Origin of the sequence: Arthrobacter sp. V1I7, assembly GCF_030817015.1 — a bacterium.
Taxonomy (GTDB): Bacteria; Actinomycetota; Actinomycetes; order Actinomycetales; family Micrococcaceae; genus Arthrobacter.
In genome coordinates, this window is record NZ_JAUSYS010000001.1 from 4,675,480 (window position 1) to 4,729,138 (window position 53,659).

Sequence of the window (53,659 nt, forward strand, 5' to 3'; positions counted from 1 at the left end):
GCTGGCCGAAGCGATCGCCGGCGTCGTCGATTCCGATGGCCTCATCGCCGTCAGCCCGGTCTTCAGCGCCTCCTACAGCGGCCTGTTCAAGTCCTTCATCGACGTGCTGGATCCCAAGTCGCTGGAGGGCAAAGCCGTCCTGCTGGGCGCCACCGCCGGCACGGACCGGCACCAGCTGGTCCTGGACTTCGCCATGCGGCCGCTGTTCACCTATCTGCGTACCCGGGTCGCCGCCACCGCGGTCTTTGCCGGCCCGCAGGACTGGGGAAACAGCAACGACGGCGGATCGCCCCTCTCGGCGCGGATTGACCGTGCGGCGGGCGAGTTTGCCGCCCTGCTCCGGGGCACCCAGCCGCAGCAGGAGCCGGCTCCGGTGGAGTCGATGCCCTTCGAGCAGCTGCTCGCCGGTATTTCCGGTGGCCGGTAGCGCCAGCCGTCCGGCGGAGCGACTCCGAACGATTCCGGCCGCCCGCTCGTTGACCGGGACATGAAGTGTCCTGTGGATTCAATAGACCTGATCATGAGCGAACGAAGCGGCGTGGAAATCGACTACTGCCCGCAATGCCGGGGCGTATGGCTGGACCGCGGTGAGCTCGACAAGATCATCGACCGCGCGGCGGACTTGATGGGGGCTGCGGCCCCGGCAGCCCCACCGCAACCGCCGCCAACGCCCGGGCATCTTCCGCCCCCGCTCTACAACGTCGATCCGCGCCGGGACGACCGCCGCTATGGCGAGCGCCGGGACCGGCCCCGCTACGACCAGCCGCGCTACGACGAGCGCCGCCGGCCCAAGAAGAAGGAAGGCTGGCTCGGCGAGATGTTCGATTTCTAGCCGGCGAAGGCCTGCCGCGGAAACGTCTGCCGCCGATCGCCGCGAAAGCCGGCCGCGGAACGGCCGGGGTCAGTGCTCAGTCGTCCAGCAGGGCGATGAACTCTAGGGCCTGCTTCATGGAGATGTCCGAGTGGCGGGTCAGCGCGGTCGCCGCCGCCTCCGTGTCGCCGCTCTTGGCGAGGGTGCGGATCCTGCCATAGATTTCATCGTTGAGCATGTTGCTGCTGACCTCGCGGGTAACGTCGCCCTTGCTGGCGATTGCGCGGTAGCGGTAGGGGAAGCGCTGCGGGGCGTCGTCTTCGTCCTCGCTGGGGTCCGGCTCGGAGGCGGCCGGCCGGAATGGCTGGGGATGAGCCGCCAGAGCCCCGACGGCGTCGCGGGAGGCTCGCAGGCCCTCTCCCGTGCTCTCGAAGTAGAGCTTGATGGCAGCCATCGCCTGACCTTGGGCGATCAGGGCGTAGAGGCGCCGGTGCTGTTCCTGGTCCAGCTTGCCCGCCGCGGCGCGGGCCAGCTCGACGGGATCTCGACTGGGCTGCGGCGTAGAACCGGGCAGGACCTTGTTCCCTCGACGGCCGATTGCCTTGGCTACCAGCAGCACGACGGCTCCGACGAGTGCCAGAATCAGGACGGGGATGATCAGGGATTCCATGTACTACAGCCGATCTACGTAATTCTTGGCGGTCAAAAGATCTGAATGGGTCGCCTGACGCAGCAGTTTGATGGCCTGGATCTTCTTGCCGTTCCGAGCCAGTGACTGCAGCTGGAGGGCGAACTGTGGGTTCAGTTGTCCGCCCGGCAGAACCGGCCCCTGGTAGCCGTGCTGTCCCACAGCCGGGGCGGAGCCGGTCTGGGCCCGCAAGGCGGCGCGGGCGTGGTCGGCCTGCTGGGACTGTTGTTGTTCGTTCTGGCTGGGACGGGTGACGGCGTCCACCCGGGCCCGCGCCGCCGTGGCTGCTTGGACCTGTGCCGCGTAGTGCGCCTGCGAGCGGGCGGCCAACTCAAGCTGATAGCGCTCCGCGTCCGACATGCCGAAATCTCGGGGTCTGAGGGCCGTCGCGAATGCCCAGAGAACTGCCGCCAGGATGAGGGCAGGGAGGATGACCAGCAAGACTTCGCCCATGCGTAGAGCTTATGCCAGATTGCGGTTGTCCACACCACGTTCTGACTTCCGCGCCTACAGAAGCCGCGGCTGGCGTCCATTTTCCGGCTGCGTGTGATGCCCCTCATCAAATGAGAATATTTCCGCCCTGATGTGCCACTTCGGGCGGTGCGTATCCCCAGCCCACCGCGCAGGCTGTGGATGAAATTTTCCGAAAATAGTTTTGTGTCCACAAGGTGAATGCAACGTTTCCGCAGGTCAGCGCCGTATTTCGGAAGGAACAAATTTTCTATCCACAGCTGTTCCCACAGGCTGTGCACAAGCATGGAGCGTTAGTGCACAGTTTATCCACAGGGGTCGGGCCCGGCTGGGTTGGTGCCTGTCCGGTAGGCGGATACCGTTGCTGGAGATCGGGCGTCGGATGCGGAAATCCGGTGCGCAGGACCGAGCCCCCGGAACCTCCGGGACCACACGCCGGATCCACGCCATGATCCCGGCATCGGGCGGCAGAACTGTCGGTGCTGACTGATAGGACTGGACCCATCGGCATACGGCGGGCTGGACGTCATGGCACCAGGGCAGATGGCTTACGCGCCGCCGGCGAAGAATATCCGCCGCGGCACACAATGGAGGACGGCAGTTTTGTCAGTAACGCATCTGGACACAGTCGAGGGCACGCGCGGGTCCGAAGGCAGCCGCAAGCCGCCGCAGGACATCCCCGCCGAGCAGTCGGTCCTGGGCGGCATGATGCTGTCCAAGGACGCCATCGCCGACGTCGTCGAAATCCTGCGTGGCCAGGACTTCTACCGGCCGGCGCACGAGACGGTCTACGAGGCCATCATCGATCTTTACGGCCGGGGTGAACCCGCTGACGCCGTTACGGTCTCGGATGAACTGACAAAACGAGGCGAGATCAACCGCATCGGGGGCCCCGCGTACCTGCACGAGCTGATCCAGACGGTCCCGACCGCTGCCAACGCCGGTTACTACGCCGAGATCGTCGCGGAGCGCGCAGTGCTGCGCCGGCTGGTGAACGCCGGGACGAAGATCGTCCAGCTCGGATATGGCCAGGACGGTGAGGTTGAGGACCTGGTCAACCAGGCCCAGGCCGAGGTGTACGCGGTGGCCGAGCGCCGCACGGCCGAAGACTATGTGGTCCTCAAGGACGTCATGGAATCCACCGTCGACGAGATCGAGGCATCAGGCCATCGCGGGGAGGGAATGACGGGCGTCCCGACCGGCTTCTATGAGCTGGACGAACTGACTCACGGCCTGCACCCGGGCCAGATGATTGTCATCGCCGCCCGTCCGGCCGTCGGTAAGTCCACCTTCGCGCTGGACTTCGCGCGTTCGGCCGCAATCAAGAACAACCTCGCCACCGTCATGTTCTCGCTGGAAATGGGCCGGAACGAGATCGCCATGCGCCTGCTGTCCGCCGAGGCGACTATCGGCCTCCAGGATCTCCGCAAGGGCACCATCAAGGATGAGCAGTGGTCCAAGATCGCGACCACCATGGGCCGGATGAACGACGCCCCGCTGTTCATTGACGACAGCCCCAACATGTCGCTGATGGAAATCCGCGCAAAGTGCCGACGCCTCAAGCAGCAGCACGACCTGAAACTCGTGATCCTGGACTACCTGCAGCTCATGAGTTCGGGCAAGAAAGTCGAATCGCGCCAGCAGGAAGTGTCCGAATTTTCGCGTGCGCTGAAACTGCTCGCCAAGGAGCTGCAGGTCCCCGTGATCGCCCTCTCGCAGCTGAACCGTGGGTCCGAGCAGCGCCAGGACAAGCGGCCCATGGTCTCTGACCTGCGCGAATCCGGTTCCATCGAGCAGGACGCGGACATGGTCATCCTGCTGCACCGCGAGGACGTCTACGACAAGGAATCCCCGCGCGCCGGCGAGGCGGATATCCTCATCGCCAAGCACCGCAACGGGCCCACCAAGGACATTGTGGTGGCCTTTCAGGGGCACTACTCGCGCTTTGCCAACATGGCGGCCGACGCCGGCGGTGGCGGCGGCGGCTTCTAGGCTCCCGCTCCGGCCGGCCCGGCCCCGGGAGCTGGCGGGCCGCCCGCCGGGAGCAGGTGGTTGGGCAGCCGGTTTCCCGGTGCGCCTCCGCGGATTTCGAGCAGTTCGCGGGCGTGGGCGTGCAGTCGCTTGTCCTCGTCGGACACCGGAACCCAGCGCGGGATGGGGACCGACGTGCCGGTTTCGTCGCGGGCAACCATCACGGTCAGGCAATACGTCGTGAGATCCATTTCGCGTCCCCTGGGGTCGCCAGAGCGCACATGCACGGCGATATGCATGCCCTTGGTGCCGGTGTAGACCAGCCGGGCCTCGACTTCCACCACGTGGCCGATCAGCAGCGGCCGGTAGAAGCGGACGCCGCCGGAAAACACGGCCACCGTGTCCTGCCCGCAGTAGCGGGACGCGCAGACGTAGGCCGCCTCGTCGATCCACTTCATCACGATCCCGCCGTGCACCTTGCCGCCCCAGTTCACGTCCGTGGGGGCCGCCATGAACCGCAGGACCACGCGTTCGGCCGTTCCGGCGTCGGTATATACCTGGGCGTTCATGGCCTGGACGATGTCCTCGCGGACCTTGATCCGGGCCACGGCGTGGTCGCGCTCTTCGATTTCCTCCGGCGTTCCCGGCTCAAACTGCGGCACGGGAATCGGCTTGCCGTCTTCGCCGACGGCCACGAAGATCACCATGCACTGGCTGCGCATCGTGGCCGGGCCGCCTTTCGGGTCGCCCGATGACACGATGGTGCGGATGTGCATCGAGGACCGTCCCGTGTAGACGATCGTGGCCTCGACTTCCACCATGTCGCCGCTGTTGACCGGGTCCGCGAAGTGGATGTTCCCCACGTAGGCCGTCACGCAGTAGGACTTCGACCAGCCGACCGCGGCGGCGTAGGCGGCCTTGTCCACCCACTCCAGCACCGTGCCGGCGTCGACCGAACCGCTGTGGCCCACGTCGGTGGGGGCTGCGAGGAAGCGAAGGGTCACGGAATTGGCGGCAGTCTCACTCATGCTGGAAGTTTACTGAGGCTCCGCTGAACCGTTCCGCGCCAGCGACACAAACGCCTGCCGGTCCGCCACAAGCCACCGGTAGCGGCCCCAGTGACGTCGTCCGGAGACGACGCCGGGCGGCCACCGATGGTGACCGCCCGACGTCGCGTTCTTCCTCTAAGAGGTCGCGTGCTTCCTCCAGGAGCGGAGCCTAAGCCAGGACGCTGAGCTTCGAGCCGCGCCGGCCGAACAGCACCTTATCCACGGAGACTTTGCCCGCGCCGACGAGGGCGACGGCCAGGGCTGCGGCAGCCAGCAGCAGCACCAGCTCATAGCCGCCGGCTGCGGCGAAGACTCCTGCCGGGGCGTGGACCAGGACCAGGGCGCCCAGCATGTTGACCGCGAGGAGGGCGGCGAACACGCGGGTCAGTACGCCCAGGATCAGGGCGATGCCGCCGACCAGTTCCAGGGTCGCGATCACCGGGGCAGCAAGCTGCGCAGCCGGAACACCCATCTGGGTGAAGGCGGCCTGGGTGCCGGGAATGGTGAACTCGTAGAACTTCTGCCAGCCGTGGGCGGCGAAGAGAAAGCCGGTGACGAGGCGCAGGATCGTGCGGGCCGAGGTGGTCAAGGTGGATTGGTTCATGGGGCATACCGTTTCGTGAGGGGGAGCTGCGCGGCTTTTGTGCTGCCGCGACAGTGGTTGCGTTCATGATCAAGTCTTCCCGCAATTGGTTGAAATGTCAACCAATTGCGTTTTGTTCGCCCCCAAGGTGCGCAGACCGCCCCACGGCTAGGGTGGTTCCGTGCCCGCCTCGTCCCCGCCCTCCGCCGCGCTACCGTCCCCGGCCAGCCGACGCCGCGAGATCCTCCGACTTGCCGTCCCGGCTTTCGGCGCCTTGATCGCCGAGCCGCTGTTCCTGCTTGCCGATTCGGCGATCGTCGGCCACCTCGGCGTGGCCGAGCTGGCGGGCGTGGGACTGGCTTCCGCGGTGCTGCATACGGCGGTGGGCCTGATGGTCTTCCTCGCCTACTCCACGACGCCGGCGGTGGCCCGGGCGGTGGGCAACGGACAGCTGCCCAAGGCCCTCGCGGCCGGGCGCGACGGCATCTGGCTGGCCGTGCTGCTCGGGACCATTCTTGCCGCGGCTGGTTTCGTCGCCGCCGAACCACTCCTGGAGCTGATGGGGGCCCAGGGTGAAGTGCGGATGTTCGCTGTGGACTACCTGCGCTGGTCAATGCCGGGACTCGTGGCGATGCTGCTGATCTTCGCGGGCACCGGGGTGCTGCGGGGCCTGCAGGACACCCGCACCCCGCTCGTGGTCGCCGCCGCCGGCTTCACGCTGAACATCGTGCTGAACTTCTTCCTGGTCTACGGGCTGCACTGGTCCGTCACCGGCTCTGCGATCGGCACCAGCATCGCGCAGTGGGCCATGGCCCTTGTCTATGTCGTGATGGTGCAGCGCAACGCCCGCAACCACGGGGTGTCCCTGCTGCCGGAGTGGCGGGGGATCCGGTCCATGACCAAGGTGGGCTCATGGCTGATGCTGCGCACGCTGAGCCTGCGGATCGCGATCCTGGCCACGGTCGTCGTAGTCACCGCCCAGGGTCCGGTGAACCTCGCCGCCCACCAGCTCGCCATGACCGTCTTCACCTTCCTGGCCTTCGCACTGGACGCTCTCGCCATTGCGGCGCAGGCCCTGATCGGCAAGGAGCTCGGCGCGGGCCATCCTGCGGCGGTCAGGGAGCTGACTGGGACCATGGTCCGGTGGGGCCTCGGGTTTGGAGTGCTCACCGGAGTCCTGCTGGCTGCCGCCGCACCCTGGGCCGGCCTCCTGTTCACCTCCGATGCGGAGGTCCGCTCCGCGCTCACGCTCGCCCTGTGGGTGCTCGCGGTGGGCCAGCCTGTCGCCGGGTATGTTTTCGTCCTCGACGGGGTGCTCATCGGGGCGGGGGACGCGAAATACCTGGCGGTCGCCGGCGTCGTCAACCTGGCCCTCTACCTGCCGCTGTTGCTGGCGGTCCGGATGTCCGGGGCCGACGGCGGTGCGGGGCTGCTCTGGTTGTGGGCCGCCTTCTCGCTGGGCTACATGCTGGCCCGGGCCCTCACGCTGGGACTCCGGGCGCGGACCGACCGGTGGATGGTGCTCGGCGCACGCTGAACAGGAGCAGCCGGCATGCGCTGCGGGTGCTTCGCACTAAACTGGACGGGTGACTCACCCCGCAAACCCTGACGCGTCCACCGCTCTGCCCGCCGACGCGGACTTCTGGAAGCCCGTGCTCGTCCGGGCCGCCGTCGCGCTGGGCTTCGGTGCGCTGACCGTGTTCTGGGCCTCCCCCTCCGCAGCGGGAATGGGCTGGGCGGGCGGGCTCTACCTGCTGGCCACCGGAGTGGTGTTGATCTGGAGCGTCAACAAAACGGGTTTCCCCAGCGGCGCCGGATCGGGAAAAATCCTCTCCGCCGCGGGGTCGCTGCTGGCCGGAACGGGTGCTGCCGTCGGGCTGCTCGGCAGCAGCCTCGTCTTTGGCGTCGTTGGGGCTCTCGGGCTGGGCCTGGCCGCCGCCGCGGAACTGTACCTCGGGATCAGCAACCGCCGCCGCAGTGCGCTGGCACGGGACTGGATCGCTTCCGGCGTGATCGGGCTCGGCACGGCGGCCGCGCTGCCCTTCTTCATCAGCCTCGGACCGCACGCGCTGCTCGGGGTCGCCGGCGGCGGCGCCATCATCAGCGGGGTGCTGTGGATGCTGGCGGGACTGACGCTGCGGCACGATGCGCGGCGCGATTCCCCGGAGACCGTAAACTAGTAACGACAGGTTCTACCCTGCGTAGAACAATTGCGGTATCAAAACTGCCACGCCCCACCGGCGAGGCTGCAGGAGGAAATCACCTTGGCTCAGCAGAAACCCGGAGAACCGCGCAGCCTGCGGACCTCGGTCAAGGGACCCCTCCTGTTCTCCGCGTTCTGGGCAGTGCTCGCCTTCTTTGCCGTCCTGATCTTCGCCTCCGGCGGCAGCGCCAAGACGCCCCGGTTCGACCTGGCCTTCACCGGGGCCGGTATCGCGTTCATCGTCCACCCTGGTCCTGGCCGCCATGCTCTCAATGAGCCACAAGGGCAACGACGAGCACCTGGGCAAGGGATCAGGCGTGAACCTCAGCTCCAGGAAGCCGGCTTCCGGTTCCGGTGGCTATCCGGCACGGCCGGATTCCGACGCTCCCGGGGCCAGCCCCGACGGCGCGCCCGGAGACGGGCTCCGCTAGCCGGCTGGGACGCCCGGCGTCCCCGTTCGCCCCGGCGTCCCGGTGCCGCCGGGACTCAGGACGCGGCCTTGCGCGCCCGGTAAGCCGCCACGTGTGCCCGGTTCGCGCAGTTTCCGGTGTCGCAGTAGCGCTTGGAGCGGTTGCGGCTGAGGTCCAGCACCACCGCGTCGCAGTCCTCCGCCGCGCAGACCAGCAGCCGGTCCATCTCCTTGCTGCGGATCACATCGACGAGGGCCATGGCGGCCTCCGTGCTCATCCGGTCGGCCAGCGGAGCCGCCGGGGTGGTGGCGTGCAGGTGCCAGTCCCACTCATCGTGCTTGACGAGCTGGGGGAGTGCCCTGGCGTCCCGCAGGAGCCGGTTCAGGGTGTTGACGGCCGTGGACTCCTCGGCGAGCCACAGTTCCGCGAGTTCAGCACGAAGGCGGTGCACACTGGCGAGCTCGGCCACGTCCCTGGTCCGGGAGCCGGTGAAGCCTTCGGCCGCCAGAAACCGGTCCAGATCCGCCGTCGTGGCCAGCTCCTCGTCGCCGTTGGCGGCGGTGTTGATGAGCTTGACCACGGAACGCAGGGCAACCTCCGTGTCAGGGGCAAAAACCATCTTGACTCCTTACGTCGGTCTGGCGTACTGTCAGGACCGTAACCTCATCTTACTCCTGACAGGAGGCAGCCCGTGTCTGCCGCACGCCGCTCCGCCGATGCACCGGCCCGGAATCCCGCAACCCCGCTGGGCGCCGGAACACCCGGCCCGGGGAAACAGGGGACCCGGGCGGCAGACGCCGCCTCGGGCTTCCTGGCTTCGGGACTGGGGGTGGCACTGTTGTCCTCCGCGGTGTTCGGTCTCTCCGGATCGTTCGCGAAGGCACTCCTGGAAACAGGCTGGACGCCGGGTGCAGCGGTCACGGCCCGCCTCACGGCGGCGGCGCTGATCCTGGCCGTCCCCGCCGTTCCCGCCCTGCGCGGCCGCTGGCACCAGCTCCGGGACAACTGGGTCACGGTCCTGCTCTTCGGGCTCATCGGCGTCGCGGCCTGCCAGCTCTTCTACTTCAACGCGGTGGCACGGCTCTCGGTGGGCGTCGCCCTGCTGCTGGAGTACCTCGCCCCGGTGATCATTGTGCTCTGGCTCTGGGCGGCCAGCCGGAAACGGCCGGGCCCGTTGACCATCGCCGGCACCCTCCTGTCCCTGGGCGGCCTGGTCCTGGTCCTGGACCTCACCGGAGCCGTCAAAATCGACCTCATCGGCGTGCTGTGGGGGCTCGCGGCCGCCGTGTGCCTCGCGATCTACTTCTTCATCACAGCCAGGGAAAACGACACGCTCCCGCCGATCGTGCTGGCCTCCGGCGGACTCATGGTGGGCGCGGTGGTCATGTGGCTTGCCGCGGCCACCGGCCTGCTGCCGATGGCGTTCAGCACCGCCGACACCCGTCTGGGCCCCTGGCTCACCCCCTGGTGGGTGGCCCTGGGCGGCCTCGTGGTGCTCGCCACGGTGTTGGCCTACTTCGCCGGCATTGTCGCCGCGCGGGCGCTCGGGTCCAAGCTCGCATCGTTCGTCTCGCTCACCGAGGTGCTGTTCGCGGTCATCTGGGCGTGGCTGTTGCTCGGTGAACTGCCCGGCCCCATCCAGCTTCTGGGCGGCGTCCTGATTGTCGGCGGAGTGGTCCTGGTCCGGCTGGACGAGCTTCGCGGCGCAGCGGCAGCGGCGCCACTGCCGGCGTCGTCATCGGCCGCCGGCCTCGATCCCACGCGATCCGGCGCCTAGCATAGAGCTATGTGCCGCAATATCCATACCCTGCATAATTTTGAGCCCCGCGCCACCACGGCCGAGGTGGAGGCCGCCGCACTGCAGTACGTGCGCAAGATCAGCGGCAGCACCAAGCCCTCCAAGGCCAACGAGGAAGCCTTCAACCGGGCCGTCCACGAGATCGCGCACGCCACCCAGCACCTGCTCGATTCGCTGGTGACGCACGCTCCGGCAAAGGACCGGGACGAGGAGGCCGCCAAAGCGCGCGCCAGGGCCGAAGTCCGGTTCGGCGCAGCCTGAGGTTCGACGCAGCCTGACCGGGACGGGCAGCCTGACCGGGACAGGTGGTGCCGGGCGGGCTACTTCGCGAAACTGCGCAGCCGCAGCGAGTTCGCCACCACCAGGACCGAGCTAGCCGCCATGGCGGCGCCCGCGATCATCGGATTGAGCAGTCCCAGGGCAGCCACCGGAATGCCGACGGCATTGTAGAAAAACGCCCAGAAGAGGTTGGTCTTGATGGTCGTCAGGGTCCGGCGGGACAGCTCGATGGCCAGCGCCACCTGCCCGAGATCATTGCCCATGACCGTCAGGTCCGCGGCCTCGATCGCGACGTCCGTGCCGGAACCCATCGCAATGCCCAGATCGGCCTGTGCCAGCGCGGCAGCGTCGTTGACCCCGTCTCCGGCCATGGCCACGGTGGCGCCTCCCGCCTGCAGCCTCCGCACCGCCTCGACCTTGCCGGCCGGCAGGACACCCGCAAAGACGTCGTCCGGGCCGATCCCGACGGCGGCCGCCACCTGGGCAGCCACCGCGGCGTTATCTCCGGTCAGCAGGACCGGCCGGAGTCCGAGCTGCCGGAACCTGGCGATCGCCGCCGCGGAGCCGGGCTTGAGCGTGTCACGCAGGCTGATGACTCCGGCGGCCTTCCCGTCCACGGCCAGCCAGATGGCGGTGGCGCCCGACTCCTCCGCCTCCCGGAGGAGGCCCTGTTGTCCGGGCGTGATTGACACCCCGTTTTCCTGCAGCCAGCCCGTCCGGCCGGCGGTGAGCAGCCGGCCCTGGACCGTGCCCTGGACGCCGCCGCCCGGCGCCGAACGGAAGCCGGCGACGACGGGTAGCCGGCCGCCCTCCCCGCTCTGCCGCTCTGCCGCTCTGGCAGCTGCGGCGATGGCATGGGCGATGGGGTGCTCGGACGCGGCCTCGACGGCCCCCGCCAGGCGCAGGACTTCGGCGTTGCCGAACGGGGCGAACGCCTGCGTGCCGTCGACGGCGAGGTGGCCGGTGGTCACGGTGCCGGTCTTGTCCAGGACGATGGTGTCCACCGTCCGGGTGTCCTCCAGGACCTGGGGCCCCTTGATGAGGATTCCCAGCTGGGCCCCGCGGCCGGTCCCGGTGAGGAGTCCGACCGGCGTCGCCAGCCCCAGCGCGCAGGGGCAGGCGATGACCAGCACAGCCACAGCCGCCGTGAAGGAGGCGCGGAGCCCGGCGTCGCTGACAGCCGGTCCGGCGGCCAGCAGCCAGCCGGCAAACGTGATGGCGGCGATGGCCAGGACCACGGGGACGAACACCGAACTGATCCGGTCCGCGAGGCGCGCGATCGGAGCCTTTCCGGTCTGCGCCTGGGAGACCAGCCGGCCCATCTGGGCGAGAGTGGTTTCGGATCCCACCCGGGTGGCGCGGACCAGGAGCCGGCCGGAGGTGTTGATGGTGGCACCCGTGACCGCGCTGTCCGGCCCGACCTCCACCGGCACCGACTCACCGGTCACGAGGGAGGCGTCCACGGCGGAGGAGCCGTCGACGACGACGCCGTCGGTAGCGATCTTCTCGCCCGGACGGACCACGATCACATCGCCCACCGCCAGCCGGTCGGCCGGAACCTTGTATTCCATTCCGCCGCGGAGAACCGTGGCGTCTTTGGCGCCCAGGTCCAGCAAGGCCCGCAGGGCGTCGCCGGCCTTCTGCTTGGCGTTGGCCTCCAGATAGCGCCCGAGCAGCAGGAACGTCGTCACGACGGACGCTACCTCGAAGTACAGCCCGCCCGGACCCGTCTCCGTGGCGTCCATGCCCTGCGGGTGTCCGGTCATTCCCGGCTCAGCCAGGAGCTGCCAGGCGGAAAACAGGTAGGCGGCGATCACGCCAAGGGACACGAGGGTATCCATCGTGGACGCGAAATGCCGGGCGTTGACTGCGGCCGCCCGATGGAAGGGCCACGCCGCCCAGCTCACGACCGGCAGTGCCAGGGCGCCGGCGGCCCAGCCCCAGTTGGCGAACTGGAACGCCGGGAACATCGATATCAGCAGCACCGGGACCGTCAGTGCGGTGGCCACGATGAGCCGCGGGCGCAGCTTGGCTGCGGTCCCGCCGTGGGCCAGGTGGTTCGCGCCGGTGCCGGGGATTTCTGTCAGCCCGGTGCCGGCGCCGAGTTCGACCGGCTCAGTTCCCGGGATGGGGCGGTGGGCGGGACGGATGGTCGCCTTGTAGCCTGCTGCCGCTACCGTGGCGGTGATTTGCTCATCGGTGATGTCAGGCGGGACCGTCACGTGCGCCGATTCGAGGGGAAGGTTGACCGAGGCTTCGACGCCGTCGAGTTTTCCAAGCTTGCGTTCGACCCGGCTGACACAAGAAGCGCAGGTCATACCCTCGATGTCGAGTTCGATCGCCCGGCTTCCCGGCCGGTCCAGCAGATGCTCGTTCGTCACGGCTTCTTCCTTGTTCGCAGGGCGGGCTGTTGCGGCTGCGCCCGGTGCTCAGGCTTCGTTGGCCACCACAAGGTAGCCCGCCTCGGCAACCGCCTCGCCGATTTCGGCAGCGGACAAAGCCCCGATGGAGGTGATGGTGACGGTGGAGACGCCGCCGGCGTTGAGGTCGACGTCGACCTGTTCGACGCCGGCCAGCGCCTCCAGCTCTTCGCTGACGGAGGACACGCAGTGGCCGCAGGTCATCCCGGAAACGCTGACGGTGGTGGAAACGGTACTCATGGCTTGCTCCTTGCTGGTGGACGGCCGGGTATCAGCTGTCCGTCGTGTGACGAGTGAATGTTGCCGCTACCGGAGCAGGCGTCCGATGGCATCGGCGGCTTCCCTGACCTTGACGTCGATGGCTTCGGCCCGGAGATCCGGGTCAGGCTCGGACGCCGCCCCGACGACACAGTGGCCGATGTGCTCTTCCACCAGCCCCAGGCTGACCGCGTGCAGTGCCTTGGTGACGGCGGCGACCTGCGTGAGGATATCGATGCAGTACTTGTCCTCGTCGACCATGCGGGCGATTCCGCGGACCTGGCCTTCGATCCGCTTCAGCCGCCGCAGGTAGGCCTCCTTGTTGGAGGTATAGCCGTGTTGGGCGTGTGGCGCCTCGGCGGGAGCCATGACCGGGAGCTCAGAATCGTTCATGGCTCCAACTTATACCCCTCCAGGGTATGTCGCAAGTACCCCCAGGGGGTATCCGAGATGCTCGACCCGCCGAAAACCGTCCGGACATTAAAAGGCTCCGGAGCGCGTTATTGGGGGATACGCACTCCGGAGCAGCTTTTGGGGTAGTCCCTTCGCAGGGCCACGCAATAAGCTTACTTGGCAATATCCGGAGAAAGCCAGCACCGCGAATAACTTCTTTCGCTTTACTTTTGCGTGGCGGTTTCGCTGTTTACGGGACCGTCAGGAACGGCGGGGCGTGCGGCCCGGCCGCGGGGCGGGCACGATCAGGACCGGATGGTCCTGATGGTGGCTGAGCCACGCGGCTACCGATCCGTTGAGCGCCTCGGAAAGCCGGTGCCCCAGGCCCCGTTCGGGGGTGCCGACGATAATCATGGCCGCCCCGGCTTCGGCGGTAAGCCTGCCGAGCGCACGGGCAGGGTCCCCGGCGAGGGTCCGCAGGGTCCACGCGATCCCGAGATCGTCGCAGGCCGCCGCCACGACGGAACGCAACTCCTCGGTCACCGCCCGGATTTCGGCGTCGTCCGCGTCGGGATGGAGGGACAGCCGGTGCGCCGAGCGCGCGGGGTCCCACTCCACCAGATAGCTGGCCTCGTCCACATAGGCGCAGATCAGGGGAGCGGACAGACCTTCGGCGAGCGATGCGGCCCTCCGCAGTACTTCCGGATGCTGTCCCGGCACGACGCCGACCACGAGGGGCGCCGGACTGGTGGGGACCTCGTCAGACATACTCAATTGTTGCCCGGCAGCGAAGGCCTGAACAGGGGCTTCCTCCCCAGAATGTTCCCTTCTCAATTTTCGTACCGGCCGTCAGGCAGGTACACTTCGACGTCGACGGCGACGACGTCTCCATCGGCTCGGGAATACCATACCCATGGTGTGTGTTGCACTCCCGTCAGACAAGAACGACAGAAAAGAGAACCACCTACGTGGCAACCGATTACGACGAAGTACGCTCCGATGTCAAGGAGTCCCAGGACAGTTCCCTGGAAGCGCTGCAATCCGCGAATGCACCTGATGCCCGCAGCGTGGTCCGGGAACTGGATGAATCCGATGCGCTGGACGACACGATGGTTCCGGGCGGAGAGTTCGTTGCCGAGGAACTGGTCGTCCAGGTCATCCCGCAGGCCGAAGACGAGTTCACCTGCTATTCCTGTTTCCTGGTCCGGCACCGCTCCCAGATCGCCCGCGAAAAGAACGGCCACAAGTACTGCGTCGAATGTGAAGGCTAGGTCGCTGCAGGGCGGCCATGATGCCGTAACGGCCGCCACAGGTACAGGCCCCGAAGCGGGAGCGTGAATCCGTCCCGAAAACCCGCCACTGGACGGATCGGCGACGGCGGCGGCCACCAGGACCTTCCGGCTTGGGACGGCCGCCAGAGTCCAGTGGCCCTTGAACACCCCGGCCCGGAAGCCTAACGTTGAAGAACGGAAGGAAGGGTGATCGCCGTGGAAATCTTCATGTGGTGGCTGGATCTGGATCTGGCGAGCAAGGAGTGGCTGCGGGAAAACCTGCGCGCCGACGAACTTCCCCTGCCCGTGCTGCAGGGGATTGCCGAGGCCGGCGGTCCCCGCCCAAATGATGCCTCCGGAGTCCTGACGGCCGCGGACTGGGACTTTATCGAGACCCAGTCCGAATTCGTGGACTGACCGCCCAACGGGTCAAATCAGGACCTTAAAACCATTGCGGCCTCCCGGCCGGGGTGGTTGCATGGGGGGCATGGCTACCGCAGAGAGTTATGTCCTGGCGATCGGCACTAAAAAAGGACTCTGGCTGGCAAGCAGCCCTGACCGCAAGGACTGGTCCCTTTCGGGCCCGCATTTCCTGATGAGCGAGGTCCCCAGCATCGCCATCGACACACGCGACGGCAGGACCCGGATCCTGGCCGGTGTCAGATCCGAGCACTGGGGCCCCACAGTCTTCCACTCTGATGACCTGGGTGCCACCTGGAACGAGCCCGAGCAGGGTGCCATCCGCTTTCCGGAGGGTACTGATGCCGCGCTCGAACGCGTCTGGCAGATCCATCCGGATGCCGACTCCCGTCCCGGAGTGGTCTGGGCCGGCTGCGAACCGATCTCCATCTGGAAGTCCACCGACGGCGGCGAACACTTCGAGCTGAACCGCGGACTCTGGGACCACCCGCACCGCACCGACTGGGGAGCCGGGTACGGCGGCGCCGCGGCGCACTCGATCGTCCTCGACCCCACGGGCGAGAAGGTCCATGTCGCCATGAGCACCGGCGGCGTCTACCGCTCGCTCGACGGCGGCACGTCCTGGGAGCCCCGCAACAAGGGGATTTCGGCGTACTTCATGCCGGATCCGAACCCGGAATTTGGCCAGTGCGTCCACAAGATTGCCGCCGACGCCGCCGTTGAGGGCCGCCTCTATGCCCAGAACCACCACGGCGTGTACCGCAGCGACGATGACGCCGAGCATTGGGAATCGATTGCGGAAGGGCTGCCGGCGGACTTCGGCTTCGTGATGCTGACCCATCCCCGCCGGGCCGGCACGGCCTGGGTGGTCCCGCTGAAGGCTGACAGCGAAAGGATCCCGCCGGAGGGCAGACTTGCGGTCCACCGGACCGATGACGCCGGCGCGAGCTGGAAACGGCTCGACGCCGGACTTCCGGAGGCCGAGTTCAACGCCGTGCTGCGGGACGCCGCAGGCGTCGATGCGGCGGAGCCGGCCGGCGTATATTTCGGAACCCGCGGCGGCAGCGTCTACGCCAGCGCCGATGAGGGCGAACACTTCACCGAGGTGGCCTCGCACCTGCCGGACGTGCTGTGCGTGCGGGCCGCTGCCGTGTCCCGTGGAGGGGTGCCCGGCGCCGTGCCGCCGGACTTCACCCTGAACGCGTGAGCATCCGATGGCTGAGATCAGCGTCCTGCTCCCCAGTGTGCTCCAGCCGCTCGCCGGCGGGCAGTCCATCCTGACTGCGCCCGCCGACGGGGCGGTAACGGTAGCGGGGGTGCTGGACACGGTGACCGGGGGCTACCCGGCCCTGTCCAGGCGACTGCGGGATGAAACCGGGAAGGTCCGCCGCTACGTGAATATCTACGTCAACGGCAACGAGATCCGCCGGCTGCAGGGTCTGGCCACCGAGGTCTCACCCGGCCAGGAACTGCTGATCATCCAGTCCGTCGCGGGAGGCTAGCGGCCTCAAGCGACCCGCCAGAGGCTGCACTCGTCCGTGTTGATGGCCTTACGGGTGCCTGACACGCGGTCAAGAATCCAGACGACGCCGATTCCCGGCGCAGTTTCCTGGACGCGGCCGCGGCGGATCACCACGTCGTCGTAGCTCGGGCCGACCCTCAGGCGGGCTTCGATCTCGTCGCCGCGATGCAGCTGATCCACGGCACGGATACGGGTCACATGGGCGTTGGCTTCCTTCATCATGGCGGGGCCTCCCGGACTGGAGCTGGTGCCTGCTATTGCCGACACCTCCAGTGTCCTGCGCCAGTGTTGCCGCTGCATTTCGACCCGGTAAGCGGTGGGTAAGGATTAGGCGGCCGGTCCGTTACCACCCTCACGGGATATGGCGGTCCTCCGGCCGCCGGATTCGGAACCAGCGGTAGCCGTAGCGGTCCAGCTGCAGTTCAAAGCCGCCGTCGTCCGCGAGCGGGACATCCTGTCCGTCCAGCAGGTCGCGCAGCACGGCGCCGGCGAAGCCCGGCTCCGGGCCCGCCGTCGACGTGGCGTTTGCGGTCACCGACACCGGCCCCGCCCTGAAGTTGTGGGCCAGGATGAGGGTTGATCCGGCCCAGCTGCAGCGGTGCAGCAGGACCTCCGCGGCCCGATGCGTGATCAGCTCGAACTCGCCCCAGCCCAGCTCGGGACTTTCCCGGTAGCGTTGGATGAGCGTGGCGATGAAGTTCCAGAGCGACTCCGGGTCCCGCTTCGCGGCGGCGGCGTTGATGTTCTTCGGCCCGAAGCAGCCTTCCACTATGGGAGCCACCAGGTCCTTTGCCGGGGCGGTGGAGAAGCCGCCGTTCTCGGCGTCGTCCCACTGCATCGGGGAGCGGACGGCGGAACGGCCCTTGGCCCGCAGGTCCTCGCCCATCCCGATCTCCTCGCCGTAGAACAGCACCGGTGTGCCCGGCAGCGAGAACATCAGCGAATAGACCATCCGGATCCGCGCGGGGTCCCCCTTGAGCATGGTGGGCAGCCGGCGCCGCAGGCCGCGGCCGTACATCTGCATGTCCTCGTCCGGTCCGAAGGCGGCAAAGACCTCCTGGCGCTCGGCGTCGCTGAGCTTGTCCAACGTCAGTTCGTCATGGTTCCGGACGAACATCGCCCACTGGTTGTCCGCATGGATCTTCGGGCGGCTGCCGAGGCTCTTCGCCAGCGGCCGGGCGTCCTCCCGCGCCAGCGAGAGGTACATGGCCTGCATGGAGAGGAAGTCGAACTGCATGTTCAGCTCGTTTCCCTCGGACCCGCCGAAGTACTTCAGCTGCTCCTTGTAGGGCAGATTGACCTCGCCAAGCAGGACGGCGCTGCCGCTGCGGCGGTTCAGGAAGCTGCGCAGGGCGCCCAGGTACTCGTGCGGGTCGGTCCTGGCCGCTTCGTCTTCGGGCTCGCCGCGCAGTTCCAGGAAGAACGGGACGGCGTCGAGGCGGAACCCGTCCAGGCCGAGCTGCAGCCAGAATCCCATGGACTTGGCGATCTCGTCCCGGACCTTGGGGTTCGCCACGTTCAGGTCCGGCTGGTGCTTGGCGAACATGTGCAGGTACCACTCGCCGGTGGCCTTGTCCTGGGTCCAGATGGAAGTCTCCTCGCCGGGGAACACCACCTGGTCGGAGGTGTCCGGGGGAGTGTCCTTCCGCCAGACGTAGTAGTCCCGGTACGGGTTGTCCACGGACTTCCGGGACTGGACAAACCAGGGGTGCTTGTCGGAAGTGTGGTTGATGACAAAATCCGCGATCACCCGCAGGCCGCGGTCCTTGGCGGTCCGGATGAACTCCACCACGTCGCCGAGGGTGCCGAGCCGGTGATCGACGCCATACATGTCGGTGATGTCGTAGCCGTCGTCCCGGTCCGGAGAGGGGTAGAACGGCATGAGCCAGATGCAGGTCACGCCCAGCGCGGCCAGGTAGTCCACGCGCTGGATCAGGCCGCCGAAGTCCCCGGTGCCGTCGCCGTCGTCGTCGAAGAAGGTTTCCGGGTCCACGCAGTAGATCACCGCATTCTTCCACCACAGGTCGGAGGTCTTGGCAATTCTCACAGCAGTACCTCCCGGACCCGGACCGGGCTGCCGGTTCCGCGCAGCTGCGGGAGCACGTGCTCGGCAAAGGCGTCGATAAACGGTTCCTGCTCCTGGCCGACGAAATGAAGGTAGAGCTCCTCGAAGCCGAGCTCGAGGTAGCCGGCGAGCCACTCGGCGTGCTGCCCGGTGTCGGCGGAGATGTTGACGGCGGTCCGCACCTGCTTCTCGCCCACCTCGGCGCTGACGTTGTCGAAGTGGGCCGCGGTGGGGAGGTCCCACGGAATCGGTGGGGCAAAGACGTTGCTGCGCCATTGGTCGAGGGCGATCGCGACGGCGTCCTCCTCCACGGGCGCCCAGGAAAGGTGGACCTGCAGGGCGGCTTTGCCCCGGCCGCCGGCATCGCGGTAGGCGGCGAGCATGTCCTTGAGCTTCGCGGGTGGCTGGTTCACCGTGACCAGCCCGTCCGCCCAGGCGGCCGAGCGCTGGGCGGTCTCCACGCTGACGGCCGGCGCGATCAGGGGCGGCTTGATTTCCGGAATGTCCCAGAGCCGGGCCTGCTGGACTTTGAGCAGGCCGCTGCGGGTGACCTCCCGACCGTCGTGCAGTTCGCGGATGATCTGCACGGCCTCCTCCAGGCGCCGCTGCCGGGTTTCCTTGTCCGGCCAGATCTCGCCGGTGACGTGCTCGTTCAGGTACTCACCGCTGCCGGTCGCCATCCAGAAGCGGCCCGGGAACATGTCCGCGAGTGTGGCCGCGGCGTGGGCGATGATCGCCGGGTGGTACCGCTGGCCCGGGGCCGTCACGACGCCGAAGCGCAGCCTGGTGGTGGCCAGGGCGGCTCCGAGCCAGGACCAGGCGAAGCCGGAGTGGCCCTGCCGGGCGGACCAGGGCTCGATGTGGTCCGAGCACATCGCGGCGTCGAAGCCCGCCTGCTCCGCCAGCTGGACGTCCTTGAGGAGCTGGCCGGGACTGATTTGCTCGTGCGATGCGTGGAAGCCGAGGGTCGCCATCGTTAATGTCTACCGTCGCGGCGGGCAGGTGTCGAGGAATACCTGCCGGCGGGGCTGGCGGCAGGCGGGACGCCGGGCAAGAATGGGCCCTATGCGACTGCCCCTGATGCCTCCGATCGCGCCGATGCTGGCCAAAGCCGTAGGTTCCCTCCCGGGGACCTCCGGAAATGCCGGGGACCCCGGGCCGGGATGGAGCTATGAGCCCAAATGGGACGGCTTCCGGTCCATCATCTTCCGTGACGGCGAGGAGGTGGAGATCGGCAGCCGCAACGGCAAGCCGCTGACCCGGTACTTCCCCGAGTTGGTCGAGGCGCTGAAGGCGAACCTGCCGCCGCGCTGCGTGGTCGACGGCGAGATCATCCTCGTGGGCGCTTCCGGGGACAGGCTCGACTTCGACGCGCTCCAGCAACGCATCCATCCGGCCGCGAGCAGGGTCCGGCTGCTGGCCGAGGAGATCCCGGCGAGCTTTGTCGCGTTTGATCTGCTCGCGCTCGACGACGACGACCTCACCGGACGCCCCCTGACGGATCGGCGCGCTGCCCTGGAGCGGGCCCTCGCCGGCAGTTCCGCGCCTATCCATCTGACGGCCGCGACCGATGACCGGGAGACCGCCGGCCAGTGGTTCACCCGGTTCGAAGGGGCCGGGCTGGACGGGATCGTGGCCAAAGCCCTGGACGGTACGTACCAGCCGGACAAACGCGTGATGTTCAAGATCAAGCACGAGCGCACCGCGGATTGCGTCCTCGCCGGCTACCGGGTGCACACCTCCGGCCCGGACCGGGTCGGTTCCCTTCTGCTGGGCCTGTACGACGACGACGGCGTCCTCGCCAACGTCGGAGTGGTCGGTGCCTTTCCGATGCAGCGCCGCAAGGAACTCTTCGAGGAGCTCCAGCCGCTTGTGACCGACGCCGCGGACCACCCGTGGGCGCCGATCAGGCAGGCGGACGGTACCCGGACCCCGCGCAACGCCGAGGGCAGCCGGTGGAGCGGGGGCAAGGACCTGTCCTTCACGCCGCTCCGTCCGGAACGCGTCGTCGAAGTGAAGTACGACCACATGGAAGGCGCGCGGTTCCGCCACACCGCGCAGTTCGTCCGCTGGCGCGAGGACCGGGACCCGAGCTCGTGCACCTACGAACAGCTCGAGGAGCCCGTCTCCTATGACCTGTCCGAAGTGCTGGAAACCGGCAGCGGGTAACGGGCGGTCCAATGCCGACGGCGGCCCGACCCGGGAAAACGACGACGGCGGCCCGCCCCCGGGAAGGGGTGGACCGCCGTCGGGCCGGTCGGTGAAGCCTTAGCGCAGGCCGAGCTCCTTGGTGGGAACTTTGAACGTTTCCTTGGCGGTCAGGGCCGAGACGGCCGAGATGGCGCAGATGATGGCGGTGAAGATGCTGATCTGGACCCAGCCGCCGGGCTTGATGCCGCCCATGGCCGCGACGATCGCCGGGGCGAAGCCTGCCATCAGGAAGCCGAGCTGGGTGCCGATCGCCAGGCCGGAGAAGCGGACCTTGGTGCTGAACATTTCGGCGTAGAAGGAAGGCCAGACGGCGTTGGAGGCCGCGTAGCCGAAGGAGAAGAAGCCGATCGCGGCGAGGAACATCAGCGGGACGCTGCCGGATTCGAGGCTCAGCAGGAAGACCGGTGTCAGGATGGCACTGGCCAGCACGCCGTAGATGAAGACCGGCTTGCGACCGATCCGGTCGGCGAGCATGCCGAAGAGCGGCTGGGTGCCGAGGGCCACCAGGTTGGCGCCGACGACGAGCCAGAGGGTGGTGGTGCCGTCCACGCCGGCGACGTTCTTGGCGTAGCTGATGGCCAGGGTGCCGAACACCGTGGAGACGGCGGCGATGAAGGCGCAGGCGACGACGCGGAGGACATCGCGCCAGTGGTGCTTGAGCAGATCGGCGACGGGGAGCTTGGAGATCTGGGCATTCTTCTGGGCTTCCTCGAACGCCGGCGGCTCGTGCAGGGTGCGGCGGATGAAGAACGCAACAAGCACGACGACGGCGCTGAGCCAGAACGGGATGCGCCAGCCGATGCCGTACTTGATCTCGTCCGGCAGGGCCAGAACCGGGATGAAGACCAGGGCCGCCAGGATCTGGCCGCCTTGGGTGCCGGTGAGCGTCCAGGAGGTGAAGAAGGAGCGGCGGTTGTCCGGGGCATGCTCCAGGGTCATGGAGGAGGCACCCGCCTGCTCGCCGGCGGCGGAGAGGCCCTGGCAGAGACGCGCCAGCACGAGCAGGGCCGGTGCCCACCAGCCGATGGTGTTGAAGTCGGGCAGGCAGCCGATCAGGAAGGTGGAGGCGCCCATCAGCAGCAGCGTGAACATGAGGACCTTGCGTCGTCCCACCCGGTCGCCGAAGTGGCCCAGGATGACGGCGCCGACCGGCCGGGCGACGTAGGCGAAGCCGAAGGTCGCGAACGACATGATCGCCGCGTTGGTGCCGGCGTCGGGGAAGAAGACCGTGGGGAAGATCAGCGCGGCGGCGGAGCCGAAGATAAAGAAGTCGTAGTACTCGACGGCGCTGCCCAGGAAGCTGGCGAGGGCTGCCTTTTTCGGGGTCCCAGCCGGTGCATCAGTGCCCGGCGTCGTGGACGGGAGTGTCTGGCTCATGGTGTTCCTTTGTGTGACGACAGTGTCGCGGATGGATCAGGAAGGCCTCAGTCGCCGATGGCTTTAAGTGTGCGGCAACCGGAAGTTCGTGGAAAGACCCGGACTAGTAGCCACATGGTGGGAGCTACTTGTGCGATGTAGCAATCATGACTGTGAGCACAGTCACCTGTCAACAAAAATAATCACCATCTAGAAACAGCTCTCACGATGTGAGAGCATAGGACCATGAGTGTGAACCAAGACACAGAAGTGGCCGATCCCTCCACCGCCCCGCAGGCCCCCGCCGGCAAAGCCGCCAAGACGCCCCGGGATGACTCCCGGACGGACATGGTCGGCAAGGCGCTGGGCCTGCTGGTCCTGCTCGGTGACGAGCCGCGCGGCGCCAGTGCCGCCGAGCTCTCCCGCCGGGCGGAGCTGCCCTTCAGCACCACCTACCGGCTGCTGGGATCCCTGACCCGCGACGGTTTTGTTGACTACGAGCCGGACGGCCGCCGCTACCACCTCGGCCTGCGCGTCTTCCAGCTCGGCCAGCGGGTGTCCAACCACCACGGCTTCGCCGGCACGGCCCTGCCCATACTGCGGCGCGTCACGGAGGAGTCGGGGGAGGCCACCATTCTGTCGGTGCGCGACGGGATGCACCACCTCACCGTCAACAAGGTCGACGGTCCCCAAACCTTTCGCGTCACGAGCGATCCGGGCCACCTCGGAGCCCTGCACACCACCTCGGTTGGAAAGGCTCTCGTGGCCTTTGCCGATGACGCCACCCGCGCCGAGCTCGTGGAGGGCCTGGAGCTGGAGCCGCTGACGGAGTTCTCGATCACGGACCGCGAGGCCTTCCGGGCCGAGATCGACCTCGTCCGGCGCCGCGGCTACGCCACCATGGACGAGGAAAACGAGCTCGGCATGCGTGCCGTCGCGGTCCCGGTCTTCAACTTGCAGGGCCAGGCCTTCGCCTCGCTGGCCACGGCGGTCCCCGTGTTCCGGATGAGCCTGGAAGCCCTCGTGGCCCTGGTGCCGCTGCTGCAATCCGCTGCGGCGGAGCTGTCCGCGCGGCTTCCCCAGCAGTGAGACCGGACGGAAGCCTGCGTGAGATGTTCGCTAGTAGAACAAAGGTGCGTGATGTGAACAACTGCGGTACTGTAATCCCTATCACCCGACCAGCCGGATACGCCCCGGGCGCCTCCGCCGGCCGAGTGTCGTTGTCAAAGGAGCTATACGGATGAGCAATCGAGCTGAGTCCTTCCTCGTAGGACTGGTGGGTGATGGCGTGATGCCATCGCTCACTCCCTATATGCACGAACGCGAAGGCGATGTGCAGGGCCTCCGGTACCTCTACCGCCCCATCGACCTCCTTGAGCTGGAGCTCCCGGGCGAAGCCGTGGGCGAGCTCCTGAGCGGCGCACGGCGGCTCGGCTACAACGGGCTGAACATCACCCACCCGTGCAAGCAGCTGGTCCTGGAACACCTGGACGAGATCTCGCCCGACGCCCGGCGGCTTGGCGCGGTGAACACGGTGACCATCCGGGACGGCCGCTTCATCGGCCACAACACCGACTTTTCCGGATTCGCCGCGGCACTGGCCTCCGGCCTTCCCGGCGCGAAGCTGGGCCGGGTGGTCCAGCTGGGCGCCGGCGGTGCCGGTTCCGCCGTCGCCTACGCCCTGCTGACCGCTGGAGTCCGCGAACTCGTGCTGGTGGACACCGACGCCGGACGCTGCGCGGCCCGCGCCGCGGAACTCGCCGGGTTCTTTCCGGACCAGTCCGTCACTGCCCGGACGACGGCGGAACTGCCGCGGCTGATGCCGCAGGCCGACGGCCTGGTGCACTGCACTCCGGTGGGCATGGCCGCCCATCCGGGCGTTCCGCTGGACATGTCCCTCCTGGAGCCCCGGCACTGGGTCGCGGACATCGTCTACCGCCCGATCGAGACCGAACTGGTCCGCGGGGCGCGGGCGAAGGGCTGCGAGGTGCTTGACGGCGGACGGATGGCCGTCGGCCAGGCCGCCGACGCCTTCCGGATCTTCACCGGCCTCGAACCCGATGCCGACCGCATGCGGGCCCACTTCCTTGAACTCGTCGCCGCTGAAGAGGTGGCCGCCTGATGCGCACCGGAATCGCCACCGTCTGCCTCTCCGGCACGCTCCGTGAGAAAATGCAGGCCTGCGCCGCGGCCGGCTTCGACGGGATCGAGATCTTCGAGCAGGACCTCGTCACGTCTCCATTGAGCCCGGAAGAGGTCCGGAAAATGGCCGCGGACCTGGGCCTGAGCCTGGACCTCTACCAGCCGTTCCGCGACTTCGACAGCGTCCCGGAGGAACTCCTCGTGGCCAACCTGCGCCGCGCCGGGGCCAAGTTCCGCCTGATGTCCCGCCTCGGCATGGACACCGTCCTGGTCTGCTCCAATGTGGCCACCGCGAGCATCGATGACGACGCACTCCGCGCGGAGCAGCTCTCCCGGCTGGCCGGGCTCGCCGCGGACCACGGCGTCAAGGTCGCCTATGAGGCGCTGGCCTGGGGCAAGTATGTCAGTGACTATGAGCATGCCCACCGGCTGGTGCAAGCGGTGGACCACCCCAATCTGGGAACCTGCCTGGATTCCTTCCACATCCTCTCCCGCGACTGGGACCCCGCGCCGATCGAGGGTTTCAACCCGGACAAGATCTTTTTCATCCAGGTGGCCGATGCGCCGAAGCTCTCCATGGACGTGCTGTCCTGGAGCCGGCACTACCGCGTGTTTCCGGGCGAGGGGCAGTTCGAACTCGCCAAGTTCCTGGGACACGCAGTCCGGGCCGGCTACACCGGACCGGTATCCCTCGAGGTCTTCAACGATGTCTTCCGCCAGGCCGACGTCGAACGCACCGCCGTGGACGCGATGCGGTCGCTGATCTGGCTGGAAGAACAAACCGCCCAGTGGCTCGGCGCCAATCCTGCCACCGGGGGCCCGGACGGCAAGGTTGCCGGCGGCGACCCGACCACCCGCCGTCGGTATCCGATGGAACTGGCCACGCTCCCGCAGGTGGCCGAACCCGCAGGCTTCAACTTCGCAGAGGTCCGGACCGCGGACACCCCCGCTCTGGAAACCCTGCTCGGCCAGCTCGGCTTCGCGTCCAACGGACGGCACCGGACCAAGAACGTGCAACTGTGGACCATGGGCCACGCCCGCGTCATCATCAACGAAGAATCTGCCGGTGCCGGAAGCGCCGGAAGCGCCGGGACCGCCATCGCGGCGCTCGGCTTCGACGTCGCTTCCCCGGTGATCGCCGCTGCCCGCGCCCAGCAGCTCAAGGCTCCGGCCGTGCCGCGCAAGAGCCAGGCCAATGAGGAGATTTTCCAGGGCTTCGCCGCTCCTGACTCTACCGAGATCTTTCTCTGCCAGGGCAGTCCGGACGGCACCGCAGCGTGGACCCGGGAGTTCGGTGAGGCACTGGAAGCCCCCGCCACGGGCCGGCCCGGGGACCGGGGCGCCGTGATTGACCACGTCAACCTCGCGCAGCCGTGGCAGCATTTCGACGAAGCCGTGCTTTTCTACACCAGTGCCCTCGCGCTGGAACCTCAGCCCTACGCGGAAGTCGCCAGCCCCACCGGGCTGGTCCGCTCCCAGGTGATGCTGACCCGGGACCGGGGCGTCCGCCTGGTGCTGAACCTGGCCCCGCTGATCCAGCAGGAGGGGACCACGCCGAGCGCGGCAGGGACTGCCGGCAGCGGCCAGCGCCGGAGCTACCAGGAACACATCGCCTTCGCGGTGGATGACCTCATCGCCACCGCCCGCGCCGCCCGGGCCCGGGGTCTGGAGTTCCTGCAGATTCCGGAAAACTACTACGAGGACCTCGACGCGCGGTTCGGCCTGGAGCCCGATTTCCTGGCGACGCTCCGGGAGCTCAACCTGCTCTACGACCGCGATGCCGACGGCGAGTTCCTGCATTTCTACACCGCCACCGTGGGAAGCGTGTTCTTTGAAATGGTGGAACGCCGCGGCGCCTATGACGGCTACGGCGCCCCCAACGCCCCGGTGCGGCACGCTGTCCAGTACGACCACCTGCACCAGCTGAAGCTAACCCCCTAAGCCACACGCCCTGAGCCAAGCACCTTGGCCGAACCGACCAGTACCGATACCCAATGAAAGGAGGCTGCCGTGCCTGAAGAGATCAACGTTGAGGTCTACAACGCGGACCCGCTCACCGAGGACGCGTCCAATCAAGCCACCGGGGCCACACCGGGCACGCAGGCCAGTGCTGTCCCTGCCGGGGACGCTGCCGCGGAGTCGCAGGCGGACCTGAGCGCCGAGATGAAGGCCCTCGGCGAGGCCTACGCGCAGGCCGTCAGGAACGGCGCCCCGGCCGAGGTCCAGCCCCGGCTGGACTACGCGCCCTACCGCAGCAGCATCCTCCGCCACCCGACGAAGAACCTGCACCACGCGGATCCGGAGACCATCGAGCTGTACTCGCCGGCGTTCGGGCACATGGATGTGCACGCACTGGAATCGGACCTCACCATCGCGCACAACGGGGAACCCCTGGGTGAGCGCATCGTCGTCTCCGGCCGGGTGCTCGACGGCGACGGCCGGCCCGTGGCCGGGCAGCTCGTCGAGATCTGGCAGGCCAACTCCTCCGGCCGCTACATCCACAAGCGGGACCAGCACCCGGCCCCGATCGACCCCAACTTCACCGGCGTCGGCCGCTGCATCACGGGTGCGGACGGCTCCTACAGCTTCACCACCATCAAGCCCGGCGCCTACCCCTGGAAGAACCACCTCAACGCCTGGCGCCCGGCCCACATCCACTTCTCCCTGTTCGGCCAGGAATTCACCCAGCGGATTATCACCCAGATGTACTTCCCCGGGGACCAGCTCTTCCCGCTGGACCCGATCTACCAGTCGATCGTGGACCAGGACGCCCGGGACCGGCTCGTGGCCACGTACAACCACGAGCAGACCAAACCCGAGTGGGCGCTGGCGTACAACTGGAACATCGTCCTGACCGGGTCGAAGCGGACCTGGACCGAGAACGAGGCATTTGGCGCAGCAGGTGACGAGAATGAATAGGCCCATCATGACTACCCCCGCCAAGCTCACCCCCACCCCCGGCCAGACCGTCGGGCCGTTCTACGGTTACGCGCTGCCCTACGCGAAGGACCGCGAGCTGCTGGCCCCAGGCGCGCCGGGCTCCATCCGGCTGCAGGGTACCGTCTACGACGGCGCCGGCCATCCGATCCCGGACGCCATCCTGGAAATCTGGCAGCCGGACGCGGACGGCCGGATCCCGCAGCGCACCGGTTCGCTCGTCCGGGACGGCTACACTTTCACCGGCTTCGGCCGCAGCGCGGTGGGCAACACCGGCGCCTTCACCTTCACGACGGTGAACCCGGGCGCCACGGAGGAGGGCGCGGCGCCGTTCATCGCCGTTGCCGTCTTCGCCCGCGGCCTGATGAACCGGCTCTTCACCCGGATCTACCTGCCGGAAAACGAGGAGGCGCTGGCCGCGGATCCGCTGCTGTCCTCCCTCGAGCCGGAACGCCGACAGACCCTGATCGCCCGCCGGGACGCCGACGGCGGCCTCACCTGGGACCTCAGGCTCCAGGGCGAGGACGAGACTGTCTTCCTCGACTTCGAGGGCACCTCCAGATGACCTCACTTGGAACCAGCGGCGACGCCGGCCTGCACGGTGATTTTGGCCTGCTGAGCCCCGTGTCGGCGTCGCCCTTCGTGGCGGCACTGACCGGGGACCGGGCGGTGCTCGCTGCCATCCTCCGGGTCGAGGCCGCCTGGGCCGCGGTCCTGGACGAGGCGGGCCTCGCCCCGGCCGGCTCCGCGGCGATCGTCGCGGCAGCGGCAGACGCAGGCCGCTATGACCTCGCGGACATCGCCGTGCGCGCCCAGGGCGGCGCCAACCCGGTGATCCCGCTGCTGGCGGACCTCCGCGCGCAGGTCAAGGCCCTGGACACGGCCGGCATCGGTGCCGGCGGCGCCGTCCACACCTCGCTGACCAGCCAGGACGTGCTCGACTCGGCCCTCATGCTGCTGGCCCGGGACGCCGTCCGCGGGCTGCTCGGCGAACTCACCGCTGCGGGCGCATCACTGTCCGGCCTCGCGGAAGAGCACGCGGACACGCTGTGCGTGGGCCGCAGCCTGACGCAGCACTCACTGCCGTTCAGCTTCGGACTCAAGGCGGCGCAGTGGTTCGCCGGGCTCGCGGCGGCCGCGCGCCGGCTGGAGGCCCTCGACCTTCCGGTGCAGACCGGGGGAGCTGCCGGCACCTTGGCCGCCGGCACCGCGCTGACCGCCGGCACCTCAGTCACGCCCTTTGACCTTTCGGACAGGCTGGCCGCCGGACTGGGCCTCGCCCCCGTCCCTGCGCCGTGGCATACGAACCGGCTCGCCGTCACCGCACTGGGCGATGCCCTGGCCGCCGTGACCGGCGCCGCCGGAAAGATCGCCGCCGACGTGCTGTTCCTGAGCCGGCCCGAGGTCGCCGAGCTTGCCGAGCCGCGCGCCGCCGGCCGGGGAGGATCCTCGGCCATGCCGCAGAAACAGAACCCGGTGCTCTCGGTGCTCATCCGCAGCGCCGCCCTGCAGGCCCCCGGGCAGGCAGCCCAGCTTCACCTGGCCGCCGCCAACTTCAACGACGAACGCCCCGACGGTGCCTGGCACAGCGAATGGCCGGCCCTCCGCCAGCTGCTCCGGCTCGCCCTGGGCGCCGCCGGGCAGCTCCGCGAACTCACCGAAGGGCTCCTGGTCTTCCCGGACGCCATGCGCCGCAACCTGGACCTTTCCGGGCCGTTGCTGCTCAGCGAAGCCGTCACGGCCGCCGTCGCGCCACTTCTCGGGGCGGACGAATCCGGCCAGAACGGCAAACAGCGGCTGCAGGCCGTGGTGGACCAGACGCTGCAGGCCCCCGCCCGGGAGCAGGCGGCCACGTACCGGCGGCTGCTGCGCGCGGCCGTCCCGGCGGAGCAGCTTTCCGACGCCCGGCTGGAGGAGCTGCTGGACCCGGCGAACTACCTCGGCCAGGCCGCCGAAATCTCCCGCCGCATCCTCGCGGCCTATCCCGAGTACGCCCGCACTGCGGCCGATACCCCCGACGCCGCACCGACCCCCGACCTGAACGGAGCCTCCCGTGGCTAGACCAACAGTCAAGGCAGTACTGCTGTCGCCCCCGCGCCCCCTCGGGGACAAGCCGCTCCTGGTAGTGGGCCCGTCACTGGGGACCTCCACGTTCCTGTGGACCCAGGCCGGAGGGCTGCTGGGGGACGACGTCGACGTCGTCGCCTGGGACCTGCCCGGGCACGGCATCTCGCCGGCCGCCGCGGAGCCATTCAGTGTTGCCGAGCTGGCCGACGCCGTCGTCGAGCTGGTCGATTCGATCGCGCCCGGTGCGCGCTTCCACTACGCCGGCGTGTCCCTCGGCGGGGCCACCGGACTGCAGCTGGGTATCAAGCACGGCGAACGGCTCAAGAGCCTGTCCGTGCAGTGCTCCGGGGCGAAGCTCGGCACTCCGGAGGGCTGGCGGGAACGCGCCGAGACCGTGCGCAGCCAGGGCACCCCGGTGATGCTCCAGGGTTCGGCGCAGCGCTGGTTCGGCCCGGGCTTTCTGGAACGCGAGCCCGAGCGCAGCAGCCGCCTGCTGCATGCCCTGCGCGACGCCGACCGCTTCAGCTACGCCTTCTGCTGCGAAGCGCTGGCCGGCTTCGACGTCCGGGCCGAACTCGGCAGCATCCGGGTCCCCACCCAGGCCGTGGCGGGCGCCGAGGACAGTGTGGCACCGCCGTCGTTCGCCGAGGAGATCGCGGCGGGCATCACCGCCGGCGGGGGCACCGCGAGTGCCGTCACCCTCGGAAGCGTGGCGCACCTGGCTCCGTTCGAGGCACCCGCCCACGTTGCCGGGCTGCTGCGGAGCCTCATCACCTGGACCGAATCCGGCGGAGCCGAAAAGTGACCGGCCCGGAACGGAACGGCGCCGTCCAGCCCGATGCGACCAGCAAGGAAATCTATGACGGCGGCATGGTGGTCCGCCGCGAGGTGCTCGGCGCCGCGCACGTGGACCGCGCGAACGCCCAGAAGGACGCGTTCACCGAGGACTTCCAGGACATGATCACCCGGATCGCCTGGGGCGGGATCTGGACCCGGCCCGGCCTGACCCGGCAGATGCGCTCCGCCGTCACCATCACCGCCATGGTGGCCCACGGGCACTGGGAAGAACTGGCGATGCATATCCGCGCCGCCGTCACCAACGGCCTGAGCAGGGATGAGATCAAGGAAATCCTGCTGCAGACGGCCATCTACTGCGGGGTCCCCTCCGCCAACACCGCCTTCAAGACCGCCCAGCAGGTGTTCCATCACATGGACAACGCCGCATCGGACTCTTCAGAAAAGGACAGCACGCCATGAACCAGGCCTACCTCTACGACGCCGTGAGGACCCCGTTCGGCAAATTCGGCGGCGGCCTCGCGGGCGTCCGTCCGGATGATCTCGCCGCGCATGTGATCGGTGAGATCGTGAAGCGCGCGCCGAAGCTCGATGTCGAGCGGATCGACGAGGTGGTGTTCGGCAACGCCAACGGAGCCGGCGAGGAAAACCGCAACGTCGCCCGGATGGGCACGCTGCTGGCGGGCCTGCCGGTCTCCATCCCCGGCACCACCGTCAACCGGCTCTGCGGCTCCTCCCTGGACGCCGCAATCATCGCCTCCCGCCAGATCAACACCGGCGACGCGGAGCTGATGCTGATCGGCGGCGCCGAATCCATGTCCCGGGCGCCCTGGGTGTTGCCCAAGACCGAGAAGCCCTACCCGGCCGGTGACCTGACGCTGGCCTCCACCACGCTGGGGTGGCGGCTGGTCAACAAGGCCATGCCTGCGGAGTGGACCATCTCCCTTGGCGAAGCCACCGAACGGCTCCGCGAAAAATACGGTGTGACCCGCGAGGCGCAGGACGAGTTCTCCGCCAACTCACACAACCTGGCCGCCGCGGCCTGGGACGAGGGTTTCTACGACAACCTCGTCACCGTGGTCCCCGGCACGGACCTGGTCCGGGACGAGGGCATCCGCGCCGGTTCCTCAGCCGAGAAACTCGCCGGTCTCAAGACCGTCTTCCGCGCCGAGAACGGCACCGTCACCGCCGGCAACGCCTCCCCGCTCTCCGACGGCGCCTCCGCCGCCTGGCTCGGATCCGAGAACGCCGCCGGGCTGCTCGGCATGGAACCGGTGGCCCGGATCGCCGGCCGGGGCGCGCACGCCAACGATCCGCAGTTCTTCGGCTACGCCCCGGTGGAGGCTGCCAACAAGGCCCTCGCCAAGGCGGGCATCGGCTGGGACCAGGTGGGCGCCGTCGAGCTTAACGAGGCATTCGCCGCGCAGTCGCTGGCGTGCATCAACGCCTGGGGCATCGACCCGTCCATCGTGAACCGGCATGGCGGCGCCATCGCCATGGGCCACCCGCTCGGCGCTTCCGGCACCCGGATCCTGGGCACCCTGGCCCGGTCCCTGCAGGCCTCGGGTGCGCGCTGGGGCGTCGCCGCGATCTGCATCGGCGTCGGCCAGGGCCTCGCCGTGGTCCTCGAAAACGTCTCCGCTTCCGCCGTAGCGTCGGCAACAACAGGCACAGTAAAGGGCTAGGACATGCTGAACTTTGTAGAGAGCGTCGGCGCGGCCGTCGCCGGCATCAGGGACGGCTCCACCGTGATGATCGGCGGATTCGGCAACGCCGGCCAGCCGTTCGAACTCATTGACGCGCTGATGGACTGCGGCGCGACGGACCTGACCGTGGTGAACAACAACGCCGGCCAGGGCGACCAGGGCCTGGCGCTGCTGATCAAGGAAGGCCGCGTGAAGAAGATGATCTGCTCCTTCCCGCGGCAGTCCGACTCCTGGCACTTCGACAGCAGGTTCCGCGCCGGCGAGATCGAGCTCGAACTCGTCCCGCAGGGCAACCTGGCGGAGCGGATCCGCGCCGCCGGCGCCGGGATCGGCGGGTTCTTCACCCCCACCGGGTACGGGACCACCCTGGCGGAGGGCAAGGAGACCCGCATCATCAACGGCCGCGGCCAGGTGTTCGAGACGCCCATCCACGCCGACGTCGCCCTGATCAAAGCGCTCAAGGCGGACGGCAAGGGCAACCTCGTCTACCGCAAGACCGCCCGGAACTTCGGCCCCATCATGGCCGCCGCGGCCAAGCACACAATCGTGCAGGTGTCCGAGATCGTTCCCACCGGGGGACTGGACCCCGAGAACATCGTGACCCCCGGAATCTACGTCAACAGCATTGTGAAGGTGGCTTGAGATGAGCGTGCAGCCCAGTAAGCAGACGGAGCTTCCGAGCCCGATCCAGAGCAGCAACAAGCCGCTGGGCCGCGACGACCTCGCCCGAATCGTGGCCCGGGACATCAACCCCGGCTCGTTCGTGAACCTGGGGATCGGCCAGCCCACCCTCGTTTCCAATTACCTCGAGCCGGAGCAGAACATCACGCTCCATACCGAAAACGGCATGCTCGGCATGGGCCCGGAGGCCGCCGGGGACCAGATCGACGGCGACCTCATCAACGCCGGCAAGATCCCGGTGACGGAACTGCCCGGGGCGTCCTACTTCCACCACGCCGATTCCTTCGCAATCATGCGCGGCGGACACCTGGACATCTGCGTCCTCGGCGCCTTCCAGGTCTCCGCGACCGGCGACCTCGCCAACTGGCACACCGGCGCGCCGGATGCCGTTCCGGCCGTCGGCGGCGCCATGGACCTCGCCACCGGGGCCAAGGACGTCTTCGTGATGATGACGCTGCTGACCCGCGAGGGCGTGTCCAAGCTCGTCGAAACCTGCACCTACCCGCTGACCGGGATCGGCTGCGTGACCCGCGTGTACACGGACAAGGCGGTGTTCCTCACCGGCCCGGACGGCGTCGAGGTCCGCGAAACGTTCGGCTGCACCCTGGCGGAACTGCAGGCGATGGTGCCGGTGCCGCTCAAGGCCGCGGCCGCCGCCGGAAGCTGAATGCATGGGCGTCCCGCGGATAAAGTGTTGCGAGACCATGAGGGGCAGAAATGATTGAAACAGCAAGCGGCGCCCGAAGCGGCGGCGCGCCCGCGGCCAGCGACCAGTATGTGCAGTCGCTGGCGCGCGGGCTGGCGGTGATCCGGGCCTTCGACACGGACCATCCGAAGATGACGCTGACCGAGGTGGCGGCCCGGACGGACCTGACCCGGGCCACCGCCCGGCGTTTCCTGTACACCCTCGTTGAACTGGGGTACGTCCGCACCGACGGGAAGATCTTCGCGCTGACGGCCAAGGTGCTGCAGCTGGGCTACGCCTACCTCTCCGGGCTGTCCTTGCCGCAGCTCGCGCAGCCGCACCTCGAGGAATTATCGCTTCAGCTCGGCGAGTCAACGTCCGCCGCAGTGCTGGAGGGGACGGATATCGCGTATATCGCCCGGGTGGCCACCCGTCGGATCATGACGGTCGGCATCACCGTGGGAACCCGCTTTCCGGCCTACGCGACATCCATGGGACGGGTCCTGCTTGCGGGGCTCCCGGCCGCCGAGCTGGAGCAGTACCTTGCCGTTGCCGACATCCGCCCGCTGACACCCGGGGCGATCGGGACCCGGGAGGAGTTGTTGGCCGAGCTGGCCGCTGTCCGTGCGCAGGGCTGGTGCCTGCTGAACCAGGAACTCGAGCTGGGCCTGATGTCCGTCGCGGCTCCGGTCCACGATGGACCCAAGGTGGTCGCCGCAATCAACGTCTCGCTCCAGGCCCAGTCCGTGGCCGCGCAGCCTGACCCTGACACCTATCTTGAGTCGGTGCGGAAGGCTGCGGTGGCGACTGCGGAACTCATCTCCGCGGACCTCTCCGGCGGGCGTTGAACGTCAGTCTTTCGCGCCCTTGACGGGCGCCGTGGACACGGTGATGGTGACCCCCGAGGCGTCGTCCCGGATCTTGAGGTGCAGATCCTTGCCCACGAGCGAGGCGTGGATGTCCTCGCTGTCTTCAGGTGCCAGCTGCTCGGCCAGCCGGGTGACCGCCAGCGCCATCGCCCGTCCCCAGTCGTGCGGGTCCATGCTGGACGCCTCGGCTTCGGCAGAGTAGTTTTCCTGTGGTTCGGTCATGTGCCCCCGCTTCCCGTGTCCGGAGCGCTGCCTGTCCGGCTGATCCGGTCAGGCTCCGTCCGGCTATCCGAAAAGCCCGGCACACTCCAGTACATAAGCATGGCCCAGTTTAGTGATGCGGGCGCGGGGACGTCCATGATCGGCGGACCCGCCGTCATTTTCCGCAGTCGTCTGCACAACCCCGGCCCTGGCGAGATCCTGCCAGCGTTGGGCGATGGCCGCCGCCCGACGATTCGTGTCAGGCCCCCGCCGACGCTTGCGCGTCCGGCCCACAGTGGGTGGAGGATGGCGTGTGTGTCGGATTCGAACCGACGACCCCGGTTCCGAGACAAAACCCACCGAGCTGCGAACCTGCCGCAGGCATGCCAATTTTGCGATGCGGGCGGAGGCTTCCGCTGCCTGGGCCCGCAGCACCATGGCGCATTAGCTAATCCCAAGGAAAACCTTGCAGGGATAAAGGTAGAACGCCAGGAGCATTGACGCGACTCGGAGTCCGCCGGGCCGGCAGCCCACTTGGCTGTCAGGTCCCCGAACGCCCGGATGTTCCAGATCGCGATCAGGAGGTTGTCGTTGGTCCTGGCGGGGATCGCCGCGTCCAGCGCGGACTCCAGTCTCGTCAGGTCACAGGTGACAGCGGCTGGAGGGGCAGCGGCTGGAGGCGCGGTGGTCATGGCTCCATCGAATCACGCCGAAACCGCCACCTCCGGAACGCGGGTCAAAGACTGCCGGCGCGGTGTCATCGTGCCGGATGTCTACTCCCGCCCCTGGACACAGCAAGAGACTGGCCGGCCGTATCGGCTGACCAGTCTCTTGTGGACTGCTAGAGCGGCTGGATGTTCTCAGCCTGGGGGCCCTTGGGGCCCTGGGTGATGTCGAACTGAACCTTCTGGTTTTCCTCGAGCGAGCGGTAACCGCTGGATGCGATTGCCGAATAGTGTGCGAACACGTCAGCGCTTCCGTCGTCAGGGGCAATGAAACCGAAGCCCTTTTCGGAGTTGAACCACTTGACAGTACCTGTTGCCATGCTTGATTTCCTTCACGGGTCGCTGGGCGGTTCCGCTTCTCGGAATACCGTCCCCGCAACTCACATTCACGAGCCTATGTGCGATCAGTTGCAGGGGCAACAGTTGGCCTCAAAAGCGGAAGTCGCCGAGGCGGCGGCAAAGTGATGGGCCCCTGTAGATCAAGTTGACGTTACCCGGACGCCGTTAGGTCCGGCCTGCTCCTGCTGCTCAATACGCTCGATCCTGATACTCAGAGGTGCCGGTGAAATCTTTTGATTCACCTTTAGAAGCGAACCGCTGAAGCCACTAATCTCATTCACCGGCCCCGGAGGGGTTCTAATCCTCATATCCGGCAGGATAGCCGCGGCGATAAACAGGTCGGTGATCGTTTTTACCGGGAAGTAAGCTTGTGAAATGCAACGCGTAATTATAATCCTTGAAGATGACCTGGACGGTTCCGAGGGAAGTGAAACGGCTTCATTCGCCCTGGACGGCGTTGAATACGCGATTGACCTCAATGAGGCCAACGCGAAAGAACTGCGTGGCGCCCTCAGCCGCTTCACGAGGGCGGCCCGTAAGACCGGTGGACGGGCCGCCACCTCCCGGCCCGGCGCCCCCACTGCCAGGGAAATCCGGCAGTGGGCGCTCAGCCAGGGCCTTCAAGTCAATAGCCGCGGCCGGATTCAGGCCGACATCGTAGAGAAGTACCACGCAGCTAAGCGCTAGGAGCGAACCATGGCAACGTGTCCGAATTGTCAGCGGGACCTGCCGGAGGGCAGCGAGTCCGGGCGGTGTCCGCACTGCGGTCACGCCTGGGGCGGAGGCATACCCGATGTTGCGAAATTGGAAGTCGGCTACGGAGCCCAGAAGTCCTGGCTGGAACAATGGGGTCAGGTCGAACGCTCCTATAAGAAGGTTCAGAACCTCCAGGCCGGCCCCGTCGACAACCAGGAAGCGCTGACGGCGGTCAAGGATTTTTTCATCCACAGCCGGCATCTCGGCGACTGGCTCGTGGACGACAGGGAAACTAATGTCCAGCAGCAGGACATTGACACCTTGCTCCAAAGCGAGCCTGATCTGCAGATATGCAATGCCCTCGCCAATACGCCTGCGCACCAGACCCCCGAGCGCGCCAACGCCATGGGTGCCCGTGTCAGCCCGGTGGTGGCACAGCCGCAAGGACAGGTGCCTGTCGAGATTTCAACCACCAGCGGCACGGAAACCCGTGACGCCCTGGAACTTGCCACGAGCTGCATGGGTATCTGGCGAAAGTTCCTGCATTCCCGCGGCCTCAGGCCATAGACCGATATCCGCCGGGAGGCCGATGATTTCGACCGGCTGACACAGATGCGGTCCTGCGAGACGTCTCATATCTTTAGGGATACGAGACGTCTCACCGGACGGAGCAGTCAACTCAACTGCACTGGTGTGAATCGCAGAGCTAGTCCGAACCGCCTCCACGTTCACGCATTCTTAGCCAGGGTCGTCCCGACAGTGAAAGCAGCGGACTTGAGGAATACGCCGGGGGTCTCCTAGTGGATGTGGCTTCCGCCGTTGATGTCTATGGTGGTGCCGGTCAGGTAGGCAGACTCCTCGGAGGACAGGAAGGTGATCACGGCAGCGATTTCCTCGGTGGTGGCGTTGCGTCCGACGGGGATGCCGGCGTTGATGGCGGCCTCCTGCTCATCGGTGCTGCCCACGCGGATGTTGGTGTCCACGGCTCCGGGGGTGATGGCGTTGACGGTTACACCGGTGGCTCCGATCTCGCGTGCGAGTGCCTTGGTGAAACCCAGGATGGCGGCCTTCGCGGCCGAGTACGGAACCTTGCCGAAGACACCGCCGCCACGCTGGGCGGACACGGAGGACATATTGACGATGCGGCCCCAGCCGCTGGCGATCATGTCCGGCAGGAACGCCTTGCTGACAAGGTAGGTGCCGGTGGCGTTGACGGCCATGACCTTGTTCCAGATGTCCAGGGTGGTTTCCAGGAAGGGGACGGGGGAGGTGATGCCGGCGATGTTGGCCAGGGCTCCGACCGGGGGCAGCTTGCCGGCGCTTACTTCGGCGGCGACGGCGCCGTAGGCGGCGTTCACGGAATCTTCGTTTGCGACGTCGATCTCGTGGCCGAAGGCGGGGACGTTGAACTCATTGCCGATGTCCGCGGCGACCTTGGCGGACTTCTCGCCGTCGAGGTCCAGGATCACGACGGCCCAGCCTTCATTGGCGTAGCGGCGGGCGGTGGTGATGCCGATTCCCCGGTCCGAGGTGGCTCCAGTCAGGACGGCGGTGCGCTGGATAGTGGCAGGCATGATGCTCCTTGGTGGTTGTTCGGGTGTTTAGATGAGGTCAGTGATGAAGCTGGCCGCTTTGGCGGCAGCAGCAGGCCGTTCGTCGTGGGTGACGTCGCGGGTTTCCAGTTCGAGGGAGAAGTGGCCGGCGTAGCCGTGCGCTGCGAGTGATCGCAGTCCGGCGGCAAAGTCGGCCTGGCCGTTGTCGATGCTGAGGTTGATGTTGCCGGGGACCGCGTCCCGCAGATGGACGTGGGTGATCCTGCCCTGATGGGCTTCGATGTACTCGAGCGGATCCTCACCGGCGGCCACGACGTGGCTGAAGTCCATGACTATTCCGACGCCGGACCCCTCCAGCCGCCGGGCCAGCAGTTCCGCACGTTCCAGGTTCCGGCAGAAACGGAGGAAGTGCAGGGACTCGGTCCACAGTTGCACGCCGAATGCTGCCGCACGCTGCCCGGCATGGATCAGCTGTGCCGCGATGGTGTCCAGGTCCTCATCGAGGCTGCGGACTGGTTGGTGGCCCAGGGCGCCGCACGGAAGGACCAGGGCTCTCGCGCCGGTGTTGGCCGTGAGCGTCAGCAGTGCCTCAAGGTGACGTTCCCGGGCGGCTTGCTGCCCGGCGTCGAGCACCGCATTGAGATCCCCGATATCCCCGTTGACGGAGCGGACCCGGAGCCCGGAGGCCGCCACCTGGGCGGCCACCGCTTTGACGGCGTCCGCGTCCAGGTCGTAGGGCACGTGATCGCAGACGCCGGGAAGGGCGCCCAGATCGATTTCCTCGAACCCGAGGGCAGCAATGCTGCGGAGCGCCGCTGGCAGCTCCTGGTGGCGGAAGCTGATGGAAGAGCACCCAAGCCGGGAATGGAACATCGTCATTGATCCTCTACTGAAGGTGATAGGGACCACACTAAGCCGGATCAGTGTCAACAGTCAACTTCCAACGTTGATTGTTGACATGACTCCATGATGCAGGTCACACTGGAGGCATCTGTTGTTAACAGTTGACCGCGACAAGCGCAGAAGCGCAGTCGCACTTCGAAAGGTATTCACCATGAGCAACGAAGCTCTGACCATGCGCGGTCCGATCCACGGCACCAAGGACGCGAAGCGCGTCGCCATCGGTTCCGGCGTAGGCGCAGTCATTGAAACGTACGACTTTATCGGCTTCGGCACTGCCGCCGCCCTGTATTTCGGCACGGCCTTCTTCCCCACCGGCGACCCGGTGACCGGAACCCTCGCCGCCTTCGCCACCCTCGGCGTCGGCTTCGCGGCCCGTCCCATCGGCGGCATCATCGGCGGCCACCTCGGCGACAAGCTCGGCCGCAAACCCGTCCTCGTCGCCTCCCTGATCCTGATGGGCGTCGCAACCTTCCTCATCGGTCTGCTGCCCACCTACAGCCAGGTCGGCCTGTGGGCTCCCGCGCTGCTGGTCTTCGTCCGCATCGTCCAGGGCCTGGCCTTTGGCGCTGAATGGGGCGGCGCCATCCTGATGAGCTACGAACACGCGCCCTGGAAGTCCAAGGGCAAGTACACCGGCATCGTCCAGGCCGGCTTCCCGGTCGGGCTCCTCCTCGCGAACCTTGTCTTCCTCGTCAGCGTGAACCTCGGAGGCGAACTCGCGTGGCGCGTTCCCTTCCTTGCCAGCATCGTGCTCGTCGCAGTCGGTCTGATCATCCGTTCCAAGGTTCCGGAGTCCCCCGTCTTCGACGAGGTCAAGAACAGCGGCGCCATCGTGAAATCACCCATCGTCGAGGTCATCAAGACCGACTGGCGCAGCATCGTCCGGGGCATCGGCCTCCGTGTCGCCGAAACTGCCGGCTACGCCGTCTCGATCACGTACATGATTTCCTACCTCCACACCCAGCAGTTGGCTGACAAGACCCAGACCCTGGTGGCTCTCTGCATCGCCTCGGCAATCGGCATCTTCGCGACCATGGCCTGGGCCCGCCTGACCGACAGGATCGGCCGCCGCCCCCTCTACATCTGGTCCTGCGCCTTCGCCATGCTGTTCGGAATCCCCATGTTCCTCCTGGTGAACACCGGCATGTTCATCTTCGTCATCGCCACCATCGCCATTTCCTACGCGGTCTGCCAGAACTCACTCGCCGGCGCCCAGGGGCCGTGGTTCCCCGAACTGTTCCAGGCAAAGACCCGGGCATCCGGCGCATCCCTGGCCTACCAGATCTCCGCCATGGTTTCCGGCTTCACCCCGTTCGTCACGACCCTGCTGTTCGTCAGCCTCGGCTGGATGGGGCCGGCCATCCTCTTCAGCCTCTACGCCGCGATCGGCCTCTGGGCAGCCGTCGTCACCCGGGAAACCTGGGGCAAGCGGGAACGTGAACTGGCGGATGAAATCACCAAAAGCACCCCCACCGCCGCATACGTAAACGCCTAGCCCTCACCGCTCCCCATACCCGGCATCACCGTCACAGTCTGAAAGGGAGAATCATGGTTCTCACCCAGGAAACACCAACACCAAGCAATACCCGCCGCGACGCCGGCGAACGCCTCCATCAGGTAAGTCACGCCGCATGGCGGATCCGCCAGTACGCCCTCACCATGGGCGAGGTCCAGGGCCAGGGCTACGTCGGCCAGGCCCTCGGCGCGGCCGACATACTGGCCGCCGTCTACTCCGACCAGCTCCGCTTCCAAGCCGATGATCCCGAGTGGGAGGGCCGGGACCGGTTCCTGCTCTCCACCGGCCACTACGCCATCGGCCACTACGCGGCCCTGGCCGAGGCCGGGATCATTCCCGTGGAGGAACTCGAGACTTACGGCTCGGACGACTCCCGCCTCCCGATGTCCGGCATGTCGACGTACACCCCGGGCATGGAAATCTCCGGAGGCTCCCTCGGCCACGGGCTGGGCGTTGCGGTCGGCATCGCCCTGGGCCTCCGGTATCAGGGGTCAGCGGCGAGGGTCTATAACTTCCTCTCCGACGGCGAACTGGACGAAGGATCCACCTGGGAAGCGGCCATGGGCGCACACCACCACCAGCTCGGTAACCTCACCGCCATGGTGGATATCAACGCTCTCCAGGCCGACGGCAAGACCGATACAGTACTCCGCACCGAACCCGTGACGGAGAAGTGGGAGGCCTTCGGCTGGTACACCCAGCGCGTCGACGGCAACGACATGGCAGCCCTGCTGCAGGCCTTCGACAACGCCGCCGCCCAGGCCACCGCCGACGGGCGCCCCTCGGTAATCCTGTGCGACACAAAAGTAGGACGAGGCGTGCCGCTTCTGGAGGACCGGGAAAAGGCGCACTTCATGCGCATCGAAGAACACGAATGGCAGATCTGCCGTGAGCAACTGACCACCGGATTCGAAGGAAAGGCCGCGAAATGAGCACCACCGCCGCACCCAAACTCAAGACCTCGGCCATGATCGCGTCCTTCGCGGATCCCGGCCAGAAAACCGCGTCGGCCCCGTTCGGGCACGCCCTCGTGAAAGCGGCCCAGGAGAACGACAAGATCGTCGGCCTCACCGCGGACCTCGGCAAGTACACGGACATGCACATCTTCGCCCAGGCCTTCCCTGAACGGTTCTTCCAGATGGGCATGGCCGAACAGCTCCTCTTCGGCGCCGCGGCCGGCCTGGCCGAAACCGGGCTCGTGCCGTTCGCCTCCACCTACTCGGTGTTCGCCGCCCGGCGCGCCTACGACTTCCTCTGCCTTGACGCCGCGGAACCGAACCTGAACGTGAACATCGTCGGCGGCCTCCCGGGCCTCACCACCGGCTACGGACCCAGCCACCAGGCCACCGAGGACATGGCCATCTTCCGCGGCATGCCCAACCTGACCATCGTGGACCCCTGCGACTCCCTGGACATCGAACAGGCGGTCCCCCAGCTCGCCGCCAGCGACGGACCCACCTACCTGCGCCTGCTGCGCGGCAACGTGCCCACCGTCCTGGACGAGTACGACTACACCTTCGAACTCGGCAAAGCCAAAGTGCTCCGCGGCGGCAACGACGTCGTCTTCATCTCCTCCGGGTTGATGACCATGCGCGCGCTCCAGGCCGCCGCGGCCCTGGCCGCCCACAACGTGGACGTCGCCGTCGTCCACGCCCCCACCATCAAACCCTTCGACACCGCCACCGTCCTGGCCGAAATCAACACGGACCGGCTGGCCGTGACCCTGGAAAATCACAGCGTCGTCGGCGGCCTCTTCGAAACCGTCGCCTCCACCGCCGTGACCGCGGGCTTGGGCAAACGTGTCGTCCCGGTGGCCCTGCCGGACGAATTCCTCGATGCCGGCGCCCTTCCTACATTGCATGACCGATACGGACTGACGGTTCAACGCATTGTCGCGAAGGTCCTCGCCGAGCTTGGCTGATTCGCCTATGCGGCCGGAAGTGCGGAGGACTAGTACGTCTCCTCCGCACTCCTGCCGTAAAATCGAGAGTTAACACTTGAACGCTGACGGTTGACACCAAACCTTCAGTCCCGGAGACCGGACAGAGGAACTAACATGGCTGGCGCACTCACCCTCTTAGGACTTGAAAAGAAGAGCCTGCGTGAGCAGGCCCTCTCGGCCCTGCGGACAGCAATCACCAGCGGGGAGCTGGCCCCCGGCCGGCACCTTGTTGAAACTGAACTCTCCGAGATGCTCCAAATCAGCCGCGGCACGCTCCGCGAAGCCCTGCGTCAACTCGAGCAGGAGGGACTCCTTTCCGCCGGTCCCCGTGGGCGGCTCTCGGTCCGGCACCTGGACGAGAAGGAGATCAAGGACATCTTCGCCGTCCGCGCGGCCCTGGAATCCTTGGCCGCGCGCACACTGTGTGAACTCCCGGACCGTGATCGCGTGATCGAATCGCTGCATCAGGCAATCGACGCCATGGACGCTGCCCGGGATGCATCCCTCGAGGAGCGGATCGAAACTGACATGGAATTCCACCGAAGCCTCTGCAGGCTCACGGGGAATGAAACTCTGCTTCACTCATGGACCTCCCTTGAAGGCTCCATCCGCATGTCCATCATGTTCGGCGGCCTGGAAAAGGGCGTCACCAACATGAGCGTGCTGCGCCACCGCGACATCGTGACCGCCATCGAAACCGGCGACGCCGCCCTGGCACGAAAAACCATCCGCGAACATATGGACAGTGCCGCGGACAATCTCGTGGCCTAGCACAACGCGAACAACCAGGCACTGCGCTCCTGACTGCCGGTGAAGGCAAGCCGAGCCTGACGGGCCACTCAGCGTCCCTTCTCGGTGTTAGTTGTGGATGCGTCATGCCCTGGCTGCAGCAGGGTCGCCATGTCCGTACACCTGCCGTTCCAAACGAGCAGAAGACAACGGATCCACCAAAGCCAACTTCCGACGGAGGAATTATGGGCAGTACCGTGGCTACTCGTATCCCGGCCGAAATCGTCATCGCCAACTCGGAAATGCTCAGAAGGCACGACCCTGTGCTGGTTCAATTCAGAACCGGCGAACAACAAGTTGGGATAGTTGATGAAGTCTTCACTGAGGGAAAGGTTCTCTGGATCTGGACCACGGGGCCGAAAGTGAGGCAGCTGATCCTGATGGCGGACGTCAATTACATAAAGGTCCGGACTGCCGACTTCAGCACGGCACGGCTGGCGGTTCTGCTCCAGCGAACGGCGTGAGGGATCACATAAGCCTGTGGGGTCAGTTCCTTACAAGGCCTGCCGGTCCTTACAAGGGCCACTTTCGAAAGTCGTCTGCACTCGGTGGGGCGGAAATACGGACGCCGCAGGCGACACCACACCGAATCGTTGGAAGGTTGTCGTCTGCACCAAGAGTCCCGGTCGCTGGGCCGCTCCTGGACATTCTGCCGGTTCTCGGCTGTCAGCGTCTCTGGCGACTTCGAGCGCTTCCGTGTCCGGAGCCGCCTGCACCTGCCCGTACTCCCGCATGGTCCATTGCAGACGGCTTCGGAAACTGACACCCGCTGCCTAAATTACGCGGGCATCTCCGGCTAGGCTTTTAATTCGTGATACTTTCCGACCACCGCCCGAGAAGGACACCATGACAGAGGTCAAACCGGCGCCTGACAGCAATCCGGCGTCTGACAGCAAAACAAGGTTCAGGCGCGCCGCCGTGATCGTCAATCCGGCGAAGTCTGTCGATGTGGCGCTCCAGGGTGCCATTTTCCGCCTCTGTGAGACGCAGGGCTGGGCCGAGCCCTTGTGGCTGGAGACAACTGTGGAAGACCCGGGGGCAGGGCAGGCCCGCCAGGCGCTGGAGCAAGGGGTCGACGTTGTCATTGCCGCCGGCGGCGACGGCACGGTCCGTTGCGTGGCCGAGGTCCTCGCCGGCACCGGAACGCCCATGGGCCTGGTGCCGCTGGGCACCGGCAACCTGCTGGCCCGCAACCTCGGCATCGACATCACCGACCCGGTATCCGCCTGCTTCGACGTCCTGAACGGCAGCGAAAAATCCGTTGACGTCGTGAAAGCGACCCTTGACCGGTCCGACGACGAGCAGGTCTTCCTGGTGGCGGCCGGACTCGGGTATGACGCCGCCATCATGGCTGACACTGTGGACGTGCTGAAGGACCGGATGGGCTGGCTTGCCTACGTCGAGGCCGGCATCCGGAAACTCCCCGGCAAGCCGGTGAAGGCACGGATCAGCATCGACGGCGGGGAGCCCGTCCGCCGCCGGATCCGCAGCGTCATGATCGGCAACTGCGGCCGGATCATGGGCGGCATCGAGATCTTCCCCGACGCAAAAGTGGACGACGGCGTGCTTGACCTGCTCATTCTGTCCCCCCGTGGGCGGCTCGGCTGGCTCGGTGTGATCGCCGGCATTTTCGGCCGGAACAAGAACGAGACCGAGTCCGTGGATTACTTCCAAGGGAAAACTGCCGAAGTCACGCTGGACCACGAGCAGGAGTTCCAACTCGACGGCGACCATTTCGGCACCGGGAAACACCTGGCCGTGACTATAGAGCCGGACGCGCTCAAGATCAGAATGGCTGCCGTCTAGACGGGCTCCGCTGCGGAGGATCTCCCGGCGGAAACCGGCGAGGCCGACCGGTGCGCGAGGATCTCCGCGAGCTCGGCCAGGCGGTGGGCGCGTGCGGACTCCGCCGGAGTGAACGGTTCGCCGGGCCGGGAAAAGGTGATCGGGCCGTGCCAGGCGGTCGGGATCCTCAGGAAGGTGCCGTCGCTTGCCATGCCGTCCCGTGGTGTGCCGCTCCCTGCGGGGCCGCGTCCCGCAGTCGCAGTGTCCGCATCCGGTGCCGGCTCGATCCGCGCGTGCAGCAGTTCCGCCACTGCCAGCGGCAGTTCCTCGGGGTTTACCGCGATCCGGGCAGCCAGGCTCAGCGCACCGGTCTGCCCGTCCGCCATGGCCAGTGCGGTGGTGGGCCAGACGTGTGGGTCGCTGCCCCCGCCGTCGCGCAGCGCGCGAAGTAACTCGCTTTCGCTGAGCTCGCCAGGCGCGGACAGCACAAACTCGTCGAGCACTCCGCCGGCCACCGGGTGGACGTGGATGCTCAGGATATTCGTGTCCAGCCGGTCCAGCGAACGCGTCACCTTCTGCAGCGACCCCGGCGTGTCTACCAGGACTGTCCGGGCCCGCCACAGCGCCGGCGCCGCCCCCAGTTTTTTGCGGTGCCGCAGCGCCGGAGCGTGCAGCCAGCTCCGCAGCATCCGGGCCGCGGAGGGCTCCGCGACCCAGATCACCAGGATCGTCGCGGTCAGGGTAAGGACCAGCACCTTGGCCAGGTAGGGCAGATGGGTTTCCACCACCGCGGCGTGCACCAGAAGCTCGATGGGCAGCATCACCGCGATATTGGCCAGCGTCAGCCGGGTTTTGGTCGGTTCGGGCATCAGGCCGCACACTTCGCAGCTCAGCTCCGAGGTGGGCGGAGACGCTGTTCTGGCGTTGGGTTTGGGCTCCATGACTTCCATGATGTCCCGCGGCTGTTTCGAGAGGGTTGCGGCCGGATGAAGTTGGCGCGACGGGTCGGCAAGCGGGCCCGCTTCGCCGCTCCGGCCCGGAGCCTTTAGCGGACGTGTTGGCCGGAGGATTCGGCCCGCTGCCCGGACCCGGTGGCGTGGTCCTCGGCGGCAAGCTGCCCCTGGGGCTGTACGCCCGTCCCGGCCGCGTCTGCAAGCCGGGCAAGCAGGTCGCGGATTTCGGCGAGCAGCGCGGTGTCCGCCGGCAGGGGCTCGTCCTCGGGTTCCGGGGCGGCCACGCGCTTCTTGACCATCCTGTTGATCCGGTTCATTGGTGCCACGAAGATGAAGTAAACCACGGCCGCGGTGATCAGGAACGTGACGAAGGCGGTGACCACCGCACCAAAGTTCACGAACGTCTTTTCGTTGCCCGGCCAGATGTGGAACCCCAGGCCGTCCGTCTCGACGCCCCCGGCCGCCGCAATGACGGGGTTCACGATGTTGGACGTGAACGCAGCCACGAGGGTGGTGAAGGCGGTGCCCACCACGACGGCGATGGACAGTTCAATCACATTGCCGCGCAGGATGAAATCCTTGAATCCTTTGAGCATGGGTTCCTCCGAGTGCCTATTGCTGTACGTCTGACGTTGTTGACTCCGCGGCGGGAATCAACCGCTAGACGCTACCACTTTCGCGCCCGTTCCCTGCACGCGCCCGGATTCCATTCAACGAAGTTCGATGCGGTGTCCGCACAACTCCGGAATAAACTGCCGGGCAATGGCCCTTCAATCTGCTGCTGCTCCGGGAACGGAGGGCGCCCCCGGCCTTAACGCCCGGTAACCATCGGGGGGCACCGGCAGCCTGAGACCGCTTCGCTGGATCCGCCCGGCTGAACCGGGCCGGCGGGAGTCGGTTCTAGAATCGGGAGATGGACGCTGTAACGGTTGTCGGCGGCGGCATCGCGGGGCTGGCACTTGCCGCGCGTCTTGATCCCAGACGATTCCGGGTAACCATCCACGAGCGCCGGGAAGAACTGCCGCCGGTGGAGACATCGCTGGCCATGTGGCCGGAAGCCCAGCAGGCACTGGACGCGCTGGGTATTCTTCCGGCGGCCCGGGCAGCCGGCTCGCGCTTTGGCGGTATGGCCCTCAGGGACGGAGCGGGGAATGTCTTCCTGCAGGGCCAGGCGCCGGGGGTGATCGGGGTTTCGCGTGCCGATCTGCTCCGCCTGCTGGACGCCGCGGTGCCCGCTTCCGTTGCCAGGGCCTACGGCCCGGTGCGGTCACTGCCGGTTGCGGAACTGGTAGCAGGAGCCGACGGCGTGCACAGTTTGGTGCGCCGCGCCGTGTGGGGCGAGCGCTCCCGGGCGCGGCTGAGCCCCTACCTCGCCCTGCGCGGCATCATCGACGAACCGGTGCCGCCGGATGCCGGCGGTGAATACTGGGGCCGCGGGCAGTTGTTCGGCATCACGCCCGCATCCCGGAACCGGACCTACTGGTACGCCTCCTACCGCTCAGACCTGGGACCGGGCGGCATCGACGTCGAAGGGGCCCTGGCGGTAACGCGTGCGCGGGTTCTCCGGCTCGGCGCCCGGCATAGCTGGCGTATTGATGTTGGCGGCGCCGGGGCAGACGCTTGCCCAGCGGATCTGGACCGCCCCTCCGCTGCGGCGGTACGCCAGGGAGGGGGCAGTGCTGCTGGGTGATGCGGCGCACGGCATGACGCCCAATCTGGGCCGTGGCGCCGGTGAAGCGCTGATCGACGCCGTCACGCTCGCGGACCTGCTGAACTCCCGCCCGCCTGCGGAGGCCCTGCAGACGTACAGCAGGCGGAGAGTGCTGCGCACCCAGGTGTTGCGGGCGGCCTCGTCGGCCATGACCCGGCTGGCGCTCGCCGACCGGGCCCAGCCGCTGCGCGACGGGCTGCTAGGGCTGGCCGGACCACGCAAGCGCAGTGCAGCTGTCGGACGCTGAGATCGCGCCGGCCGTTAGGCCATGGCGGTGTGCGCGGCGCTGTGCGAGTCGATTGCCTTCGCGTAGCAGAACGAGTGCTCCGCGCCGACGTAGGGCCCGAAGTTGGGCACCGGCTCGAAGCCCGAAGTTTCGTAGAAATGGCGGCCGTCGGGCTGGGCCGAGCCGGCCTCCGCCGTGATGGACGTGATGCCGAGCGCATGCGCGTGGGCTTCCAGGGCCGCCAGGATGGAACTGGCCACCCCGGAGCCGCGCGTGTAGGGCAGCACGTAGAGCCGCTTGATTTCGGCGGTGTGCTGGTCGAGGATCCGAAGCCCGCCGCAGCCCACGGGCTGGCCGGAGGCCTTGTCGTGCGCGACGAGGAACACGGCGCTGTCGGCTTCCGACGGCGGCGGGCCGGGTTCGTGGTCGCTCGTCCCGAACCGGGCGTCCAGCTCCGCCTGCTGGGCCGCGCGCAGGTCCGCGCCCACGGGGTTGGCCCAGGTGACCTGCCTGATGTTGAGCCGCGGATTGGTCTGCATCGCTGCCTCGATTCGCCGAAGGGTTATGCAAATCAAGGCTAGGCAGCGCCCGTTTCGGCCGTGTTTCCTGCGCGTAAGGCTTCGGAGAACTCGACTACAGGGTGCGGCCGGTGGGGTCCTCCGCCGTCGGGTCCGCGAGGGCCAGTCCGCCCACGGGACTGTCGTCCCAGTGGATGAGCCGCCAGCCGTCGTCGGGATCCCCTTCAACGGCTACGATGCCGGTGTTGGCCAGCATGTGCCTGGCCGCGAACCCCGGTTCCACATTGGCGGCACGGAGCCCCGCCCAGACCCGGATCGCGGCCCCGTGGCTGACCACGGCCACTGTCGCGGCGTTCCCGGCTCCTTCGGCCGCGGCGGCGATCCGTGCGATCGAGGCGTCATATCGTTCGAAGAAGTCGTGTCCGCTGGGTCCGGCCGGCATCCGGCGGTCCAGCTCGCCGTCAGCCCAGGAAAACACCGTTCCGAGGTAGCGAAAGTGCGATTCCCGGTCAGTGAGTTTTTCCAGCGATCCTGCTTCGATCTCCCGCAGCCCTGTCAGCACCTCGACGCCCAGGCCCCGCTCGGCCGCCAGCGGCGCGGCGGTGATCTGGGTGCGGATCAGGGTGGAGGCATAGAGGAGGTCGATCTGCTCATTCGCCAGGGACCGCGCCAGGGCGGCGGCCTGCCGCTCCCCGAGCTCGGTCAGACCGGGTCCCGGATGCGCGGTATCCAGCTGGCCCAGGACGTTGCCGGGCGTCTGACCGTGGCGGATGAGCAGCAGTCTCATTTGAGGTGGTCCACCAGCGCGTCCGCGATCCCGGTGTACTTGCCGGGGGTGAGCGCCAGCAGCCGGGCTTCGGCGTCGGGGGAGAGCCCGAGGCTCTGGACGAACTCCTGCATCCGGGCGGCGTCGACGCGCTGGCCGCGGGTGAGGTCCTTGAGCCGCTCGTAGGGGTTCTCCATGCCCTCGACGCCGGCGATGGCCTCGGCCCGCATCACCATCTGGATGGCCTCGCCGAGGACTTCCCAGTTGGTGTCCAGGTCCCCGGCCAGTACGCCTTCGGCGACGTCGAGACGGTCCAGGCCCTTGGCCACGTTGGAGATGGCCAGCAGCGAGTGCCCGAAGGCGACGCCGATGTTGCGCTGCGAGGAGGAATCAGTGAGGTCTCGCTGCCAGCGGGAGGTGACCAGGGTGGAGCCGAGGACATCCAGCAGCCCGGAGGAAATCTCCAGGTTGGCCTCGGCGTTCTCAAAGCGGATCGGGTTGACCTTGTGCGGCATGGTCGAGGATCCGGTGGCGCCGGCGACCGGGATCTGCGCGAAGTAGCCGATCGAGATGTAACTCCAGATATCTGTGCAGACGTTGTGCAGGATCCGGTTGAAGCGCGCGACGTCGGCGTAGAGTTCTGCCTGCCAGTCATGGCTTTCGATCTGCGTGGTCAGCGGGTTCCAGCTCAGGCCCAGGCCCTCGACGAAGGACTTGGCGACCTGCTGCCAGTCGACGCCGGGGGCGGAGGCGACGTGGGCCGCGTAGGTGCCCGTGGCACCGTTGATCTTGCCGAGGTATTCGGTCCTGGCAATGCGGTCGAGCTGGCGGGTCAGCCGGTGCGCGAAGACGGCCAGTTCCTTGCCTAGGGTGGTGGGGGTGGCGGGCTGGCCATGGGTGCGGGAGAGCATCGGTACGGCGCGGTTGTCTTCGGCCATGGCGCTGATCTGCGCGACGAGGTTCCGGGCGGCCGGCAGCCAGACGTCCTCGACCGCGCCCTTGATGCCCAGAGCGTAGGAAAGGTTGTTGATGTCCTCCGAAGTGCAGCCGAAGTGCACCAGGGCGGTCAGGTGTTCGATGCCGATGTCGGCCAGGCGGCGGCCGATATAGTATTCGACGGCCTTCACGTCATGCACCGTGACGGCCTCGATGTCGGCGAGTTCGCGCACCGAGTCGGCGTCGAATTCGGTGACGATGGCGCGCAGCTTCTGCTGCTGCTCAGCAGTCAGCGGTCCGGCGCCGGGCAGGACGTTGTTGCTGGTCAGGTGGATGAGCCATTCCACTTCGACAGCCACCCGGTCACGGTTCAGGGCCGCTTCGGACAGGTAGTCGACCAGTGGCGCGACGGCGGACTGGTACCGGCCGTCCAGCGGGCCGAGCGCGATCTGGGGTGAAGACGCGGCGAGGGCCAGGCGTCCGGACGGCGTGCGGATATCAGCTGTGGCGGCAGTTTCAGGCATGACCCGATTCTTTCACGAAGTGGCACCGCGCATTAAGCGCGCTGATCCGTGTGACTTACAGGGGTCGGCAGGCGGTCAGGCCCAGATTGTCCACATAACCGCGCGGGCAGCTTCAGTGCGTCGTCGGGACGCCATAACCTCGGAGGCATGACCACGGGAATGGCCGGCACAGTTGCCGGGATAGTGACCGGCAATCTGACGGCTGCCGATGCGGAGGCGTGCGCCTCGCGCAGCTACGAAGTACAGGTGCTCGCCGCCCGACTGGCTGCCTGCGCGGACCAGGCGGAGGCCGTGCTGTCCCAGCTGGCCCGGCTGGAGCTGCAGGGCTGGCAGTCGCCCGCCGGGCGCGCCTACCGGACCGCGCTGTCGGTGCAGGCGGCATCGCTGCGCCGCAGCCGGGATGCCCTGCAGGACGCCGTCGCGATCGTGCTCCGGCACGCCCGGAATGTGGCGCTTTCCGACGGCAGGCCCGGCTACTGATGGCCGAGTCCGCCCCGCCCGGTTCCGGTGCAGCCCCCCGGCCCTCGGCCCCCGCGGACGACGGGGTGCTCCGGATCCGCGGTGGGCTCGGCGGGCTCACTTTCCAGTTCGAGGAGTTGCTGGCCGGAGCCGGTGCCCTCGACGGGCTGGTGCGGCAGCTCGCCTCCGTTGAGGCAGAGTCCGATGCGGTGCGACGGGACCTGTTCCCGTTCCAGGCCGATTCCTACACCAGTGGAAGTGACGCCATCATCGCAGCCGGGGAAGGATCCCGCGCCCTGGGGCGGGTCCGCGAAGAGCTGGGGAGGCTCTGCGGGGATGTCCGGGCGAGCCACCGGGAGTACGAGTTCACCGAAGCGCGGAACAGTCTGCTCCTGCGGATCGGCCGGTTAGGCCCGGGCTACGGGCCGCTGTGGGGCCTGTTCGGAATGCCGGCACTGACCGCCCGCGACGTTCTGGAGGATGAGGCGTCCCTGACGTCCGGCAGGCTTGCACTTCTGCTGGGCATACCTGCCGGCCTCGCCCGGGGAACAGACACAACCTGCGGCCCTCCCGGGGTCCGGGAAGTCGTTCGAGGACTGGGGGGTGCGACCGGGCTGGCTGGGCTGCTGCCCAGGCCGGTCCGGATCACCGGCGCGGAAACCCGGCAGGAGCAGGTGGACGCCTCTCCGGCAGGGTTGCTGTCCCGGGCCGGCACCGTGGGCGGCACAAATGGCGAGATTGAGGTCCTGAGGCTCGACGAAGGAAGCCGGCCGGCCTGGGTGATCGTCATCCCTGGGACACAACCGGACGGTTTGCCGGCCGGCACCAACCCCTTCGACGCCGGAGGCATCGCCGAGGGCCTGGGGTACGGATCGGCGGAGACGACGGCCGCGATCAAGCAGGCCCTGCGGGCGGCCGGCGCGGAAGCAGGGCAACCCCTCGCTGCCGTGGGCTACAGCCAGGGCGGGATCCACGCCATGAACCTGAGCCAGGACGAGGCCTTCCTGGCCGAATTCGATCTGAAATTCGTCTTGACGGCGGGTTCACCCGTGGGTGGCATCACCCCGGAGCCAGGGATCAGCAGCCTGCATCTGGAGCACGAGCAGGACTGGGTGCCGGGGGCGGACGGGCTTGCAAGCCCGGACACCAAGGATCGGGTGACTGTGACGCTGACCAACGCGCTTGAGGTTCCGCCGTTGGATGACTTCGGCCTGGGTCCCGGGCACGGGCTCGGCAACTACGCTGCCGGGGCGGAAGCCGTCGCCGCGAGCCAGGACCTGTCCCTGCGGACCTCCGCTGCGGCCCTCGCCGCCGTGGTGGGCAGCGGTGGCCCGGCCACGGTCACCCGGTTTTCGCTCCGGCGCGAGGCGCTGCCCCCGCAACCCGGCAAGCGCCGCGCGGACGCACCGGGTCCCAGGCCGGACGGTAGACCCGACCGGAGCCCGGGCGGGAACGCGCGTGGGAAACCCGACCGGAACGCGGCGGGAACGCGGAAGGCCGCGGATTGACGTGGCTTCGGTCAGCGCCTTCCGGCGCCCGCCAGCCGGCCGGCTACGAGGGAGATCACCGTGATGATGATGGCCGCCAGCACCGCCGTCCAGAAGAAGGAGTCGATGGTGAAGTGCACGGGGGTGTAGCTGCTCAGCCAGGACGTCAGGTAGAGCATCGCAGCGTTGATGACAATCGTGAAAAGGCCCAGCGTCAGGATGGTGAGCGGCAGCGACAGCAGGCTGACGACGGGCTTGACGAGCGCGTTGACCACCCCGAAAATCAAGCCGATGAACAGATAAGCCAGGACGATGCCGATGGTGTCCGTGCCCTGCGTGATGCCGCTGTTCCCGACCGCGGCAGTCGTGGCCGAGGTGGAGATATCCAGGCCGGGGAGGAGCCAACTAGCGATTCCCAGGGCCAGCCCGTTGATGATGACCCGAACGATGAATGAGCGCATGGCCCCATGCTGTCATATCGCCATCGGCGGCTGCGGGACGCGAAGTAGGCTAGTTGACATGACTTCATCAGAGAACCCGGCCGGGGGCGTCCGGCCCCGCCCGGTGGTAGACCTGCTGCCCCGCTACGCGGCCGGCAAACCGCCCGTCCCCGTCGAAGGCCTGGCCAGCTACAAACTTTCCTCCAACGAGAACCCGCTGCCCCCGATCCCTGCAGTGCAGCAGGCCATCGCGGCGCAGACCGATTTCAACCGCTACCCGGATCCGCTGAGCAGCAAGCTGCGCGGTGCGCTCGCCGGGGTCCTGGACGTTCCCGCGGAGGACATCGTCACCGGCGCCGGAAGCCTCGGGGCGCTGAACCAGCTGCTGGCCACTTTCGCCGGACAGAACGACGACGGCAAACCCGACGAGGTCATCTACGCCTGGCGCTCATTCGAGGCCTACCCGATCTGCATCGGCCTCGCGGGCGCGGAGAGTGTCCGGATCCCGCTCACACCCGACGGGCGGCATGATCTGGACGCCATGGCGGCCGCGGTGACGGCCCGCACCAGGATGATTCTGCTCTGCACGCCCAACAACCCCACCGGGCCGGTCCTGACGTCCACCGAAACAGAGCGCTTCATCCAGACCGTGCCCTCGGATGTCGTCGTGGTCATCGATGAGGCCTATCAGGAGTTTGTCCGCGCGGATGACGCCGTGGATGGCATCGAGATGTACCGCAAGTACCCCAACGTCGTTGTGCTCCGGACCTTCTCCAAGGCCCACGGCCTGGCCGGCCTGCGGGTGGGCTACAGCGTGTCCAGCCCCGACCTCACCCAGCACCTGCGCGTCAGTGCCACTCCGTTCGCGGTCTCCCAGATCGCGGAAACCGCGGCGGTGACCTCGCTGCAGCATCTCGACCAGGTTGTAGAAAGGGTACAAAGCCTGGTGGATGAACGTGATCGTGTCACGGCCGGACTCCGGAAGCTGGGCTGGTTCGTTCCGGAAGCGCAGGGCAACTTTGTCTGGCTCAATCTCGGCTCCAACAGTGCCGAATTCGCCGCCCTCGCGGGGGAGCGCGCACTGTCGGTACGCGCCTTCGGGGACGAGGGGGTGCGCGTCAGCGTCGGC

The 53,659-nt window shown here is 67.4% G+C and carries 60 protein-coding genes and 1 pseudogene (2 of these 61 running past the window's edge); 38 read left to right on the top strand and 23 right to left on the bottom strand.

Going from position 1 to position 53,659, the window contains the following annotated elements; all coding sequences use genetic code 11:
* Window positions 1-427: the 3' portion of an FMN reductase gene (locus QFZ69_RS21550; RefSeq protein ID WP_306914381.1), read on the top strand. 200 nt of this gene lie to the left of the window's left edge; the window shows 427 of its 627 coding nt (coding positions 201-627); its start codon lies beyond the left edge, outside the window; it ends in the stop codon at window positions 425-427.
* Window positions 428-487: 60 nt separating this feature from the next.
* A complete protein-coding gene (locus tag QFZ69_RS21555) occupies window positions 488-832 on the top strand; it encodes a zf-TFIIB domain-containing protein (RefSeq protein ID WP_306914383.1) in 345 nt (114 codons plus the stop codon).
* 76 nt (window positions 833-908) lie between these two features.
* Here the strand turns inward: QFZ69_RS21555 and QFZ69_RS21560 are convergent, their stop codons facing one another.
* Both QFZ69_RS21560 and QFZ69_RS21565 read right to left on the bottom strand, forming a co-directional pair.
* The gene (locus QFZ69_RS21560; protein WP_306914385.1) at window positions 909-1,481 is read right to left on the bottom strand and encodes a hypothetical protein; all 573 of its coding nucleotides are present in this window, start codon (window positions 1,479-1,481) and stop codon (window positions 909-911) included.
* A 3-nt stretch (window positions 1,482-1,484) separates the two neighbouring features.
* Window positions 1,485-1,952 carry a hypothetical protein gene (locus QFZ69_RS21565; RefSeq protein WP_306914387.1) on the bottom strand — a complete coding sequence of 156 codons (468 nt, stop codon included), beginning with the start codon at window positions 1,950-1,952 and terminating at the stop codon, window positions 1,485-1,487.
* A gap of 621 nt (window positions 1,953-2,573) precedes the next feature.
* Between QFZ69_RS21565 and dnaB the strand changes: the two genes are divergently transcribed.
* Window positions 2,574-3,962: a replicative DNA helicase gene (gene dnaB / locus QFZ69_RS21570; RefSeq protein ID WP_306914389.1), complete on the top strand. Its 1,389-nt coding sequence runs from the start codon at window positions 2,574-2,576 to the stop codon at window positions 3,960-3,962.
* On the opposite strand, the gene QFZ69_RS21575 is transcribed toward dnaB, so the two are convergent.
* Together QFZ69_RS21575 and QFZ69_RS21580 are read right to left on the bottom strand one after the other, a co-directional pair.
* Entirely contained in the window at window positions 3,959-4,969 is a 1,011-nt protein-coding gene (locus QFZ69_RS21575; protein ID WP_306914391.1) for an acyl-CoA thioesterase, read from the bottom strand. The two genes, dnaB and QFZ69_RS21575, sit on opposite strands and share 4 nt — an antisense overlap.
* A gap of 190 nt (window positions 4,970-5,159) precedes the next feature.
* The gene (locus QFZ69_RS21580) at window positions 5,160-5,594 is read right to left on the bottom strand and encodes a DoxX family protein (RefSeq protein ID WP_306914393.1); all 435 of its coding nucleotides are present in this window, start codon (window positions 5,592-5,594) and stop codon (window positions 5,160-5,162) included.
* Between the two features lie 160 nt (window positions 5,595-5,754).
* Here QFZ69_RS21580 and QFZ69_RS21585 point away from each other — a divergent pair, with 160 nt between their 5' ends.
* The 3 genes and pseudogenes from QFZ69_RS21585 to QFZ69_RS21595 all read left to right on the top strand — a co-directional run bounded on the left by QFZ69_RS21585 (window position 5,755) and on the right by QFZ69_RS21595 (window position 8,207).
* Window positions 5,755-7,110, top strand: a complete 1,356-nt coding sequence (locus QFZ69_RS21585; protein ID WP_306914394.1) for an MATE family efflux transporter — start codon at window positions 5,755-5,757, stop codon at window positions 7,108-7,110.
* A 49-nt stretch (window positions 7,111-7,159) separates the two neighbouring features.
* A complete protein-coding gene (locus tag QFZ69_RS21590) occupies window positions 7,160-7,753 on the top strand; it encodes a hypothetical protein (RefSeq protein WP_306914396.1) in 594 nt (197 codons plus the stop codon).
* An 84-nt stretch (window positions 7,754-7,837) separates the two neighbouring features.
* A pseudogene (locus QFZ69_RS21595) lies at window positions 7,838-8,207 on the top strand (hypothetical protein).
* 55 nt (window positions 8,208-8,262) lie between these two features.
* Here QFZ69_RS21595 and QFZ69_RS21600 read toward each other — a convergent pair.
* Window positions 8,263-8,805 (bottom strand): CGNR zinc finger domain-containing protein, encoded by a 543-nt coding sequence (locus QFZ69_RS21600; RefSeq protein ID WP_306914400.1) that lies wholly within the window; start codon window positions 8,803-8,805, stop codon window positions 8,263-8,265.
* Window positions 8,806-8,931: 126 nt separating this feature from the next.
* Between QFZ69_RS21600 and QFZ69_RS21605 the strand changes: the two genes are divergently transcribed.
* Both QFZ69_RS21605 and QFZ69_RS21610 read left to right on the top strand, forming a co-directional pair.
* Window positions 8,932-9,963, top strand: a complete 1,032-nt coding sequence (locus QFZ69_RS21605; protein ID WP_373461919.1) for a DMT family transporter — start codon at window positions 8,932-8,934, stop codon at window positions 9,961-9,963.
* A 9-nt stretch (window positions 9,964-9,972) separates the two neighbouring features.
* Window positions 9,973-10,245, top strand: coding sequence for a DUF2277 domain-containing protein (locus tag QFZ69_RS21610; RefSeq protein WP_306914402.1), 273 nt, complete (start codon window positions 9,973-9,975; stop codon window positions 10,243-10,245).
* Window positions 10,246-10,304: 59 nt separating this feature from the next.
* On the opposite strand, the gene QFZ69_RS21615 is transcribed toward QFZ69_RS21610, so the two are convergent.
* The 4 genes from QFZ69_RS21615 to QFZ69_RS21630 form a co-directional block, all read right to left on the bottom strand.
* Window positions 10,305-12,644 carry a cation-translocating P-type ATPase gene (locus QFZ69_RS21615; protein ID WP_306914404.1) on the bottom strand — a complete coding sequence of 780 codons (2,340 nt, stop codon included), beginning with the start codon at window positions 12,642-12,644 and terminating at the stop codon, window positions 10,305-10,307.
* A gap of 48 nt (window positions 12,645-12,692) precedes the next feature.
* Window positions 12,693-12,923, bottom strand: coding sequence for a heavy-metal-associated domain-containing protein (locus QFZ69_RS21620; protein ID WP_306914406.1), 231 nt, complete (start codon window positions 12,921-12,923; stop codon window positions 12,693-12,695).
* Window positions 12,924-12,989: 66 nt separating this feature from the next.
* Window positions 12,990-13,334: a metal-sensitive transcriptional regulator gene (locus QFZ69_RS21625; protein ID WP_306914409.1), complete on the bottom strand. Its 345-nt coding sequence runs from the start codon at window positions 13,332-13,334 to the stop codon at window positions 12,990-12,992.
* 261 nt (window positions 13,335-13,595) lie between these two features.
* Window positions 13,596-14,102 carry a universal stress protein gene (locus QFZ69_RS21630; RefSeq protein WP_306914411.1) on the bottom strand — a complete coding sequence of 169 codons (507 nt, stop codon included), beginning with the start codon at window positions 14,100-14,102 and terminating at the stop codon, window positions 13,596-13,598.
* A gap of 200 nt (window positions 14,103-14,302) precedes the next feature.
* Between QFZ69_RS21630 and QFZ69_RS21635 the strand changes: the two genes are divergently transcribed.
* The 4 genes from QFZ69_RS21635 (at window position 14,303) to QFZ69_RS21650 (ending at window position 16,527) form a co-directional block, all read left to right on the top strand.
* Window positions 14,303-14,605: a DUF4193 domain-containing protein gene (locus tag QFZ69_RS21635; RefSeq protein WP_306914413.1), complete on the top strand. Its 303-nt coding sequence runs from the start codon at window positions 14,303-14,305 to the stop codon at window positions 14,603-14,605.
* A 216-nt stretch (window positions 14,606-14,821) separates the two neighbouring features.
* Window positions 14,822-15,022 (top strand): hypothetical protein, encoded by a 201-nt coding sequence (locus tag QFZ69_RS21640; protein WP_306919537.1) that lies wholly within the window; start codon window positions 14,822-14,824, stop codon window positions 15,020-15,022.
* A 61-nt stretch (window positions 15,023-15,083) separates the two neighbouring features.
* Window positions 15,084-16,232, top strand: a complete 1,149-nt coding sequence (locus tag QFZ69_RS21645; protein ID WP_306914414.1) for an exo-alpha-sialidase — start codon at window positions 15,084-15,086, stop codon at window positions 16,230-16,232.
* A gap of 7 nt (window positions 16,233-16,239) precedes the next feature.
* A complete protein-coding gene (locus QFZ69_RS21650) occupies window positions 16,240-16,527 on the top strand; it encodes a MoaD/ThiS family protein (RefSeq protein ID WP_306914416.1) in 288 nt (95 codons plus the stop codon).
* A 5-nt stretch (window positions 16,528-16,532) separates the two neighbouring features.
* Here QFZ69_RS21650 and QFZ69_RS21655 read toward each other — a convergent pair whose 3' ends face one another.
* The 3 genes from QFZ69_RS21655 to QFZ69_RS21665 all read right to left on the bottom strand — a co-directional run bounded on the left by QFZ69_RS21655 (window position 16,533) and on the right by QFZ69_RS21665 (window position 19,586).
* The gene (locus tag QFZ69_RS21655) at window positions 16,533-16,769 is read right to left on the bottom strand and encodes a hypothetical protein (RefSeq protein ID WP_306919538.1); all 237 of its coding nucleotides are present in this window, start codon (window positions 16,767-16,769) and stop codon (window positions 16,533-16,535) included.
* A 130-nt stretch (window positions 16,770-16,899) separates the two neighbouring features.
* Window positions 16,900-18,594: an alpha-amylase family protein gene (locus QFZ69_RS21660; RefSeq protein ID WP_306914418.1), complete on the bottom strand. Its 1,695-nt coding sequence runs from the start codon at window positions 18,592-18,594 to the stop codon at window positions 16,900-16,902.
* Complete coding sequence (locus QFZ69_RS21665) at window positions 18,591-19,586, bottom strand: TIGR03885 family FMN-dependent LLM class oxidoreductase (protein WP_306914420.1); 996 nt, start codon at window positions 19,584-19,586, stop codon at window positions 18,591-18,593. Before QFZ69_RS21665 ends, QFZ69_RS21660 begins: the two co-directional genes overlap by 4 nt.
* A gap of 91 nt (window positions 19,587-19,677) precedes the next feature.
* Between QFZ69_RS21665 and QFZ69_RS21670 the strand changes: the two genes are divergently transcribed.
* A complete protein-coding gene (locus QFZ69_RS21670) occupies window positions 19,678-20,781 on the top strand; it encodes an ATP-dependent DNA ligase (protein WP_306914422.1) in 1,104 nt (367 codons plus the stop codon).
* A gap of 99 nt (window positions 20,782-20,880) precedes the next feature.
* On the opposite strand, the gene QFZ69_RS21675 is transcribed toward QFZ69_RS21670, so the two are convergent.
* Complete coding sequence (locus tag QFZ69_RS21675; protein WP_306914424.1) at window positions 20,881-22,200, bottom strand: MFS transporter; 1,320 nt, start codon at window positions 22,198-22,200, stop codon at window positions 20,881-20,883.
* 225 nt (window positions 22,201-22,425) lie between these two features.
* On the opposite strand from QFZ69_RS21675, the gene QFZ69_RS21680 reads away from it, so the two are divergent.
* The 12 genes from QFZ69_RS21680 to QFZ69_RS21735 all read left to right on the top strand — a co-directional run bounded on the left by QFZ69_RS21680 (window position 22,426) and on the right by QFZ69_RS21735 (window position 34,040).
* Window positions 22,426-23,268, top strand: coding sequence for an IclR family transcriptional regulator (locus QFZ69_RS21680; protein ID WP_306914426.1), 843 nt, complete (start codon window positions 22,426-22,428; stop codon window positions 23,266-23,268).
* Between the two features lie 151 nt (window positions 23,269-23,419).
* A complete protein-coding gene (locus tag QFZ69_RS21685; protein ID WP_306914428.1) occupies window positions 23,420-24,301 on the top strand; it encodes a shikimate dehydrogenase in 882 nt (293 codons plus the stop codon).
* A complete protein-coding gene (locus QFZ69_RS21690; RefSeq protein ID WP_306914430.1) occupies window positions 24,301-26,262 on the top strand; it encodes a sugar phosphate isomerase/epimerase and 4-hydroxyphenylpyruvate domain-containing protein in 1,962 nt (653 codons plus the stop codon). The genes QFZ69_RS21685 and QFZ69_RS21690 overlap by 1 nt, the downstream gene beginning before the upstream one ends.
* 69 nt (window positions 26,263-26,331) lie before the next feature.
* Entirely contained in the window at window positions 26,332-27,240 is a 909-nt protein-coding gene (pcaH, locus tag QFZ69_RS21695) for a protocatechuate 3,4-dioxygenase subunit beta (RefSeq protein ID WP_306914432.1), read from the top strand.
* Between the two features lie 7 nt (window positions 27,241-27,247).
* Window positions 27,248-27,823, top strand: a complete 576-nt coding sequence (gene pcaG / locus QFZ69_RS21700) for a protocatechuate 3,4-dioxygenase subunit alpha (protein WP_306914434.1) — start codon at window positions 27,248-27,250, stop codon at window positions 27,821-27,823.
* Entirely contained in the window at window positions 27,820-29,319 is a 1,500-nt protein-coding gene (locus QFZ69_RS21705; protein ID WP_306914436.1) for a lyase family protein, read from the top strand. The genes pcaG and QFZ69_RS21705 overlap by 4 nt, the downstream gene beginning before the upstream one ends.
* Complete coding sequence (locus tag QFZ69_RS21710) at window positions 29,312-30,130, top strand: alpha/beta fold hydrolase (RefSeq protein WP_306914438.1); 819 nt, start codon at window positions 29,312-29,314, stop codon at window positions 30,128-30,130. Before QFZ69_RS21705 ends, QFZ69_RS21710 begins: the two co-directional genes overlap by 8 nt.
* The gene (pcaC, locus tag QFZ69_RS21715) at window positions 30,127-30,582 is read left to right on the top strand and encodes a 4-carboxymuconolactone decarboxylase (RefSeq protein ID WP_306914440.1); all 456 of its coding nucleotides are present in this window, start codon (window positions 30,127-30,129) and stop codon (window positions 30,580-30,582) included. Before QFZ69_RS21710 ends, pcaC begins: the two co-directional genes overlap by 4 nt.
* Window positions 30,579-31,805, top strand: a complete 1,227-nt coding sequence (locus QFZ69_RS21720) for a thiolase family protein (RefSeq protein WP_306914443.1) — start codon at window positions 30,579-30,581, stop codon at window positions 31,803-31,805. Before pcaC ends, QFZ69_RS21720 begins: the two co-directional genes overlap by 4 nt.
* Before the next feature lie 3 nt (window positions 31,806-31,808).
* Window positions 31,809-32,468, top strand: a complete 660-nt coding sequence (locus tag QFZ69_RS21725) for a 3-oxoacid CoA-transferase subunit A (protein ID WP_306914445.1) — start codon at window positions 31,809-31,811, stop codon at window positions 32,466-32,468.
* Between the two features lies 1 nt (window position 32,469).
* Window positions 32,470-33,174: a 3-oxoacid CoA-transferase subunit B gene (locus QFZ69_RS21730; protein ID WP_306914446.1), complete on the top strand. Its 705-nt coding sequence runs from the start codon at window positions 32,470-32,472 to the stop codon at window positions 33,172-33,174.
* Between the two features lie 50 nt (window positions 33,175-33,224).
* Complete coding sequence (locus QFZ69_RS21735; protein WP_306914449.1) at window positions 33,225-34,040, top strand: IclR family transcriptional regulator C-terminal domain-containing protein; 816 nt, start codon at window positions 33,225-33,227, stop codon at window positions 34,038-34,040.
* A 3-nt stretch (window positions 34,041-34,043) separates the two neighbouring features.
* Here the strand turns inward: QFZ69_RS21735 and QFZ69_RS21740 are convergent, their stop codons facing one another.
* Together QFZ69_RS21740 and QFZ69_RS21745 are read right to left on the bottom strand one after the other, a co-directional pair.
* Window positions 34,044-34,283 (bottom strand): hypothetical protein, encoded by a 240-nt coding sequence (locus QFZ69_RS21740; protein ID WP_306914451.1) that lies wholly within the window; start codon window positions 34,281-34,283, stop codon window positions 34,044-34,046.
* An 820-nt stretch (window positions 34,284-35,103) separates the two neighbouring features.
* Entirely contained in the window at window positions 35,104-35,307 is a 204-nt protein-coding gene (locus QFZ69_RS21745) for a cold-shock protein (protein WP_306914453.1), read from the bottom strand.
* 394 nt (window positions 35,308-35,701) lie between these two features.
* On the opposite strand from QFZ69_RS21745, the gene QFZ69_RS21750 reads away from it, so the two are divergent.
* Entirely contained in the window at window positions 35,702-36,013 is a 312-nt protein-coding gene (locus QFZ69_RS21750) for an Lsr2 family protein (RefSeq protein ID WP_306914455.1), read from the top strand.
* A gap of 117 nt (window positions 36,014-36,130) precedes the next feature.
* Complete coding sequence (locus tag QFZ69_RS21755) at window positions 36,131-36,589, top strand: hypothetical protein (protein ID WP_306914458.1); 459 nt, start codon at window positions 36,131-36,133, stop codon at window positions 36,587-36,589.
* A gap of 230 nt (window positions 36,590-36,819) precedes the next feature.
* On the opposite strand, the gene QFZ69_RS21760 is transcribed toward QFZ69_RS21755, so the two are convergent.
* A complete protein-coding gene (locus QFZ69_RS21760) occupies window positions 36,820-37,596 on the bottom strand; it encodes an SDR family NAD(P)-dependent oxidoreductase (RefSeq protein ID WP_306914460.1) in 777 nt (258 codons plus the stop codon).
* A 27-nt stretch (window positions 37,597-37,623) separates the two neighbouring features.
* Entirely contained in the window at window positions 37,624-38,448 is an 825-nt protein-coding gene (locus QFZ69_RS21765; protein ID WP_306919539.1) for a sugar phosphate isomerase/epimerase, read from the bottom strand.
* 181 nt (window positions 38,449-38,629) lie between these two features.
* On the opposite strand from QFZ69_RS21765, the gene QFZ69_RS21770 reads away from it, so the two are divergent.
* From QFZ69_RS21770 to QFZ69_RS21795, 6 genes are all read left to right on the top strand, one after another.
* A complete protein-coding gene (locus tag QFZ69_RS21770) occupies window positions 38,630-39,973 on the top strand; it encodes an MFS transporter (RefSeq protein ID WP_306914462.1) in 1,344 nt (447 codons plus the stop codon).
* Window positions 39,974-40,026: 53 nt separating this feature from the next.
* On the top strand, window positions 40,027-40,926 hold the full coding sequence (locus QFZ69_RS21775; RefSeq protein ID WP_306914463.1) for a transketolase: 900 nt from the start codon (window positions 40,027-40,029) through the stop codon (window positions 40,924-40,926).
* Window positions 40,923-41,915, top strand: coding sequence for a transketolase family protein (locus QFZ69_RS21780; RefSeq protein WP_306914465.1), 993 nt, complete (start codon window positions 40,923-40,925; stop codon window positions 41,913-41,915). Before QFZ69_RS21775 ends, QFZ69_RS21780 begins: the two co-directional genes overlap by 4 nt.
* A 135-nt stretch (window positions 41,916-42,050) precedes the next feature.
* A complete protein-coding gene (locus QFZ69_RS21785; RefSeq protein ID WP_307000430.1) occupies window positions 42,051-42,707 on the top strand; it encodes a GntR family transcriptional regulator in 657 nt (218 codons plus the stop codon).
* Between the two features lie 203 nt (window positions 42,708-42,910).
* Entirely contained in the window at window positions 42,911-43,189 is a 279-nt protein-coding gene (locus tag QFZ69_RS21790; RefSeq protein ID WP_306914467.1) for a hypothetical protein, read from the top strand.
* Window positions 43,190-43,571: 382 nt separating this feature from the next.
* Complete coding sequence (locus QFZ69_RS21795; RefSeq protein WP_306914468.1) at window positions 43,572-44,531, top strand: diacylglycerol kinase family protein; 960 nt, start codon at window positions 43,572-43,574, stop codon at window positions 44,529-44,531.
* On the opposite strand, the gene QFZ69_RS21800 is transcribed toward QFZ69_RS21795, so the two are convergent.
* Together QFZ69_RS21800 and mscL are read right to left on the bottom strand one after the other, a co-directional pair.
* Window positions 44,528-45,460 carry an amino acid-binding protein gene (locus tag QFZ69_RS21800; RefSeq protein WP_373461755.1) on the bottom strand — a complete coding sequence of 311 codons (933 nt, stop codon included), beginning with the start codon at window positions 45,458-45,460 and terminating at the stop codon, window positions 44,528-44,530. The genes QFZ69_RS21795 and QFZ69_RS21800 overlap by 4 nt on opposite strands.
* 95 nt (window positions 45,461-45,555) lie before the next feature.
* Window positions 45,556-46,059 carry a large conductance mechanosensitive channel protein MscL gene (gene mscL, locus QFZ69_RS21805; RefSeq protein WP_306914472.1) on the bottom strand — a complete coding sequence of 168 codons (504 nt, stop codon included), beginning with the start codon at window positions 46,057-46,059 and terminating at the stop codon, window positions 45,556-45,558.
* 317 nt (window positions 46,060-46,376) lie between these two features.
* Between mscL and QFZ69_RS21810 the strand changes: the two genes are divergently transcribed.
* Both QFZ69_RS21810 and QFZ69_RS21815 read left to right on the top strand, forming a co-directional pair.
* A complete protein-coding gene (locus tag QFZ69_RS21810) occupies window positions 46,377-47,153 on the top strand; it encodes an NAD(P)-binding protein (protein WP_307000431.1) in 777 nt (258 codons plus the stop codon).
* Window positions 47,140-47,421 carry an FAD-dependent monooxygenase gene (locus QFZ69_RS21815; RefSeq protein ID WP_307000433.1) on the top strand — a complete coding sequence of 94 codons (282 nt, stop codon included), beginning with the start codon at window positions 47,140-47,142 and terminating at the stop codon, window positions 47,419-47,421. Before QFZ69_RS21810 ends, QFZ69_RS21815 begins: the two co-directional genes overlap by 14 nt.
* A 14-nt stretch (window positions 47,422-47,435) precedes the next feature.
* Here QFZ69_RS21815 and QFZ69_RS21820 read toward each other — a convergent pair whose 3' ends face one another.
* From QFZ69_RS21820 to purB, 3 genes are all read right to left on the bottom strand, one after another.
* Window positions 47,436-47,939 carry a GNAT family N-acetyltransferase gene (locus tag QFZ69_RS21820; RefSeq protein ID WP_306914479.1) on the bottom strand — a complete coding sequence of 168 codons (504 nt, stop codon included), beginning with the start codon at window positions 47,937-47,939 and terminating at the stop codon, window positions 47,436-47,438.
* Between the two features lie 94 nt (window positions 47,940-48,033).
* Window positions 48,034-48,705, bottom strand: coding sequence for a histidine phosphatase family protein (locus tag QFZ69_RS21825; protein ID WP_306914481.1), 672 nt, complete (start codon window positions 48,703-48,705; stop codon window positions 48,034-48,036).
* The gene (gene purB, locus QFZ69_RS21830) at window positions 48,702-50,144 is read right to left on the bottom strand and encodes an adenylosuccinate lyase (RefSeq protein WP_306914484.1); all 1,443 of its coding nucleotides are present in this window, start codon (window positions 50,142-50,144) and stop codon (window positions 48,702-48,704) included. Before purB ends, QFZ69_RS21825 begins: the two co-directional genes overlap by 4 nt.
* Window positions 50,145-50,291: 147 nt before the next feature.
* On the opposite strand from purB, the gene QFZ69_RS21835 reads away from it, so the two are divergent.
* Together QFZ69_RS21835 and QFZ69_RS21840 are read left to right on the top strand one after the other, a co-directional pair.
* Window positions 50,292-50,624 (top strand): hypothetical protein, encoded by a 333-nt coding sequence (locus QFZ69_RS21835; RefSeq protein ID WP_306914486.1) that lies wholly within the window; start codon window positions 50,292-50,294, stop codon window positions 50,622-50,624.
* On the top strand, window positions 50,624-52,111 hold the full coding sequence (locus QFZ69_RS21840) for a hypothetical protein (RefSeq protein ID WP_306914487.1): 1,488 nt from the start codon (window positions 50,624-50,626) through the stop codon (window positions 52,109-52,111). Before QFZ69_RS21835 ends, QFZ69_RS21840 begins: the two co-directional genes overlap by 1 nt.
* An 11-nt stretch (window positions 52,112-52,122) precedes the next feature.
* On the opposite strand, the gene QFZ69_RS21845 is transcribed toward QFZ69_RS21840, so the two are convergent.
* Window positions 52,123-52,551 (bottom strand): phage holin family protein, encoded by a 429-nt coding sequence (locus QFZ69_RS21845; protein WP_306914488.1) that lies wholly within the window; start codon window positions 52,549-52,551, stop codon window positions 52,123-52,125.
* A gap of 58 nt (window positions 52,552-52,609) precedes the next feature.
* Here QFZ69_RS21845 and QFZ69_RS21850 point away from each other — a divergent pair, with 58 nt between their 5' ends.
* On the top strand, window positions 52,610-53,659 hold the 5' portion of the coding sequence (locus tag QFZ69_RS21850) for a histidinol-phosphate transaminase (RefSeq protein WP_306914489.1). 69 nt of this gene lie beyond the right edge of the window; the window shows 1,050 of its 1,119 coding nt (coding positions 1-1,050); its start codon is at window positions 52,610-52,612; its stop codon lies beyond the right edge, outside the window.

What these genes read in the sequence shown, in the direction of transcription:
- QFZ69_RS21810 (WP_307000431.1), top strand. Translation starts at nt 46,377, where the DNA reads ATGGACGCTGTAACGGTTGTCGGCGGCGGCATCGCGGGGCTGGCACTT.
- QFZ69_RS21620 (WP_306914406.1), bottom strand. Translation starts at nt 12,923, where the DNA reads ATGAGTACCGTTTCCACCACCGTCAGCGTTTCCGGGATGACCTGCGGC.
- QFZ69_RS21680 (WP_306914426.1), top strand. Translation starts at nt 22,426, where the DNA reads ATGAGTGTGAACCAAGACACAGAAGTGGCCGATCCCTCCACCGCCCCG.
- QFZ69_RS21575 (WP_306914391.1), bottom strand. Translation starts at nt 4,969, where the DNA reads ATGAGTGAGACTGCCGCCAATTCCGTGACCCTTCGCTTCCTCGCAGCC.
- QFZ69_RS21770 (WP_306914462.1), top strand. Translation starts at nt 38,630, where the DNA reads ATGAGCAACGAAGCTCTGACCATGCGCGGTCCGATCCACGGCACCAAG.
- QFZ69_RS21720 (WP_306914443.1), top strand. Translation starts at nt 30,579, where the DNA reads ATGAACCAGGCCTACCTCTACGACGCCGTGAGGACCCCGTTCGGCAAA.
- QFZ69_RS21835 (WP_306914486.1), top strand. Translation starts at nt 50,292, where the DNA reads ATGACCACGGGAATGGCCGGCACAGTTGCCGGGATAGTGACCGGCAAT.
- QFZ69_RS21800 (WP_373461755.1), bottom strand. Translation starts at nt 45,460, where the DNA reads ATGGAAGTCATGGAGCCCAAACCCAACGCCAGAACAGCGTCTCCGCCC.
- QFZ69_RS21740 (WP_306914451.1), bottom strand. Translation starts at nt 34,283, where the DNA reads ATGACCGAACCACAGGAAAACTACTCTGCCGAAGCCGAGGCGTCCAGC.
- QFZ69_RS21655 (WP_306919538.1), bottom strand. Translation starts at nt 16,769, where the DNA reads ATGATGAAGGAAGCCAACGCCCATGTGACCCGTATCCGTGCCGTGGAT.
- QFZ69_RS21650 (WP_306914416.1), top strand. Translation starts at nt 16,240, where the DNA reads ATGGCTGAGATCAGCGTCCTGCTCCCCAGTGTGCTCCAGCCGCTCGCC.
- QFZ69_RS21825 (WP_306914481.1), bottom strand. Translation starts at nt 48,705, where the DNA reads ATGAGACTGCTGCTCATCCGCCACGGTCAGACGCCCGGCAACGTCCTG.
- QFZ69_RS21705 (WP_306914436.1), top strand. Translation starts at nt 27,820, where the DNA reads ATGACCTCACTTGGAACCAGCGGCGACGCCGGCCTGCACGGTGATTTT.
- QFZ69_RS21820 (WP_306914479.1), bottom strand. Translation starts at nt 47,939, where the DNA reads ATGCAGACCAATCCGCGGCTCAACATCAGGCAGGTCACCTGGGCCAAC.
- QFZ69_RS21645 (WP_306914414.1), top strand. Translation starts at nt 15,084, where the DNA reads ATGGGGGGCATGGCTACCGCAGAGAGTTATGTCCTGGCGATCGGCACT.
- pcaG (WP_306914434.1), top strand. Translation starts at nt 27,248, where the DNA reads ATGACTACCCCCGCCAAGCTCACCCCCACCCCCGGCCAGACCGTCGGG.
- QFZ69_RS21780 (WP_306914465.1), top strand. Translation starts at nt 40,923, where the DNA reads ATGAGCACCACCGCCGCACCCAAACTCAAGACCTCGGCCATGATCGCG.
- QFZ69_RS21555 (WP_306914383.1), top strand. Translation starts at nt 488, where the DNA reads ATGAAGTGTCCTGTGGATTCAATAGACCTGATCATGAGCGAACGAAGC.
- QFZ69_RS21745 (WP_306914453.1), bottom strand. Translation starts at nt 35,307, where the DNA reads ATGGCAACAGGTACTGTCAAGTGGTTCAACTCCGAAAAGGGCTTCGGT.
- QFZ69_RS21560 (WP_306914385.1), bottom strand. Translation starts at nt 1,481, where the DNA reads ATGGAATCCCTGATCATCCCCGTCCTGATTCTGGCACTCGTCGGAGCC.
- QFZ69_RS21580 (WP_306914393.1), bottom strand. Translation starts at nt 5,594, where the DNA reads ATGAACCAATCCACCTTGACCACCTCGGCCCGCACGATCCTGCGCCTC.
- QFZ69_RS21845 (WP_306914488.1), bottom strand. Translation starts at nt 52,551, where the DNA reads ATGCGCTCATTCATCGTTCGGGTCATCATCAACGGGCTGGCCCTGGGA.
- QFZ69_RS21785 (WP_307000430.1), top strand. Translation starts at nt 42,051, where the DNA reads ATGGCTGGCGCACTCACCCTCTTAGGACTTGAAAAGAAGAGCCTGCGT.
- QFZ69_RS21665 (WP_306914420.1), bottom strand. Translation starts at nt 19,586, where the DNA reads ATGGCGACCCTCGGCTTCCACGCATCGCACGAGCAAATCAGTCCCGGC.
- QFZ69_RS21790 (WP_306914467.1), top strand. Translation starts at nt 42,911, where the DNA reads ATGGGCAGTACCGTGGCTACTCGTATCCCGGCCGAAATCGTCATCGCC.
- QFZ69_RS21735 (WP_306914449.1), top strand. Translation starts at nt 33,225, where the DNA reads ATGATTGAAACAGCAAGCGGCGCCCGAAGCGGCGGCGCGCCCGCGGCC.
- QFZ69_RS21600 (WP_306914400.1), bottom strand. Translation starts at nt 8,805, where the DNA reads ATGGTTTTTGCCCCTGACACGGAGGTTGCCCTGCGTTCCGTGGTCAAG.
- mscL (WP_306914472.1), bottom strand. Translation starts at nt 46,059, where the DNA reads ATGCTCAAAGGATTCAAGGATTTCATCCTGCGCGGCAATGTGATTGAA.
- QFZ69_RS21670 (WP_306914422.1), top strand. Translation starts at nt 19,678, where the DNA reads ATGCGACTGCCCCTGATGCCTCCGATCGCGCCGATGCTGGCCAAAGCC.
- QFZ69_RS21675 (WP_306914424.1), bottom strand. Translation starts at nt 22,200, where the DNA reads ATGAGCCAGACACTCCCGTCCACGACGCCGGGCACTGATGCACCGGCT.
- QFZ69_RS21630 (WP_306914411.1), bottom strand. Translation starts at nt 14,102, where the DNA reads ATGTCTGACGAGGTCCCCACCAGTCCGGCGCCCCTCGTGGTCGGCGTC.
- QFZ69_RS21795 (WP_306914468.1), top strand. Translation starts at nt 43,572, where the DNA reads ATGACAGAGGTCAAACCGGCGCCTGACAGCAATCCGGCGTCTGACAGC.
- purB (WP_306914484.1), bottom strand. Translation starts at nt 50,144, where the DNA reads ATGCCTGAAACTGCCGCCACAGCTGATATCCGCACGCCGTCCGGACGC.
- QFZ69_RS21750 (WP_306914455.1), top strand. Translation starts at nt 35,702, where the DNA reads ATGCAACGCGTAATTATAATCCTTGAAGATGACCTGGACGGTTCCGAG.
- QFZ69_RS21625 (WP_306914409.1), bottom strand. Translation starts at nt 13,334, where the DNA reads ATGAACGATTCTGAGCTCCCGGTCATGGCTCCCGCCGAGGCGCCACAC.
- QFZ69_RS21840 (WP_306914487.1), top strand. Translation starts at nt 50,624, where the DNA reads ATGGCCGAGTCCGCCCCGCCCGGTTCCGGTGCAGCCCCCCGGCCCTCG.
- QFZ69_RS21725 (WP_306914445.1), top strand. Translation starts at nt 31,809, where the DNA reads ATGCTGAACTTTGTAGAGAGCGTCGGCGCGGCCGTCGCCGGCATCAGG.
- QFZ69_RS21685 (WP_306914428.1), top strand. Translation starts at nt 23,420, where the DNA reads ATGAGCAATCGAGCTGAGTCCTTCCTCGTAGGACTGGTGGGTGATGGC.
- QFZ69_RS21690 (WP_306914430.1), top strand. Translation starts at nt 24,301, where the DNA reads ATGCGCACCGGAATCGCCACCGTCTGCCTCTCCGGCACGCTCCGTGAG.
- QFZ69_RS21765 (WP_306919539.1), bottom strand. Translation starts at nt 38,448, where the DNA reads ATGTTCCATTCCCGGCTTGGGTGCTCTTCCATCAGCTTCCGCCACCAG.
- QFZ69_RS21760 (WP_306914460.1), bottom strand. Translation starts at nt 37,596, where the DNA reads ATGCCTGCCACTATCCAGCGCACCGCCGTCCTGACTGGAGCCACCTCG.
- QFZ69_RS21775 (WP_306914463.1), top strand. Translation starts at nt 40,027, where the DNA reads ATGGTTCTCACCCAGGAAACACCAACACCAAGCAATACCCGCCGCGAC.
- QFZ69_RS21730 (WP_306914446.1), top strand. Translation starts at nt 32,470, where the DNA reads ATGAGCGTGCAGCCCAGTAAGCAGACGGAGCTTCCGAGCCCGATCCAG.
- QFZ69_RS21565 (WP_306914387.1), bottom strand. Translation starts at nt 1,952, where the DNA reads ATGGGCGAAGTCTTGCTGGTCATCCTCCCTGCCCTCATCCTGGCGGCA.
- QFZ69_RS21610 (WP_306914402.1), top strand. Translation starts at nt 9,973, where the DNA reads ATGTGCCGCAATATCCATACCCTGCATAATTTTGAGCCCCGCGCCACC.